At 50.4% G+C, this 57671-nt stretch carries 29 protein-coding genes and 1 pseudogene (1 of these 30 running past the window's edge); 26 read left to right on the top strand and 4 right to left on the bottom strand.

Annotated elements, in window-relative coordinates; genetic code table 11:
- The 5 genes from IPL17_RS09235 to IPL17_RS09215 all read left to right on the top strand — a co-directional run.
- Positions 1-264 carry the 3' portion of a hypothetical protein gene (locus IPL17_RS09235; protein WP_345306797.1) on the top strand. It extends 264 nt beyond the left edge of the window, so 264 of the gene's 528 nt are visible here — the last part of the coding sequence; its start codon lies off the left edge, out of view; the stop codon is at positions 262-264.
- Positions 240-2015 carry a sugar transferase gene (locus tag IPL17_RS09230; RefSeq protein ID WP_345306796.1) on the top strand — a complete coding sequence of 592 codons (1776 nt, stop codon included), beginning with the start codon at positions 240-242 and terminating at the stop codon, positions 2013-2015. The genes IPL17_RS09235 and IPL17_RS09230 overlap by 25 nt, the downstream gene beginning before the upstream one ends.
- Before the next feature lie 81 nt (positions 2016-2096).
- The gene (locus IPL17_RS09225; protein WP_345306795.1) at positions 2097-3839 is read left to right on the top strand and encodes a Wzz/FepE/Etk N-terminal domain-containing protein; all 1743 of its coding nucleotides are present in this window, start codon (positions 2097-2099) and stop codon (positions 3837-3839) included.
- Between the two features lie 82 nt (positions 3840-3921).
- Positions 3922-5103: a DegT/DnrJ/EryC1/StrS family aminotransferase gene (locus IPL17_RS09220; protein ID WP_345306794.1), complete on the top strand. Its 1182-nt coding sequence runs from the start codon at positions 3922-3924 to the stop codon at positions 5101-5103.
- A 521-nt stretch (positions 5104-5624) separates the two neighbouring features.
- Entirely contained in the window at positions 5625-6113 is a 489-nt protein-coding gene (locus IPL17_RS09215; protein ID WP_345306793.1) for a GNAT family N-acetyltransferase, read from the top strand.
- Positions 6114-6247: 134 nt separating this feature from the next.
- On the opposite strand, the gene IPL17_RS09210 is transcribed toward IPL17_RS09215, so the two are convergent.
- A complete protein-coding gene (locus IPL17_RS09210) occupies positions 6248-27907 on the bottom strand; it encodes a sortase (protein WP_345306792.1) in 21660 nt (7219 codons plus the stop codon).
- 690 nt (positions 27908-28597) lie between these two features.
- On the opposite strand from IPL17_RS09210, the gene IPL17_RS09205 reads away from it, so the two are divergent.
- The 21 genes and pseudogenes from IPL17_RS09205 to IPL17_RS09105 all read left to right on the top strand — a co-directional run bounded on the left by IPL17_RS09205 (position 28598) and on the right by IPL17_RS09105 (position 55371).
- Positions 28598-30610 carry a FecR domain-containing protein gene (locus IPL17_RS09205; RefSeq protein ID WP_345306791.1) on the top strand — a complete coding sequence of 671 codons (2013 nt, stop codon included), beginning with the start codon at positions 28598-28600 and terminating at the stop codon, positions 30608-30610.
- 305 nt (positions 30611-30915) lie between these two features.
- The gene (locus tag IPL17_RS09200; RefSeq protein WP_345306790.1) at positions 30916-32748 is read left to right on the top strand and encodes an adenylate/guanylate cyclase domain-containing protein; all 1833 of its coding nucleotides are present in this window, start codon (positions 30916-30918) and stop codon (positions 32746-32748) included.
- 81 nt (positions 32749-32829) lie between these two features.
- Positions 32830-33621: a cyclic nucleotide-binding domain-containing protein gene (locus IPL17_RS09195; RefSeq protein ID WP_345306789.1), complete on the top strand. Its 792-nt coding sequence runs from the start codon at positions 32830-32832 to the stop codon at positions 33619-33621.
- Between the two features lie 51 nt (positions 33622-33672).
- The gene (locus tag IPL17_RS09190; protein ID WP_345306788.1) at positions 33673-34311 is read left to right on the top strand and encodes a uracil-DNA glycosylase; all 639 of its coding nucleotides are present in this window, start codon (positions 33673-33675) and stop codon (positions 34309-34311) included.
- A 205-nt stretch (positions 34312-34516) separates the two neighbouring features.
- Positions 34517-35521, top strand: a complete 1005-nt coding sequence (locus IPL17_RS09185) for a LacI family DNA-binding transcriptional regulator (RefSeq protein WP_345306787.1) — start codon at positions 34517-34519, stop codon at positions 35519-35521.
- A gap of 20 nt (positions 35522-35541) precedes the next feature.
- Positions 35542-37626: an alpha-galactosidase gene (locus IPL17_RS09180; protein ID WP_345306786.1), complete on the top strand. Its 2085-nt coding sequence runs from the start codon at positions 35542-35544 to the stop codon at positions 37624-37626.
- Between the two features lie 204 nt (positions 37627-37830).
- On the top strand, positions 37831-39168 hold the full coding sequence (locus IPL17_RS09175; protein WP_345306785.1) for an ABC transporter substrate-binding protein: 1338 nt from the start codon (positions 37831-37833) through the stop codon (positions 39166-39168).
- A gap of 172 nt (positions 39169-39340) precedes the next feature.
- Entirely contained in the window at positions 39341-40321 is a 981-nt protein-coding gene (locus IPL17_RS09170; protein WP_345306784.1) for a sugar ABC transporter permease, read from the top strand.
- Positions 40318-41187, top strand: coding sequence for a carbohydrate ABC transporter permease (locus tag IPL17_RS09165; protein WP_345306783.1), 870 nt, complete (start codon positions 40318-40320; stop codon positions 41185-41187). The genes IPL17_RS09170 and IPL17_RS09165 overlap by 4 nt, the downstream gene beginning before the upstream one ends.
- 49 nt (positions 41188-41236) lie before the next feature.
- Positions 41237-42835, top strand: coding sequence for a maltose alpha-D-glucosyltransferase (gene treS, locus IPL17_RS09160; protein WP_345306782.1), 1599 nt, complete (start codon positions 41237-41239; stop codon positions 42833-42835).
- Positions 42832-44310 (top strand): glycoside hydrolase family 32 protein, encoded by a 1479-nt coding sequence (locus IPL17_RS09155; protein ID WP_345306781.1) that lies wholly within the window; start codon positions 42832-42834, stop codon positions 44308-44310. Before treS ends, IPL17_RS09155 begins: the two co-directional genes overlap by 4 nt.
- A gap of 28 nt (positions 44311-44338) precedes the next feature.
- Complete coding sequence (locus IPL17_RS09150) at positions 44339-45250, top strand: ROK family protein (RefSeq protein WP_345306780.1); 912 nt, start codon at positions 44339-44341, stop codon at positions 45248-45250.
- An 18-nt stretch (positions 45251-45268) separates the two neighbouring features.
- Entirely contained in the window at positions 45269-47206 is a 1938-nt protein-coding gene (locus IPL17_RS09145) for an amylosucrase (protein ID WP_345306779.1), read from the top strand.
- Positions 47207-47332: 126 nt separating this feature from the next.
- Positions 47333-48781 carry an SLC13 family permease gene (locus tag IPL17_RS09140; RefSeq protein WP_345306778.1) on the top strand — a complete coding sequence of 483 codons (1449 nt, stop codon included), beginning with the start codon at positions 47333-47335 and terminating at the stop codon, positions 48779-48781.
- Positions 48781-49902, top strand: a complete 1122-nt coding sequence (locus IPL17_RS09135; RefSeq protein ID WP_345306777.1) for a M14 family metallopeptidase — start codon at positions 48781-48783, stop codon at positions 49900-49902. Before IPL17_RS09140 ends, IPL17_RS09135 begins: the two co-directional genes overlap by 1 nt.
- 357 nt (positions 49903-50259) lie before the next feature.
- Positions 50260-50538, top strand: a complete 279-nt coding sequence (locus IPL17_RS09130; RefSeq protein WP_345306776.1) for a hypothetical protein — start codon at positions 50260-50262, stop codon at positions 50536-50538.
- A gap of 57 nt (positions 50539-50595) precedes the next feature.
- A complete protein-coding gene (gene dapA / locus IPL17_RS09125) occupies positions 50596-51507 on the top strand; it encodes a 4-hydroxy-tetrahydrodipicolinate synthase (RefSeq protein WP_345306775.1) in 912 nt (303 codons plus the stop codon).
- Positions 51508-51547: 40 nt separating this feature from the next.
- Positions 51548-52525, top strand: a pseudogene (locus IPL17_RS09120) (proline racemase family protein).
- 8 nt (positions 52526-52533) lie between these two features.
- On the top strand, positions 52534-52884 hold the full coding sequence (locus tag IPL17_RS09115; RefSeq protein WP_345306774.1) for a hypothetical protein: 351 nt from the start codon (positions 52534-52536) through the stop codon (positions 52882-52884).
- A 58-nt stretch (positions 52885-52942) separates the two neighbouring features.
- On the top strand, positions 52943-54193 hold the full coding sequence (locus tag IPL17_RS09110; RefSeq protein ID WP_345306773.1) for an FAD-dependent oxidoreductase: 1251 nt from the start codon (positions 52943-52945) through the stop codon (positions 54191-54193).
- Positions 54194-54204: 11 nt separating this feature from the next.
- Entirely contained in the window at positions 54205-55371 is a 1167-nt protein-coding gene (locus IPL17_RS09105) for an MFS transporter (protein WP_345306772.1), read from the top strand.
- Positions 55372-55425: 54 nt separating this feature from the next.
- Here IPL17_RS09105 and IPL17_RS09100 read toward each other — a convergent pair whose 3' ends face one another.
- The 3 genes from IPL17_RS09100 to IPL17_RS09090 form a co-directional block, all read right to left on the bottom strand.
- Positions 55426-55860, bottom strand: a complete 435-nt coding sequence (locus IPL17_RS09100; RefSeq protein ID WP_345306771.1) for a nucleotide disphospho-sugar-binding domain-containing protein — start codon at positions 55858-55860, stop codon at positions 55426-55428.
- A complete protein-coding gene (locus IPL17_RS09095; protein ID WP_345306770.1) occupies positions 55842-56717 on the bottom strand; it encodes a glycosyltransferase in 876 nt (291 codons plus the stop codon). The genes IPL17_RS09100 and IPL17_RS09095 overlap by 19 nt, the downstream gene beginning before the upstream one ends.
- A gap of 123 nt (positions 56718-56840) precedes the next feature.
- A partial coding sequence (locus tag IPL17_RS09090) for a class I SAM-dependent methyltransferase (RefSeq protein ID WP_345306769.1) occupies positions 56841-57671 on the bottom strand: 831 nt, incomplete at its 5' end.

Here is a 57671-nt window from a genome sequence, read left to right as displayed (position 1 = left end):
GAAATTCTCTCCACGCTTGACCCGTTCAAGGAATTAAAAGGCTGCGCATTTCTACCGGATATGTATCAATACTGTGGGACACAGCAACGCATACTCAAATCAATGCGATATTTTATGGATGAGCGGGATTACAAACTCAAGAAGGCACGAGGCGTTATTTTGCTTGAAAACGTGATTTGTAACGGGACGCCGGCCTTCGGCGAATGCGATCGCTGCTGTTACCTGTTCTGGCGTGAAGAGTGGCTGGAAAAAATAGCTGGGTAGATCATTTCCTTCTCCAGCCGCAAGACACATCCACTTTATTGGAGGAAATGATGATCCGCATGACACAACACCCCAAAGAAATGAAAAAAACACATAAAACAGATCTTTCCAGTTACTACTTGAATAACAGAATGAACGGCATGGCAAAACGCGTTTTCGATTTCACCGCAGCATTGATCGGATTGATCCTGCTTTCCCCTTTCTTCATGATCATCGCCGTCCTGATCAAGCGAGATTCACCAGGTCCGGTATTTTTCTGGGGGCCGCGTCTTGGACAGTACGGGGTTGTATTCAAGATGCTAAAGTTCCGCACGATGTATGAAACCCAAAAAAGTTATAACGGCCCGCGTGTTACCTGCAAGGATGATGACCGCATCACACCGCTCGGAAAATGGCTGCGCGACACCAAATTAAATGAGTTTCCTCAGCTCTGGAATGTGCTGATCGGCGAGATGAGTCTGGTCGGTCCGAGACCTGAAGACCCTACCATTTGCAAAACCTGGCCTACAAATATTGCGCGTGAAATTCTCTCCGTGCGACCAGGTATCACAAGCCCGGCCTCTGTTGTATATAGAAATGAAGAAAGCATGCTTCATGCTGGCGATTTTATGAAAAAGTACTTCCACGAATTGAGTCCAGATAAGATACGGCTGGATCAACTCTATGTTCGATATCGTTCATTTTGGCTTGATCTGGATGTTATCCTTTGGACCGCGTTATTACTAGTACCCAAGATCAAGGCTTATTCGCCGCCTGAGCAGCTTTTATTTGTGGGTCCCCTGTCACGCCTGATACAACGTTACGTCAGCTGGTTCATATGGGATTTTCTGATCATATTTACATCTATTATTTTTATAAGTACGGTTGTGCGTTTATTTGGCCCATTGAACATCAGCTTGTTAATGGCAGCAAAAATGTCTCTGGGATATACCCTTCTGTACAGCACAATTGGGCTTTTCTTGAACATAAATCGAATCAATTGGCCTAAAGCACCCTCCTGGGAATCAGTGCGCCTGTCAGCCGCCTGGATGGCGGCCACAATTACCATATTGGGTTTTCATTATTATTTGAAGTTTACGAGTCTGCGTATGTATGGCGTACTCCTCGCAGCCTCCATACTTTCCCTCTTTGGCATAATTGTTGTCAGGTACAGGTGGCAGTTGATCAGCGGAGTCTTAAGCCGCATGCTCAAACATCGGATCAACACGCTTGCGATCCGCGAAAGGGTATTGATCGTTGGTTCAGGGCGAACAGCGGAACACATCGCCTGGTTAATGGATCACCCGACTTATTCAGGAAAATTTCAAATCATTGGCTTTATTGACGACGACCTTCTATCTCAAGGCCTAAGCATTTATGGATCGAAAGTTATCGGCAGAGCCAAAGATATTCAAACCCTCGTAAAGCAACACGATATCGGCCTGATCATTCTTGCTGACAATCAAATCGCCGCGCATACATACAAGGACTTTCACAACACCGCCAGTTTCAGTCCCGCAAGAATTGTTGTAGCGCCAGATATCTTTGGGTCGCTAAGCAATTTGGACGGAGGTCCGAAGAACAATAAAACCAACGACAATTTGAACAATTTTCAATGTCAGTATTGTGTGGCCCGATATGCCAGCCATCAAATTCGAACATACGATTTTAAAACGGAATCAGTATTATTAATGGACAAGGCACACAACATTGATAATGGAAAAAAACATAGATCCCGCACCAGCTCAAAAGGAAAACCCATTAACCAATAATCGGGGAATTATCGAAAAAAAAAGATGCGTGTTGATTATTGATGGAAGCAAACTTAACTCGGTACAACCAAAGGAAAAAATATGGAGATCAAAGATCTAATACTGCTTATGTGGCGCAATATTCGAGTCATTGTTTTAGGGCTTGTTTTAGGCGCGGGGATCGGGGTGTTTCTTTCAATCATCCAATCTCCTGTTTATGAAGCAAGCACCAAGGTTTTCGTCAGCCGCGCACGCCAGCAGAGCAATTCAGATGTGCTGTCTTTAAGCGATGAACAGTTATTGGCCATCAATCTTCAGCTGGCAAAATCCCAAACGGTCTTGAATGCAGTTTCGTCTCAACTGGGCAGCAAGGTTGATGTCGATAATATACAAGCAGGCGCGCTTCCCAACACGCTCATCGTTCAGATCAAGATCCAGGATACCGACCCGCAGCGGGCGGCAACGATCGCGAACTTGCTTGTCCAGGAACTCATTCAACAGAATGAATTTCTGTTATCAGAGCAGTATACCGGATTTGAAAATGCCATAATCGAACAAATTGAACAAGTCCAACAGCAAATTGACGGCCTGCAAACTCAGATCAGTCAGATCAATAACTCAAGTATTCAGGAACAACAGGAACAAGTCAATCAAGAGATCGAGCAACTAAAGGCAGAGATCTCCAGCGTTGAGCAGGAAATTGCCGGCCTCCCGGATATCCTTACGCCGCTTGAACGCATCCTGCTCGCCGAAAAAGAGGCGCAGTTGGACCAACTTCATTCGCTGATGACCCTTTACCAGCAGATCCAGACGAACCTGACCTATATCGGAAAACCCATACAAAGCGGATCAAGTCTGGAAAACCCAGAACTTGCCACTCTCCAGTCAACATTGAGCCTTTATCAACAGATGAACACCACCTTGATAAACAGCCGTGAAAGCACACGTTTGGCTCGCACGCAAAGTAAACAAAACGTGGTGCAAATTGTTTCCGCAACACTTCCAAAAAAACCAGTCCGTCCCATACCGGCTCTTTACATATTATTGGGGGGTGTTGTTGGGTTGACCTTGACAGCCACTGCTATACTGGTAATCGATCACCTGGATAGTTCAATAAAAACGGCTAGTCAATTGGAAGAAATGCTTGGCCTGCCTATTTTGGGATTTGTATTTGGGGACAAGACGTCAAAAAGCGGAGTGGTCACATCACGGGAATCTTTTTCTGCAGAAGCAGGCAGTTTTCGTGCGTTCGGCGCAAGTGTGGAAATTGTGGGTGCTGATAAAAATGTACGCACAATCATGATCTTGAATGCCGAGTCCCTGGACGCGAAAACCTCCATTGCCGCGAACCTGGCTGTAGTAAACGCCCAACAAGGAAAACAAGTAATCCTTCTGGATGGAGATCTTAAGCATCCACATTTACACACTCTTTTTGGATTGGAAAACCAAAATGGGTTAGCCGAGTTGCTCAATGGCAACCTGGAAATAAAGAGCGCGTGTCATGTTGTAAAAAATGTGCATGGATTGACTCTAATACCAGGCGGTATTTCAGAAAAAGATGCAACCATGTGGCTGGATGCAAAAAAATGGCGGCAGTTGGTGTTGGGACTTCAAAACGAGGCTGACCTTGTCATAGTGGATGGTCCGCCTGCAGATACCGCAGATGCCCAGATACTGGCTTGCTATATGAACGCAGTTATCCTCGCCATCAGATTAGGGCACACACGCATAGATTCGGCTCAAGCAACGTTAAAAAGATTTCAATTGATCGGAGCCGCGATAATTGGAGTTGTACTGAATCACATGCCGCAAGCGCGAAAATCAGCCTTCAAACTTTATCGCTGACCAAAGCCAAGACAGGCATGTACGGAAAATAATAAAACAAAGCCATACAAGAATGACATTGAAATTTACAAAGGAGGATCAAATGAACTGGCGTATTGCGCTATCAGACATTGATTTCGACATTGAAGAAAGCAAAGCCGTGCAGGATGTCCTAAACAGCCGCTGGTTAAGTATGGGTGAGGAGACGAAACAATTTGAAGCAGACTTTGCTTCATATACAGGCGCGAAACATGCCATAGCAGTCACCAATGCAACTGCCGCGCTACATCTGGCCTGCGTCGTTTCCGGATTACAGAAGGGTGATGAAGTGATCCTTCCATCCCTCACTTTCGTTGCCACAGCCAACGCCGTCCGTTATACCGGAGCCACGCCGGTATTTGCGGATATCGAAAGCATGCAATCACTGAATATTTCACCGGCCAGCATTGCCAAACATCTCACGAAAAAAACACGCGCGATCATGGTCGTACACTATGCCGGTTTTCCCTGCGACATGCCCGCCATCATGCAATTCGCGCGTGAGCATAAGTTGATCGTGATCGAGGATGCCGCCCATTCCGCCGGCGCGTGGCTGGAAGATCGTCACCTTGGGACCTGGGGAGATATCGGCTGTTTCAGTTTCTTCTCAAATAAGAATATGACCACCGGCGAGGGAGGCATGCTGGTGACAAACGATGATGCGTTGGCTGAACAGCTACGGCTGTTAAGGTCACACGGCATGACTTCGTTAAGCTGGGATCGTCATAAGGGACACGCACAGACGTATGATGTGATCGCGCTTGGGTACAACTACCGCATTGATGAGATCAGGTCAGCGATTGGCCGTGCACAATTGAAAAAATTAGACCGCAACAATGCAAGGCGCAAGGAATTAACGATCCTATATCGTGAATTACTGGCGGAATTAGTCCCGTCTATTTCAGTGCCATTTGCCGAAGCCGCGGGAGTGCCTGCATATCATATTTTCCCCATCCTAATTCCCAAGAGAGGGGAAATTGATCCGATCATGCTGCCTGTGGATAATTACCGTCAATTATTTATGGATGGGATGAAAACACATGGTATTCAAACGAGTTTTCATTATCCGCCAATACACCATTTCAATCTATATAAAGAGCAGGAACCGCATAAAAAAGTGGATTTACCCATAACGGAAGAAGTATGCGCTCAGGAGGTCACCCTGCCTTTATATTCGACAATGACAAAAGAAAACGTCCGCTTTGTGGTTGATGCAGCCAGTAATGTTCTCGAAAAAATGAGGTAATGTTTTTTTGATCAAGACTGAATAGCTCCATAGAAACCAAAGGATCACAAAACAAAGACCGCCAGATCATGCAAAACAGGCATAGTTTGGCGGTCTTTGATTCTATTTGGGCAGCGCTTTGATTATTGGTTGCAACGATCTCCACTTCTCCAGACTCGAGTATAAAGAAATGGGCCACCACCTGACCCTGAGGGAAAATAATTTCCCTTGGGCAACTTTCTACCTCGCTCCGCGTCAACCCATCCATTGAGTATTTTTAATTTGAGGCGCGGAAATTATTTTATTAGTCGGAACATTTCAAGCGTGGGACCCAACGGCATTTTTCAATCACAAAGACGCCTATCTATTCCGTATTCATGCGTATATAAATAGTATAATTTTGTTCTTTGGTGTAACCGATAGTTACGCTAAATCAGCATGCATTAATAACCAAATAATTTCCATAGCAGAAATTCGTCTTTCAAACTTATGCGTCCATACAGCACCTTGGGTCTCACGTTAGAATACAAAGGATGGAATAAATGATCATCATAGCAAAGGAAGCAGATGGCTCACAGATTCAGGACATCACTGCAAGAGCCGGTGTCTTCAGCCAGGAGGAGATCGAATGTGTCAGTGAACTCTGGGATGAATACCTGACCCTCGGCTCGGATCGCTGCGGGTATAACTTCATCGTCGATCGGGAAGGAGACCAGGTCCTCGGGTTTGCCTGCTACGGTCCGCGCGATCTCACCAACGGTGTCTTTGACTTATATTGGATCGCAGTTGATCCAAACGCCCGCCGTAATAGTGTTGGTCGCGGATTATTAACCGCCAGCGAAGAAGAAGTGCAAAAACTGGATGGGCGGATGCTTATTGCCGAGACCTCCGGAACGCCGCATTACGAACCGACGCGTAAATTCTATTTAAGTATGGGATATACGATCGAGGCAACCATCAAGGATTTCTACGTGATGGGCGATGACCTGGTCATCTTCATCAAGCGCCTCTCCCCCCATCAGGAAAAATAACCCCGCGCCGAGCTATGTCAAAGGTACTCGAGACCATCTCATTTGAACTTTTTGTCAATATAAAAATCCGAGTTCACACGAACTCGGATTTTTTGTATCGATCGACTTTTCTTTAAACGGTCAATGCGTAAGCCTTATTTTTCCAAGTCTACTTTAACCAGCACAGCGCGCACTGCAATTCGATTAGAGTAAGTCTCTGTTTTCTCATTGTAAGTCTTGCAGGTTATCAAAGTAAGCCAGGCAGTTTCTTCATGCTTAAGCACAGACGTATTATATGGGGTAACAATACGATTCTCACGCACTTCATAGGTGTACACTGAACCGTATGAATGAACCAGTATCTTATCACCCCATTTAAGTTTGCCAAGTCCTGCGAACGGACCTGCATTACCATTCGATAGGGTTACATGGCCGGTTAATGCGCTGTTTCCCTGCCAACCCGGGAATGCCGTTCCATTTAACCACCCAGCCTGATTCCACAACCACGACAGGTCCCAATCATTACCGACCATAGGCACACCTACGATCGGAATATTCACTCCAAGGCGTGGGATGTTCACCCATAAATCAGTAGCCAGATAGGATTTCTCTAAAGACTGCTCCGGCAGGGCAGTGATCAAATTAGGCGCGAATCCTGTTTCGGGCAATTTTTGAGGCAGGGCAGTAATGGTAACGCTATCTGTAATTTGATAAACATTGATCGCGTCAAGCGGGTCGTACCAGCGTTCTGTTGATGTTTCATTGAATGCAGACATTTGAACAGGCAGGCCTGCCTCACCCATATCAATCGGCAGGGAAGTCCATGCAACGGATGCAAGATTTTCCACGCTTGACTTTCCGCCATCAAAACGGGCAAAAAATGCGACCGTGGCTGTCTCACCGAGCGGCAAGTTGTCCCAGCCAAACATAAGCGTATCTCCATCCAGAATATTACATGGATCAGGTTGGTTGCTCGGGATGTATCCGGAATACACGATTGGTGTGCATGCAATATAGACAAGCCCATCCGGCAACACATCGGTCACCACAACATCAAAGGCATCCCCGGAACTATTCGGGGTGTGGGAAATAACCAGTTTAAACTCAACAAACGAATTAGTGGTTACAGCCGTCTGAGCAGCTGATTTCTGAATTGCCAGATCAGGTTCAACGATGAGCACGTCTGGGGCGCTCGCTGTGAGCGAACCGCTGGTCCAGGCTATCGTGGCCCTATTATTCAACTCATCATTCTCTTGATTTTCAATCACATCAAGGACAATGGCTCGATATTGAATAACCAACTGCGAGTCAGTAGCGGGTGCCGTTATATTGCCGATATTAAATTGAATTTGACGGCCCGGGTTTGCAGGGTTGGACACAAGGTCAGCGGGATCGGTGATGCTGGAAACGGCTGGGGGACAAACTGCGCTTTTTATATCCGTCCCAGACAGAACGGCAGATACACAATCCACAAAAGCAAGTCCTCTATCCATTCGATCGGTGATAACCACATTCGCAAGCGTCATATTCCTTGAGAGATTCATTGTCACCTGATAGGTGATAATTTCTCCGATTGCCACATTTTCTCCACTGGTAAACATTTCACTTGTACCAACAATGAACTTGGAAAAATCTGTCGTGACAACATTTACCGTGGCAGTATCCGTATCCTGAACAGAGGTTGTCCCAAATGTTCCGCTGACCGTTGCGATATTTGTAGTTGTGGTTGTTAACACGCTTGAACATGTGTAATTCCACCACTCAGCCGGTTCAAGAATATTATTCGAATTGGCATCCCCGCTCACATAGGATACGGGCGAGCATTTATCATCCGCCACTACAATGGAATTGAGTGATATATTCCCGGGATTGGTTACAACATATGAATATGTCACCGTGGCGCCACTGTTGATCACAGTTGCGCTGGGGGTCTTAACAATGTTTATCGCAGGCGCCTGCGCGGCAATCACAGTCTCGCTGTCGGTTGGCGATGTAACAATACCATTGCTCACGGATGCAATATTGGTGACCGAACCATAATTAATATCAGCCTGTGTGATCGTGTAACTCGCAGTGCAGGTAATGACTGCTCCGGGAGATAACGCAATAGCCGCCGGACAACTCTCGTCAGTTGTCTTGTCATCGCTCACTGTAAACGGTCCTGCCAGACTGACGTTGCCCGTATTCGTTACCACATAACTGTAGTTGATCACAGTTCCAACGGCATTGTAAGCGACCGGCTGCGCGGTCTTGACAATGCTCAGGGAAGGGCTCTGGATGGCAGTCACAGTCTCGCTGTCGGTCAGTGACGTTGCAATCCCGTTGCTCACAGAAGCGCTATTCGTGACTGACCCATTATCCAGATCAATTTGGGTGATCGTGTAACTAGCCGTGCAGGTGATGGTTCCACCCGGTAACAGTGAAACTGTTATTGGACAATTTTCGTCTGATGACTTATCGTCGTTGACTGTGAACGGTCCTGCCAGGCTGACATTGCCAATGTTTGTCACCACATAATCGTAGTTGATCACATCACCCACCGCATTATATGTTACCGGATTTGCCGTTTTCACAATACTCAAAGCAGGGATTTGTACGATCGGAATATTAAGAGTATCCAATGCATCCGGCGATTCATTTGAACTGGCGGTGACATTATTCGTCAGACTGCCGCTCAAGGCGGTCGGCGATCCGTTCGCGTCCAACTCAGCCTGCGTGAAGTCATGCGAGGCGGTGCAGGTTGTCGTCGCTGCCGGCGCCAGTGTTGTGACAGGACAGCTCACTCCTGCCGCCGTATCGTTGTCGTCCACCAGACTGATCCCCGTCAATGTCACATTCCCGGTGTTCCTCACCAGATAATTGTAGCCAACAACTCCAGTTACGCTCAAACTGGTGTTCAGAGAACTCTTTTCGACAGTCATCAATGGATTCTGCGCGATCGGAATGCTCAAGGTGTCAGTCGCATCCGGCGATTCGTTCGAACTGGCTGTCACGATATTATCCAACGTGCCGCCTGCATCAAGCTCCGCCTGCGTGAAGGTGTGGGTCGCGGAACATGTCATCGTGTCCGTCGGAATCAACGTTGCAGCGGGACAGGTCATATCGTTATTATCGTTATTGTCAGTCAGACTAATTCCTGTCAACGTCACGTTCCCGATATTCGTCACTAGGTAACTGTATGGGACTGTTACCGGCACGGTTAATTCCGTACTGGTTGAACTCTTCAACACCGTCAATGCCGGGTTCTGGATGGCAGTCACAGTCTCGCTGTCGGTCGCCGAGGTTGCAACACCATTGCTCACAGAAGCGATATTCGTGACCGAACCATTATCCAGGTCGGTCTGTGTGATCGTATAGCTCGCTGTACAGGTGATGGTTCCGTTTGGCAGCAAAGTGGCAGTCACAGGACAGCTCTCGTCAGTGGCCTTGTCATCACTTATCGTGAATGGTCCACTTAGTGTGATATTGCCTGTGTTCGTCACCAGGTAGTTGTAGCTGATCGCATCACCCACTGCGCTGTATGTGACGGGGTTTGCTGTTTTCACAACGCTTAGTGATGGGCTCTGGATGGCAGTTACAGTTTCGCTATCGGTTAGCGAGGATGCGACACCATTGCTCACAGAAGCTATGTTCGTGACCGAACCATTATCCAGGTCGGTCTGTGTGATCGTATAGCTCGCTGTACAGGTGATGGTTCCGTTTGGCAGCAAAGCGGCAGCCACAGGACAGGTTTCGTCTGCTGCTTTGTCATCGCTCACCGTGAACGGTCCGCTCAGTGTGACGTTGCCTGTGTTGGTCACCAGATAACTGTAGCTGATCACATCGCCCAACGCACTGTAGGTCAACGGGCTGGCCGTCTTGACGATACTCAATGCGGGAGCCTGTATGATCGGGATATTAAGAGTATCCAGCGCATCCGGCGATTCGTTCGAACTTGCAGTAACGTTGTTTGTCAGGTTGCCGCTCGCAGCGATTGGCGACCCGTTGGCATCCAGCTCTGCCTGTGTGAAGGTGTGCGAGGCGGTACAGGTCGTGGCTTCCGCCGGCACCAGCGTTGCGACCAGGCAGCTTATATCATTATTATCGTTGTCGTCCACCAGGGTGATATTCGTCAATGTCATATTCCCTGTGTTCGTTACCAGATAGCTATAGTTCACCATGCGCGGCGCAGACAGACTGACAGTCGCGGAACTTTTCACCACTGTCATCAGTGGATTCTGTATTGCGCTGACGGTTTCGGTGTCAGCCGGCGATGTGATGGTGCCGTTACTCACAGATGCAATATTTGTGACGAAGCCATTATCCATGTCAGCCTGAGTGATCGTATAGCTCGCTGTGCAGGTGATGGTTCCGCTCGGAGATAATGTAACAGTTACGGGACAATTCTCATCAGCCGCCTTGTCATCGCTCACCGTGAACGGTCCACTTAGTGTGATATTGCCTGTGTTCGTCACCAGGTAACTGTAGCTGATCACATCTCCAGCAAGAGAGTATGTAATCGGCGAAGCAGTCTTGACAATGCTTAGCGCCGGTCCCTGCGCAGCAGTCACAGTTTCTGTGTCGGTTGGTGATGTAGCGATACCGTTGCTAACAGAAGCGATGTTCGTGACCGAACCATTATCCAGGTCAGCCTGGGTGATCGTATAGGTTGCGGTACAGGTGATGGTTCCGTTTGGCGGCAGAGCGGCAGTCACAGGACAACTCTCGTCAGCGGCCTTGTCATCACTTACCGTGAATGGCCCCGCCAGCGTGATATTGCCTGTGTTGGTTACCAAGTAACTATAGCTGATCACATTTCCAATAACATTGTATGTGATTGGCAAGGCGGTTTTGACAATGCTCAGTGAGGGACTCTGTATTGCTGTCACAGTCTCAGTATCGGTCGCGGATGTCACCGTGCCGTTACTCACAGATGCGATGTTCGTGACGAAGCCATTATCCAGATCGGTCTGAGTGATCGTATAGCTCGCTGTGCAGGTGATGGTTCCGCTCGGAGGTAATGTAACAGTTGCGGGACAACTCTCATCTGCTGCCTTGTCATCGCTCACCGTGAACGGTCCACTCAGCGTGATATTGCCTGTGTTCGTCACCAGGTAGCTGTAGCTGATCACATCACCCACAGTAGAGTATGTGATCGGGAGCGCAGTCTTAACGATGCCTAATGAAGGACTCTGTATGGCTGTGACAGTTTCAGTATCGGTCGCGGATGTTACTGTGCCGTTGCTCACGGATGCGATATTCGTGACGGAACCATTGTCCATATCGGTCTGAGTGATCGTATAGCTCGCTGTGCAAGTGATGGTTCCGTTTGGTGACAGCGCAACAGTCGCAGGGCAGTTCTCATCGGCTGCCTTGTCATCACTGACGGTGAATGGACCTGTCAGCGTAACATTGCCTGTATTCGTCACCAGGTAACTATAGCTGATCACATCGCCAGCAATATTGTATGTAGTTGGCAAAGCAGTCTTGACAATACCTAAAGCAAAGTTCTGAGTTATTGGAATGCTCAAGGTGTCAGTCGCATCCGGCGCTTCGGCCGAGCTGGCGGTGACATTATTCGTCAGACTGCCGCTCAAGGCGGTCGGGGATCCGTCCGCATCCAACTCAGCCTGTGTGAAGTTATGCGTGGCGCTACAGGTTGTCGTCGCTGTGGGCGAAAGTGTTGTGACAGGACAGCTCACTCCTGCCGCCGTATCGTTGTCATCCACCAGAACGATATTCGTCAACGTCACATTCCCGGTGTTCGTCACCAGGTAGCTGTAGTTCACCGTCCCCGGCGCGGACAGGCTGACTGTCAAGGAACTCTTCGCCACTGTCATTGACGGACTTTGTGTGATCGGAATGCTCAAGGTGTCCGTCGCATCCAGTGCTTCGGTCGAGCTGGCGGTGACATTATTCGTCAGACTGCCGCTCAAGGCGGTCGGGGATCCGTTCGCGTCCAACTCAGCCTGCGTGAAGTTATGCGAGGCGGTACAGGTTGTCGTCGCTGTGGGCGAAAGTGTTATGACCGGACAGCTCACTCCTGCCGCCGTATCGTTGTCGTCCACCAGAACGATATTCGTCAACGTCACATTCCCGGTGTTCGTCACCACGTAACTGTAGTTCACCGTCCCCGGCGCGGACAGCCCCACTGTCGTGGAACTCTTCGCCACTGTCATGGACGGATTTTGTGTGATCGGAATGCTCAAGCTGTCAGTCGCATCCGCCGCTTCATTCGAACTGGCGGTGACAGTATTCGTCAGACTTCCGCTGGCGGCGGTCGGTGATCCGTTCGCGTCCAACTCAGCCTGCGTGAAGTCATGCGAGGCGGTGCAGGTTGTCGTCGCTGTGGGCGCCAGGGTTGTGACAGGACAGCTCACTCCCGCTGCCGTATCGTTGTCGTCCACCAGAACGATATTCGTCAAGGTCACATTCCCGGTGTTCGTCACCAGGTAACTGTAGTTCACCGTCCCCGGCGCGGACAGCCCGACTGTCGTGGAACTCTTCGCCACTGTCATCGACGGACTCTGTGTGATCGGAATGCTCAAGCTGTCCGTCGCATCCGCTGCTTCGGTCGAGCTGGCGGTGACATTATTCGTCAGACTGCCGCTCAAGGCGGTCGGGGATCCGTTCGCGTCCAACTCAGCCTGCGTGAAGTTATGCGAGGCGCTACAGGTTGTCGTCGCTGCCGGTGCCAGGGTTGTGACAGGACAGCTCACTCCCGCTGCCGTATCGTTGTCGTCCACCAGAACGATATTCGTCAACGTCACATTCCCGGTGTTCGTCACCAGGTAACTGTAGTTCACCGTCCCCGGCGCGGACAGCCCCACTGTCGTGGAACTCTTCGCCACTGTCATGGACGGATTTTGTGTGATCGGAATGCTCAAGCTGTCAGTCGCATCCGCCGCTTCATTCGAACTGGCGGTGACAGTATTCGTCAGACTGCTGCTCAAGGCGGTCGGGGATCCGTTCGCGTCCAACTCAGCCTGTGTGAAGTTATGCGAAGCGCTACAGGTTGTCGTCGCTGCTGGCGCCAGGGTTGTGACAGGACAGCTCACTCCCGCTGCCGTATCGTTGTCGTCCACCAGAACGATATTCGTCAAGGTCACATTCCCTGTGTTCGTCACCAGGTAACTGTAGTTCACCGTCCCCGGCGCGGACAGCCCGACTGTCGTGGAACTCTTCGCCACTGTCATCGACGGACTTTGTATCGCAGTTACAGTTTCACTATCGGTCAGGGATGTCACCGTGCTATTGCTCACCGCATCCTCGGCGCTGGCCGAAGCTGTATTGATAACCGAGCCGTCATCCAGATCGGTCTGCGTGATCGTGTAGCTGGAAGTACAGGTAATGCTTACACCCGGCGCAAGGCTCGCGGTCGCCGGACAATTTTCATTTATGGTTTTGTCATCGGCAACTGTGAAAGGCGCGTACAGTATCACATTTCCGCTGTTAGTTACCAGATAACTATAGCTGATGACATTGCCCACCGCGTTGTACGTCAATGGGCTGGCCGTCTTGACGATGCTTAAGGCAGGCGCAGCAGCATACATGGCAGCATCGATCGTGTTATTGGTCTCGCCGCCAGTCAGCGTCACAGCAGCTGTTTGACCGGTGACAATATCCGCGTTGCTGTCTTTGGCCACATCAGCGCCGGTATTCTTGGGACTAAATACATATCCATTGGGCAGGGTAAAGATGACATAGTAGTCGCCTGCCAGGAGGCTCGTAAATTTATAAATGCCGCTGGCATTGGTGGTGGCTGTCTCTACGAATTGGTCCGCGCCGGTATATAAGTCAACCTGAACTGCATTGACCCCGGTTTCGCCCGCATCTTGAATACCGTTGTAATTCGTATCGTTCCAAACAAAATCACCAAGAGTTGCAGGCTGGAAGAAACCAAAGTCAAGCGTCATATTGGCATGATCATCAGGTTGAGCACCCTGTCCAGCCGGGGCATCACTTTCATTGATAGGTTCCGTAGCACCGATCGGACCAAGCAGAATGGCCTTGGAGATGACATCAGAGCCAACCAGCATGCCATTATCGTCCAGTTGGTTGGCATCATCAGGATCGCTCGAATCTGTTTCGGTTGTGATCCCGGCAGAATTCATATGTGTCAATGAAGACCAGTAGCCAGTGAGCGGTCCGCTAAAATTACTGGATGGGATGACGACAACATATTCTCCCGGGAAGAGGTTATCAAACAGATAATAACCTGTGCCATTTGTGGTGACCTGATCCAGCACGAGGCCGGTCGGCTGACCCAGACCATTTGCGGCGAACAGTTGAACGGTCACGCCGGAAGCACCTATTTCACCGGCATCCATCGCGCCATTATTATCACTATCCAGCCATACCCGATTTCCGACCGAGTAACGACTTGCAAAACCAAAATCAAGCGTGAGATTTGTAGTGGTGCCGGTAATATTCGAGACAGTACTGTTTGTTTTTATTCCAGTTGATCCTGGAGCGCTATCCACAGGGTTGGAAGCAACCACCCCGGCTGTTTCCCGATCATTATCCCCATTATCATTATTATCGGTATTGGTATTGGGATCGTTATTGTCAGCCTGATCGAATGTATCAAGGGTGCTGATCATGCCTGTCGTTTCGGAAACCTTGACGACATAATTTCCATCGGGCAGACCTGAGAACAAGTAATCTCCGCCAACGCCGCTAAGAACGGCGGTTGCAACCTCTGTCAACCCGTCTGCGGAATATAGGCGCACTGTATTGCCGGAGATCAAGCCATCATCTACCAGCACATACCTGCCGTCAACAACCGTTCCGCCTTCAGTCCAGAGCAATCCACCGATCTCAGTCTGATAAAAACCAAAGTCAACTGTCATGTTGGCACGATTATCAGGCTGAGCACCCTGCTCACCCAAAACACCTGATTCGAGTTGTGCTGCAAGTTCGCCAGTCGGTTCAGTTGCGCCAAGCGTGATCGGCAGTGTGATCACAGCCCCGGCGATCGGGGCGGCAATTTGGCGCTTGCCGTTATCATCGGCATCCGTAGCTACAATATCAACATCAATGGCCGCAGGTTCAGAGATACTTCCCGTATTATCCATGGATGTACCCGATGACCAATAGCCGACCAACTTTCCAGTGCCGGTAAAGTTTGAAGACGGGATGACAATGACATAATCACCTGGCTCAAGATAATCGAATAGGTAGAAGCCAGCCGCATTGGTGGTATCAGAAGCAAGAGCAGTGGTGAAGTTCGTGTCACTGGCAGCAAACAATTGCACCAACACACCGCTCACTCCCACTTCAGACCCATTCATTGTGCCGCTATTATCGGTGTCAAACCAGACACGGTTACCGATGGAATAGTAGGGAGTGACTCCTCCAGTATGGGAAGCCGGGTCGTTATAAGTATTGATGCCTCCGGACGATCCGTTTCGTTCGCCATTTGCCGCGCCGCTGATACCAGGGGTATCTGAACCAGTCCCGTTACCGGTCGTCCCGGTATTACCCGGCAATGAAGTAAATGTAAGCAAGGCATTATTGGTAACCGTGGCATTGCCCACAAGAGCAGAAGCTGACGGAGGGGCATCCACCTTAACTTGATATGTGAAATCAGCTGTACCATCCAAAAGCAACGCGCAGGCCAGGTCACAGGTCCAAACGATATCGGGCGCGCCAGTAGCGTCAGCGACCCAGCCGGCGGGAGCAGTGATCGAGAGAGGCACGTAGGTCAAACCGGACGGAATTCGATCAGCGACACGCAAGTTGAAGGCGTCCGCAGCGCTGGCAAGCGGCGAAGTGATACTTAGTGTGTAGGTCACAGTATCGTTATACTTCCAGTTTGTGGAAGCGTTGGCTGTCTTCCCCAATAAGAGGACAGGTTCGACCACCGTGGAGTAAACATGATTGGATGACACAGGCGTGCCGCCGCTGATCGAGGTGGTGAACAGGTTGTCATGAATGGTTGAGTTGTGATTATTGGCATCGTTGTTGACCAATACATTAAAGTCGACAACGATCTTTTCCACATCCAAACTGGAAACATCCGCATCATTATTAATAAAATCACCAAGCGCAAAGGTCACATCCTGGCCATTCACCGTGATATGCCCGATCGGAAGATCAAAGGTCGGAGGCACTGCGCCATTCCGCGCGCCATTCAGGTCAGCCGGCACTGTCATTGGGATCGTGGAAATGATCGAAATCTTGGGATTACCCAGATAACTCAACCCAAGCGGCAGCGCATCTGCCAAAATTAAACTCGTTGAGGTTCCTTCGGGTATAACAACTTCCATGCGATAACGCAGGATTTCACCAATTGCCAAAACGCGCGCCTGATCTGTATTGTTGGAACCATCTCCCGTCTCGAGCGTATGAGCTTCAGAGGTGCTAACGATCGATTTCACCGGGATCAGGTTGGCGGCGTATTTCGTGGCTGTGGCGCTGTTATTGTAATCATTGACCAGACCTGAACCATCGCGTTCGCCGTCAACAGCGCCCGGATTATTATCACCAGACTGCGAACTCCAATCAATATCGGCAGTATTCACAATTTGTTGGTTGGGAACAAGCGCCGCTGTGAGGATCGCTTTATAGGTAACGATGGCTGTTGTTCCAATTGGAATATCACTAATGGCAATCGTGACCGTATTAGTTCCATCATTGGATGTATTGATCACCGTCGCAGCGCCTGTACCGGAAACTGATACGGTTCCAATTTGCAGGTCAGCATAAATTGGCAGAACATCGTTCAAATTGACGTTGTAAGCTGTAGCGGTACTGTCCGGCAGTGTTCCATTGGTATCGTGGGCGATCGTGACCGTGTAGGTGATCTCATCCCCGGCAACCGGATTCACCGCCACAGACGCGGCAGTTTTGCCGACCGTCAAGATCGGTTCTGTGATCGTGGATGTCGCACTGCTGGTAAGAGATTGGGGCAAACTGGCGATATTGGTATAGCTTAAAGTCGCTGTATTTGCCATTACTGTGTAATTCTGGTTACCCGCGACATTGGCAACGATTGCGTCATATTTGATCGTGAATGGACTGGCGCTAATCACTGCGCTGCCAAAATCCCAGGTAAGCTTGCCAGATGCAGACCCGTCAACCGGAACTGTTGTGGAAAAAGTAGCGGCACTCACCCCGGCACTGACCACCTGGCTGCCTGCCACATAAATAAATCCGGCTGGCAGAGAATCTTCCACCTTGGCATTTTGCAGGGTTCCCAATGGACTGGTGATCGACAATGTGAAGGATACTTTCTGACCGATCACAGTCTGTACCACACCACCATCATCCTTTGTAATGGTTGGCGCACCCGTCGTGAATGTCGCTGTCGCTGTGTCCTGCGTCCCGTCCACGTTCGCGCGGCTGACAACATCTGCGTAGACACGCTCGCCCGCATTGGCTGTGCCGTCCTGTGAGGTCCAATCCGCGTCAATGCTATTGACATGATTGCCGTCCAGATACAAGGTAGATTGGGCAACACCGGTATAGACACACTCAATGTACGAGTCCGTCGCGGTGGCGGGAATATCCCAGCTGCCGGGTATGTCACTGTCAAATGGAACGCTCACGATGCCCGCTGTCGGCTGTGTAAACCCGATCGGGGATGTGGTCGACCCGTTGAAGTAGTTACAACTCGTGATGGAACCAAAGATCACGCCCTGCGCCATCGTGTCCAACGCTGTCACATCATAGGCTGCGCTGTCGCCAGTATTCGTGAACCGCACTGTGTAGGTCAGTGTGTCTCCCGCCTTGACATTCGTCGTTGGGCTGACACTCTTCGTCGTTGTGATGACAGGTTCAATGATCGTGAACGCATCAGTGGCTGGTCCCAGATTCACCGTCGTACCGGCCACGTTCAAGTAGCTGGCGCTGACACTGTTCGACTTCACCACCGTCCGCGCATTGCCGGTCACATCCGCCACATGCGCGTTGAATGTGATCGTGGCATTATCAGCGCTCTTGACCGTGTCTCCAAAGTTGAAGGTCAGCACCACCGCCACACTGCCGTCATTCGTGCCGAATGTCGGGACAGGCGAGGTGGAGAATCCATTGAACACCACGCCGCCGTCGTAGATCAAACCTGCCGGCAGGGTATCCGTCACCACCAGGCTGCGCAGCGTGCCCAATACATTCGCCCCGCCCACCGTGATCGTATAGGTGATCGAATCTCCGATCGTCCTTTGCGTAATCCCGCCGTCACTCTTGCTTAGTGTGACCACTCCGGTTGTGAACGTCGCTGTCGCTGTGTCCTGCGTCCCATCCACATTCGCGCGGCTGACCGCGTCGGCATACACACGCTCGCCCGCAATGGCGGTGCCGTCCTGTGAGGTCCAATCCGCATCAATGCTGTTGACATGATTGCCGTTTAAGATCAGCGTGTTCTGCGCGACACCGGTGTAGACACACTCAATGTACGAGTCCGTCGCGGTGGCAGGAACATCCCAGCTGCCGGGTATGTCACTGTCAAATGGAACGCTCACGATGCCCGCTGTCGGCTGTGTAAACCCGATCGGGGATGTGGTCGACCCGTTGAAGTAGTTACAACTCGTGATCGAACCAAAGATCACACCCTGCGCCATCGTGTCCAACGCTGTCACATCATAGGCTGTGCTGTCGCCGCTGTTCGTGAACCGCACCGTGTAGGTCAGTGTGTCTCCCGCCTTGACATTCGTTGTCGGGCTGACACTCTTCGTTGTCGTGATGACAGGCTCAGTAATTGTGAACGCATCAGTGGCTGGTCCCAGGTTCACCGTCGTACCGGCCACATTCAGATAGCTGGCGCTGACGCTGTTCGTCTTCGCCACTGTCCGCGCATTGCCGGTCACATCCGCCACATGCGCGTTGAATGTGATCGTGGCATTATCAGCACTCTTGACCGTGTCTCCAAAATTGAAGGTCAACACCACCGCCACACTGCCGTCATTCGTGCCGAATGTCGGGACAGGCGAGGTGGAGAACCCGCTGAACACCACACCGCCGTCGTAGATCAAACCCGCAGGCAGGGTATCCGTCACCACCAGGCTGCGCAGAGTGCCCAATACATTCGCCCCGCCCACCGTGATCGTATAGGTGATCGAATCTCCGATCGTCCTTTGCGTAATCCCGCCGTCGCTCTTGCTTAGTGTGACCGCTCCGGTTGTGAACGTCGCTGTCGCTGTGTCCTGCGTCCCATCCATATTATTGGATACAGTATCGCTATAGTTTCGTTCGTTGGCATTTACTCCATCAAGTGAAGTCCAATCCGCGTCAATGCTATTGGTGTGACTGCCGTTCAGCACCATATTATTCTGTGCAACGCCGGTATAGACACACTCAATGTACGAGTCCGTCGCGGTGGCAGGAACATCCCAGCTGCCGGGTATGTCACTGTCAAATGGAACGCTCACGATGCCCGCTGTCGGCTGTGTAAACCCGATCGGGGATGTGGTCGACCCGTTGAAGTAGTTACAACTCGTGATGGAACCAAAGATCACACCCTGCGCCATCGTGTCCAATGCTGTCACATCATAGGCTGTGCTGTCACCGCTATTCGTGAACCGTACCGTGTAGGTCAGCGTGTCTCCCGCCTTGACATTCGTTGTCGGGCTGACACTCTTCGTCGTTGTGATCTGCGGTTCAATGATGGTAATAGCCGCGGCCGAATCGTTTATCGTTCCACCCGTGTAAACAGCCGTGGCAGAATTGATCAGGGAAGTTGGATATTCAGCATTTGCCGGAATACGATCCTGGTTGCCGGTAATATTTTCCACCAACAAAACAATACGGATGATAAATGTGTTGTTGGCGGCATTATTATCATCAAGAGTGGTCACATCATTGAATGTGAATGTAACATCATCCCCGCTGGCGCATGTATTGGCACAAACACCAGATATCAGGGTTACATCTGTTGGCCCGCTGAAAGCATTGGACAGGGCCGCATCAGATGCAAGAACCTGGGAACTTACATACTTCAAACCATAAGGCAGGCTGCCAGTAGGTTTTGTGCCGGATGGAATGTTATCAGTCACCACCAGGCTGGGGGTTACACCTTCTGGAAGGGTGACACGGATATCATAACTGACCGTCTCGCCTATGGTATATACCGCAGGTGTCGCATCATTTTTAACGATACCCGGCACATCCAGCGTTAAGGAAACGTTATCTGAATCAACATACGTATTCGGTGCTATTCCCGATCCCGTTCGTTCGCCCGTTGGGGTACCGGGGTCGGTAGTTACCACAGAGCCGGTGTCGTTGACAGTGGTACCATGCGCACCCGGCAGACTGGTATAGACGATAGCGGTTGAGTTGGGAATAGTCGCACCTGCCACTGCTCCCGGTGCGACTTTGGCTGTGATGGTGGCAGTGATGGAATTACCAGGATCAAGACAAGTGGCGGTCAATGTAACCGTCTGTCCAATTCGAGAAATTTGATCAGCATATACAGTTATCCCAGATCCGCCGCCAGAACAAATGGATGCCTGTGTGGTGCTGTCAATTACCTGTGAAACCGGGGTCAACCCGTTATCCAGAACATCCGTCAACTCAAGCTCAAAAGCGGTTGCATGATCAAGTGAAGTACCACCAGCCGTAATGGTCAATTGATACGTGACTGTATCGCCCGCATCCAGCGGAGTGCTCATCAAAACCTTGCTGACAGTAACGGAAGGTTCGCGCGCGATCGATGAAACAGAAGGAGACGCGTTCCCCATATTAACCATTGCTGTGCCGTTCCATCTCCGTCCAATAAAACTGTCTGTCAATGTACTGCCAGTGACATTTGCAGCTTCATTCGTGACCAGCGCATTGAATTCAACGATGATGAATTCCGGGTTAACGTCATTATCACCATTGGTGATAGTACCCAGTTGGAAGTGGACGCCTCCATTGGTCGGATAGGTATCCACGTCACTATTTTCAATGGCTGTAATGTTGGCATCTGCGAGTGAACAATTAACTGCTGACGACACGATCGCCGACGTGCCCGCGAGTGTGAAATCTCCCCCGTAATTGGCACAGGCGCTGACCGACGGCACGCTGCCGTAGACGGCCGACGAGACACTGCCATTCCCCACGAACAGCACTCTGGCCGTATTATCGTCAAGGAAGCGCTGGCCGCCAGTTCCGCCAAACGTATCGCTTAATTGCAGATCAGTGACGACGCCTTCAGGCAGTTGCATTACCAAACGATAGCGGATGATCTCTCCAATGGCCGCGTTCGGATCGTCCGTGTGCGCTTCGGAGGTGGCGATGATGGATTTTTGCGCCACGGCATTGTCCAGCGTAATCGCGGAGGCGGGGCTTTCGACACCGTAATCGTTGAGGCTGTCGCTTCCTATGATGCCCGTTGGGCCGATCCGTTCATCTGATGCTGTGTTGAATGGCGATAGATCAGCGCGCGTTCCAGAAATGCTCGTCCAGCGTAATTCGCCGGTATTGGCGGCAATCGTTTGCCCGGGCAGCACATCTGCATTGACAGTTGTGTTGAAAGTGAATGTGCATGAACTGGCTATAGGGAAAGAAATCCAGGAAGCGGTCAGAGTCGTTGTACCGCCAAAAGTCGGCGAAGCATCGCAAGCTCCCAAAGTGGGAGAACCAACCAACGTCAAACCAGACGGGATAAGATCCGTGAATTCGACATCATGAGCTACGGTCGTTCCGCTCGCGGCATTGCCATTCGTCACTGTGATGCTGAATGAGGCTGTATCACCCGCATCGTGAATGGTTGCGGGCAGTGTCAGAAGCGATTTTGAGAGAGTCAAAGTCGGTTCAACTACTGTCACAGCCGCCGCCGATGCAGAAGCTTGATCACCAGTCCATGAAAAGACCGCCGAATTATTTAAATTCACAAGGCTCTGGTTATTTATATCGTTCAAGACGATCGCACGATATATGATCGTGATCGTTTCTGCGCCCGTATTTGTACCATCGACATAAGGACTGGTGTTAATAACATTGCCAAAATCGAAAGTAAGCTTGCCGCCACTGGTCTCCACGAATGGATTAACACCAACGTCGTTCGTTACGCTGGCGGTACAGTTCGTGCAATTACCGAAGGAGTCAAATGTCATTTTTTCCGAATTTAATCCCGCATCCGTATTGACAGATGCTCCATCAGAATCGCGATTGGAAACCGTCACAGAATCCACGGCCACCAATGCGAGACCGGCATCAAGCGTATCCACGATCTTGGCGGACAGAGTTGACCCGGATGGGAAGGTAGTGACCAGTTGGTAGGTCAATATCTCGCCGATCACGGCCTGAGTATGATCATTACCGCTGACATTAAATTCGGTCGTCACCAGGGACTTTGCCAGAGATGCCGGCCAGGGAGTGAGTTCGGCTGCCGTGGCTGTATCTGTATTCGAAGTCACATCGAGCGCAACGTATTTTCCATGCGCATTCGCAGTATTGACAATGGAAGCCCCGCCATCAATATCCGCCTGGGTAACGGTATAACTGTTGGTACAGTTAATACTGGCACCAATGGCGAGACTGACAGCGGTTCCGCAACTGAAAGCTGTTCCGCCATTAATATGATCATCTGTGATCGTGAAATAACCATCCGGGGTGCTGTTCCCAGTTAACGCCACATTGCCGTTATTCGTGATCGTATAACTGTAATAGATGATCGCCCCGGCATGGTTATAACTTCCACCGGATGTGATGACCTTGTCAAGTTGAAGCGAAGACACGGACAAACCAGTTTTTGTATCTGTGTCTGTGGAACTGACGGGACTGCCGATCGGGGGATAACCGGTGGCTGTGGCAGTATTAGAGAATGTCCCCGCATCAATATCTGATTGTTTTAAAGTATATGTGCCGGTGAAGGTGGTGGAGTTAACATCCCCAGGAGCCAGCGACGCAATGGTTGGTCCGCCGGTAATGGTAATGCCGCCAACAATATCGGTCAGCGTGATATCGGTCAGCGTGACTTCGCCATTATTTGTAATTGTGAATGCATAGGAGATCGTATCCCCGGCATCTGCGCGGCCATTGCCGCCGGCATTGAGGGTACCGACCTTATCCAAAATGATACTTGGTGTCTTGGTGATGACCGTCACTGTATCGCTGGCTGACGGAGTTTCATCGCTGTCGCCTGTGGCGGTATTGGTGTATCCGCCGTTTGTCAGATCCCCGGCGGTCACTGTATGGCTGGCTGCACAGGAAAGAATGGCGCCTGGGATAAGTGTGGCGGGAGTAGCCGGTGTACAGGTACCCATGACAACCCCGGGCGTATTATCGACCAGGGTAACATTATGCAGGGTCTCATCACCGCTATTAACTGTGGAGATATCATACGTTATCACCGATCCGACCGTGTTATAAGGTCCGTTGGAAGTGACCTGTTTGAACACATTGAGCTGTGGGTTTTTCTTGATATTAACGACCACAGTATCGCTGATCGGCGGGTCGGTCTCAACACTATCTGCAATGGCTGTATTAGTAAAACTGCCTAGATCGACATCTGGCTGAGTCACTACATGACTTGCAGCACAAACCATACTGGTACCGGGCGTCAGCACAGACGGCTGTCCGGGAGTGCAAGTCCCCAGGGTTACGTCCGTACCAGGATCAGTCACGGTCACGCCGTTCAGGGTGCTTGTCCCAAGATTGGTGACGGTAATGGAGTAATTCAGCGTATCGCCCAATTGATATGGGGCAGTCGAAGTGATGACCTTCTTGATGCTCATCGCATTGATCTTATCGATCGGAACTGTGACAGAGTCGGTGACCGGGTCGGTTTGATCGCTGTCGCCGCTGGCAGTGTTTACGAAGCTTTTAGCCGTATCATCACCAGAAGTAACCACATGGGTGGCTACACAGGTCAATGTTTGCGTTGGCAGCAGGGTGATCGGAGTCCCCGATGGTGTACATGCCCCCATCACCACATTGGGATCCGTAATGGTGACATTGGTCAACGGAACGTCACCGATATTTTTCGCGACGATCTGATAGGCAAGGGAATCGCCAATCGTATAAGGCGCGGGACTGGAGGTATTAATATCAAGCGTTTTGATCAACTGCAAAAGCGGATTTGCATTGATGGTCAAGGTATCAGTCGCCGGTTCGGTATTGGTGGCGCCTTGGGCGGAAGAAATGGAATTTTTCGGGATTGTGTTGGTATAGGTTCCGGCAGTTGTTCCTGTGACCGGCACAACGATATCACAGGTGGTACCGGGACCGGCCGGTATTGCGCCGGCTGCAAGACTGATAATTCGGGTACCAACAAGGGCTGTCAGACCACTGCCGCACGCACTGGTGGGTGCAGGAGAATCTAAAATTTGCAATCCGACAGGCAGGGTATCTGAAAAGCCTAGATTGCTTAATGCAATATTGCCGGTGTTTGTCAGTCTTAGGGTTAATAAAGATGTTGTGCCGGCTATGATGGTGTTAGGTGTGAAAAATTTTGTAATGCTGACACCGGGCAGGTTGGTCAAGGATGCCTGCGCGGCCTGTGGGTTGCTAGCCCCGTTAAAAGTAGTGACCGCCCCAGCTGTGATGGTGTTGGTGCGGTTACCGTTAACGTTCATGGTTGTACTAAGGGTCAATGTACAACGCTTATTGGCGTTCAACACACCACCGCTGAAGGTAAAGGTGCGCTCTCCGGGGACGGCAGTCAATGCACCACCACAGGTCCCAGTCGATAGGTTGGGAGGATTCGCAATAAACATGCCGAGCGGCATCGTATCGGTGAATGTGATCCCTGACAGGACCGTGTTGTTTGGATTGACCAATTGCACGCTGAGTGTGGATGAAGATCCGCCAAAAACAGTTAGCGGATCAAAGCCCTTCACGACTCCCACTGACAGGGGGGTGATGAGCAGGTTTGCAGCCGCATCCGCAACCGGGTTGATGGTTGTACCCAATCCAAAGATCGTTCCCGACACATTCGTCCTGTAGACCGTATTCGTGCGAGTCGTAGGCAGGGTCACAATGCTGCTCGATGCCTGAACATCAACACTGACAGTACAGATGCCGGGTACCCCGCTCACCTGGGCGGGAATACTCCCATTGCTCAATGTAATGATCTGCGATCCCCCGCTAACCGGAACGGTGCCGCTCCCGCAAGTGGTTTTTCCATTGGGAGTGGGTGCGATCGAAATATCACCGCCGCCCATGGTGGTCAAGTTATCTGTAAGGGACACTCCTGTGATCGGCGCGGGATTTGTGTTGGATAGGGTGATCGTTAGGGTTGAAAGGCCGCCGGGGCTGACCGCATTTGGATAAAACGCCTTGCTGATGGTCATGTGGCTGACGGTTAGCGAAGCCGAGAAATCAGCAGCAGGACGCTGACCCTGATCGTTCGTGATCTGGGTCGCAGCTATGGTATTGGTATAAACGTTTGAAACACTACCTGTCACATACACATCAATCTGGCAGGTAGTCGCCTTTGTGATCGAGGCATTGCTTAAGGTGATCGTGTCAGTCCCAGTGGCTGCTGCTGTCAGGGTCCCCGCGCCGCATCCACTAAGGGAAGCCGCTGTTGAATTACTAATGGTGACATTTGCCGGCAGGATATCGGTCACCGAGAAGTTGGTCAGGTCTTCGTCATCCGGCGCGCGTAAAGAGATTCTAAGGCGCGAGTTGGAGCCGGCCAAAATGGAAGCCGGAGAAAATGACTTGCTTGCAGTTACACCTTGATCCGTTTGATATACATTTATGGATCTGCTCGCAGAGTCCAGGTTGGTCGCACCTTCCAGCGTGGTGATCGTATTTGGATCGACCACATTGGTGTATGTAGCCGGGAAGACACTACCGTTGGTCGTAACATTGACTGTAACCCTGCATGTCCCAGGCACAGCTACCGTACCAGGCGGAATGATTCCCCCAGTCAATGTGACAGCTGATGGGATGGTTGTGGAGGCAGCGGTTCCTCCGCTGCAGGTGGTGGCTGCCGTCTCCGGGACAACCGGTACCAAACCTGTTGGAAGGGTATCCGTGAACGATACAATATTTAAGGGATTGCTGGTTCTGTTCTGCAGGGTGATGGTGACTGTTGTAGTCCCGCCTTGCTGAATGGCTATCGGAGAAAAACCTTTTACGACACCAATACTTAATCTTTGTACCCCCAAATTTGTGCTAACGGGCAGAAGGTTACTAATGCCCTGATCTGTCACCAACGCGTTGGCAGGAATTGTGTTGGTGTGAGTTTGTGTTAATGCTGTATCCGGCGTGGTCACACTGACCGTGATCGTACAACTGTTCGGAGTAGCCACACTACCCGCGGGAATCGTTCCTCCAGTCAAACGGACTGTGTCATTTGCGCGGCCGGTAGTCACGACCTCTGCAATCCCGGTACCGCAATCGGTTGCGGCAGTTCCAGGCACCAGTTCCAAGACCGTACCTGGCATGACATCATCAATAGCCACCCCGGTATAGGGAGTTGCCGTCGGGTTTCTTAAGGTAATAGTTAACAGGCTGATTTCCCCGGCTTGAATGGTAGTGGGGAAAAAAGACTTTAGAATACTTGAGGCTTGGACATTCAACGGCGCGGAAGCGGGGGATGCATTTGTCACCCCTTGTTTACTACCGATCGCTCCAACAGCGATCGTATTGGTATAACTCCCAGCGACTGACGAGACCACATTAACAAGAATTCGACAGGTTGCGTCTGCCGCAATGCTCGCGTTATTTAAGATAAGTGAGTTCGACCCGCTATTAGCAGTCAGCAAAGCAGCGGCCGTCCCGCCGCATCCTGATAATGAAGCTGAAACAGGATTTGCTATAACAATATTATTCGGCGCAGGATCATTCAGGATATCTGTCAGGGTTATTTCAGACAATACATGAGTCAGATCATTATTCTTGATGTCGATTGTTAATTGACTGGTCTGCCCCACCCAGACAGTATTCGGGGTAAAACTTTTTGTGATCGAAGGGGGAGCGACAGTATCGACTTGCAGGGTTGCGCTGGATGGTGAAGTATTTCCCACTGTAACAGTCCCGCCAATCCCAGTAGACAATAAAGCCCCGGCCGGAATTGTATTGATCAGATTTCCAGGCGTAGTTGATGTCACATCCACCGACACGGTACAGGAACCTGGGTTGCTGTTTAACTGGGCAGGTACTTTGCCACGCTCCAAAGAGATTGCAGTTCCCCCGGCCACTGCAGTTACAGCAGTCGGCGGATTAGCCAGAGGATCATCACAGGTTGTCAAGATGTTGGGCGGATTAGCGATCTTCAAGCCGGTCTGAATTCCCGCGAGGTTATCAATCCAGGCAGCATTATTCAACTCGAAGGTATTGGAATTGTAGATAGAGATGCTCAGGCGGGACACATCCCCGGGAGCGATAGAGATCGGGTTGAATTGCTTATTGATCTCGGCCGGAAAATCAAAGGTGGCGACGTTCAGTATCGCGCTCGCATCTGCGCCATTTGTGATCGTTCCGGGACCGCCGTTCTGTGTTGCGCTAAACCATCCGGTGGGAATCGTATTGGTCAGATTTCCGGAGACTGTGGCAACCACATCCACCGAGACCACGCAGGAGTCTAGGGCCGGCACGCTGCCACGCTGCAATGCAATAATGGTAGTGTCGGCAAGAGCCGTGACCGCAGTGGGATCGGCAACCAGGTCGACGCAGGTCGATGTTATATTGGGCGGGTTTGCGACCTGCAGACCCGGCTGAACACCGATCAAGTTATCCGTCCATGCGGCGCTGGATAAAATAAAATTATTGGGATTGGTAATGGTGATACTGAGGCGGCTTTTTTCTTTGAGAGCGATGGCTGCTGGATTAAATGATTTTGATATGGTTGCGTTATAACTCTGCGCTTGCACATCCGCTTTTACTTTAAGGAATGGAGAAATCGTAAATAAGCCCGCGATAGCAACAACCACAAAACACATCTTAAAGATTTTGGGCATACAATTTCTCCGGCTTGGGAATATAGAATTTACGCTTATATTTATTTAAAAACAGGGGCGGTTTCGCTATTCGCTCGTCAGTGCCCTTACTCAAAAAACGAGATAAGCGACCAGATCAAGACACTGAGTCAAGGCATCCCCCATCGCTCAAAAGTACTATTTTTCACTTGATTCTATGAGAATAATATGAGTAAGTCAACGAACAAAACATACAGAATTGAAAGCTAAACAACACTATCTCGACAACATCTATCGTGTTCACATTTTTTCATCGTGGAAGCAATAATGAGCACACTGACTAATCGGCGGTCAAGCTTTCAAGATGGATTAAAAGAGACCCGATTTCGCGGATGGTAAAGGCGGGCAATAACTGAATCATACAAAATAACTTTTTAGGAAGTTTTTACGCGATAAATTCGCTCTGAATTCATTGAAGGGATATAATGCGAAATATTGGGGAAATCTAGACAACCTTATTGTTTAAATTGATGCACCTTTGAATTGGCCAGTCTTATATCTGGAATTACGCCACACAATTTCTAATATCGGCTCTTTCATAATTTTTTAGACGTTGGCAAGCAAGACTTTTAAGCAATTACATTTACATTGCCCATAAGATTGAGATCAGTCTTGATTATCAAGGTCAAAAATAACATTGGATCAATTCAAACCCAAATCGCCTTCAAACACATGAATCCAAAACGATCGATCATCATCAACATCGTTATTACGATAAGCCTGCTGACAGCGACATATGCTGTTTACATCTATAAACGCAATTCCTTAAAACTTGAACAATCCACAGTCAATCCGACTTCGCGTCCACCGTTCCATAGTTTCATTGACCCCGGCGGACTGATCGCCCTGCTCATCCCCACAATGCCCGGCCCCACCCCGGCTCCGCTGACAGCCAGTATGCACGAGATCATCGGCACAGTTACATCTCGCAAGCCGGACCAATCTGATTTCACAGCGGTCACGCCAGACCAGATATTAACTGTTTCCAGCACCGTAAAAACGGCCGAGCAAAGCCGTGTAAGACTTGACCTTTCCAACCAGACTATTGTACGTTTAGGTGAAAACACAATCTTTGTATTTAAAGATGAGCGCAAGGGTGTTGACGGGGGACGTTATTTCCTCGATCTGGGACTCGGCGAAATATGGATCATTCTAAAGGGCGGTGAGGTCAACGTGGAAACTCCCTCCGGATTGGCGGCTGTCCGTGGGTCGTTCCTGCACGTGACATATCGCCCGGAAAACAACCTCACTACGATCTCGTGCTTGGAAGGTCACTGCGAACTTGAAAACGAAGGTGGGCGGGCGGAACTCGTATCCGGCGAGACCGCTCTTGTTTACAGCCCGTCCATCCCTCCTGTCACAGGACGCATGACCGGGGCGGAAGCTTCCGATTGGGTTCTGAACAACCCGGAAGCGACACTCGTTATCCCAATTCTTGAAGCGACATTTGCAGCCCTGCCAACCATCACTCCCGGACCTTCCAACACTCCTCCAGGTATTTTTGGTCCCACCCAAACTGCGAACACTGCCAGCCCTACCTCTACCAATTCGACTTTCACAACAACGAACACTTATACACCCAGCGCCACTGGAACATTTACTCCAACCTTTACCTCGACATTCACAAGAACGATTACAACAACTCCATCCCGTACCCCGACAGCCAAAGCCGCTTCAACTCGGACTCTGACGCCTGTCTATACTCCTACCAAAACACAAACCTCTGTTCTTACTTCAACGAGAACATATACCCCTATTCCCTCAGCAACAAAAACATTAACTCCCGTACCAACATCAACCAGGACATTTACTCCCATCCCTTCTTCAACCAAATCACAAACTCCCACGTCCACATCCACTGCAACATTTACTCCGATTCCCACTTTCACAAAAACATCAACACCCTCAATAACTTTCACAGCCACTTCAACGCCAACAATTACACTTACGCCGACGATAACACCAGTCAGTGGGTGTGCCGGGGTAACGGAAATTCCAGTAATTGAATGTAATGCGTTGGTTGCACTTTATAACAGTACAAATGGAAATGGCTGGACCAATAAGACCGGCTGGTTGGTTACGAATACTCCATGCACGTGGTATCGGGTCACTTGCACTAATGGACATGTGACACAAATTTTTGTTGCCAACAATAATTTAGTTGGTAGTATACCGGCAGAATTAGGGGATATTCAATCCTTGATTCAACTCGGCTTAGGTAGTAATAAACTCAGCAGCAATATCCCGCCTCAATTAGGAAATTTAACCAATCTCCAGGAATTACGTATTGAGACCAATTTATTATCAGGCAGCATCCCAACTGAATTAGGTAAATTGACAAACCTAAAGCTTCTTTATCTATTCGAGAATCAATTCAGCGGCAATATCCCCACAGAACTAGGCAATCTAACTAACCTTCTTCAACTTGCTCTTTATAATAATAGATTAAGTGGAAATATTCCTCCAACATTGGGTGGGTTGTCAAATCTAACCTCCGTCAACCTAGGCATTAACCAGCTAAACGGCAGTATTCCCCCTGAATTAGGCAACTTAATTAATTTATCATCCCTAGGTCTTGCTCGCAACCAACTCAGCGGTAGCATCCCCATCTCAACTGGGAAATTTAGTAAGTATGGTTCAACTCCAACTTTACGAGAATGCATTGACGGGTACCATCCCCGTTGAATTAGGCAACCTCAGAAATTTAAAGTATCTAGGCCTTTATGGAAATCAATTGACTGGAAATATTCCAATTGAGTTTGGGAACCTTAACAATTTAGTATGGTTACAACTAGAATTCACATCGCTTGTTGGACCAATCCCCACAGGTATAAAAAATGCATTGCTTATGGAAAGGTTTACTTTTCCAACATCAGTCTGCGTGCCAAATGACTCAGGTTTTATTACATGGATAAATGCACTTCTCACTCATTCTGCTTATGCGTTATGTCCATAGTTGATGGATTGCGATCTCTGGAAAGAAACGCCTTATGAATAATAAAACAATCCAATCCTCACGCAACTCCCGTATCGGCTTAATTATTTTTGTCATCGCCAGCCTGATCTTTTTAGACCGGGTCGGCAGCCGTTTATGGGAATTACCCACACCCATAGAAAGACTGGAACTATATCTCGTTGACGCAGCCTTACGATTGAGAGGCACGCAAACGCCATCAGCACCCATTGTCATTGTGACCATTGACGATAACTCGCTCAATTACACCGGCTATCACTGGCCCTGGCCGCGCACATATCTGGCAGAAATAATCAATGCTCTCAATAACGCGGGGGCGCGCGTCATTGGTTTCGATGTTATGTTATTTGGAAGTGACCCCGACCCGGCGGGAGATCAAGCGCTGGCGGAAGCTTTTGAGAACGCCGGGAATGTGGTCGCGGTCATGAATATTTTCCGCTCAGCCAATACAGAAACTTTGGAATTACCAATAACTCCCTATCCAGAGGTTTTGGCGGACATGGGCATAGCTGGCATACTCGCGGACAATGACGCCATCATCCGCAGCGTGCAGGCGTATGACCATTCAGCATACGATGACAGGGTTTATTTTAATTGGGCATTTGAAATAACGCAGGCTTACCTTGGCGTCGACCCGCCTCAAAGCCCCGCGCTTGATCATCTTGTTTTTAATTCCAAGATCGTGCCATTGCAAAACGGCCGCCTGTCGGTAAATTTTAATGGCCCCCCGGAAACATTCACGTACTATCCAGCTTTCCAGGTCGCCCTTGGAGATTACCCCGCTGAAACTTTCAAGAACAAGATCGTTTTGATCGGCGCTACATCCGTCACCCTGCAAGATATTTACCCGGTTCCCTTTTCAACCTCGAAGAGGATGCCGGGCATCGAGATCACAGCCAATGTGGTGGACACAATCCTTTCTGGAGATTACATTGATATCCCATCCCCGGCGGTACGTGTATTGATATTAATTTTCACGGCAATATTCGCATGGCTGATCAGCCGCCGCCGTCTACCGGGCAAAGCGATCATCATCATGTTTGGCAGCATGGTTGTCTACGGACTGATTTGGTTCTTCCTATTTACCCAGCGGCAGTGGCAATTTGAGTTGGCTGCCCCTGAATTGATGTTATTGCTGGGAATTTTAGTGCCCAGCTTTGATGAAGCGCTCAATCAGGAATTGGAAAAGCGCAGGCTGCAAAAATTATTTGGACAATTCGTTTCCCCGGAAATTGTCAGCCAGTTAATAAAGACCCCTGATATTTTGAGTTTGCATAAACGGGCAAACTTAACGATCTTATTTTCAGATATCCGTAATTTCACCAACTTATCAGAAAAATTGACACCGGATGAGGTGGTTGGAATGCTTAACCCTTATCTGGATGTCATGACAAAAGTGGTCCACAAACATGGCGGGACGGTCGATAAGTATATAGGCGATGCCATTGTGGCTTTTTTCGGGGAGCCCGTCCCCCATCCCGATCATGCCATCCGGGCGGTTCGGACAGCGATGGAAATGCGCGTCGAATTAAATAAATTACGCAAGGTGTGGCTTGAAGAAGGGCGGTTTGACGGGATTTTCGATATCGGCATCGGCATCCACAGCGGTGATGTTTTCGTCGGGATGATCGGTTCAGTGCAGCGTCTGAATTACACCGTTATCGGTGATGCCGTAAACACTGCCGCACGCCTGCAAGATCAAACAAAGTTCCACGCCTGGCCGATCCTGATCAGCGGGCAGGTATATAATATAGTTAAGGATGAAATCGCAGCAGAGTTTGTGGAAGAGCGATTATTTAAAGGAAAACAGGAACCTATCAGGATATATAAGGTTCTGGGAATAGAGTAGTCCCTGCTTGCAACTTGCCTGAATTAAGAAAGAGGTCGATGATGGCAACCAATTCGCTTATCAACTATAAGAGGAACTCACATGGCTGAAACACAGGCTGGGACGAAAAATGGGTATGTCGAAGGAAATTCCATATCCCCAAACGAACTCCATATTCAATATGGAATCCCAACTGAAGAAATCTCATCCTTCCGAAATCTCATACGAATTTACCCCGAGCGGGAAGTCATCATCAGAGAGGGTGAGCATGAGCACGCCTTATATCTCCTGAGGTTTGGGAATGTGGAGGTCTTCAAAGGCTCGGGCACATCCAGAGAATTAATTGGCGCGATCGAAGCCGTCAATTTTTTTGGCGAGATGAGCATGATCATTGACGAGGCCAGGAGCGCAACTGTCATATCCCGCTCAAGCCATGTGGTGGTTTATAGAATACCCAACCCGAACATCCAAACGATCCTTACCAATCCAAAATGGGCAGAGTTATTGATATCACGCCTGTGTAAAAATCTAGCAAGAAGCCTTGAACAGCAAATGATCGCTTCGGAAAATGTTAAAGAACTGCGGTCAGAACTTGAACAGGTTAGGCGGGAAATGAAAAAACAACAGGAGGAAACCGCCAGAAAAACCCGGCTTACTTTAAACGGGATCCTTCATTTTCAAAATATTGTTCAAAGGACGGCGGTTGTAGGCAGTAAGGGGTGGGCTTATCTAAATACGCTTAACCATGTTGCCCGCACGTTGATCGCGCATTATCTGCCCAATCTGGATGACGCTGAAAAGACTGTGGAAATCAGCGTTATCAAGAACTCCCTGTCAGCGCTCCCGCAAAACGAACAGAACAGGACGATCGACGAACTCAAGCAGTTTTTATAACCGTACTCATAAATTAACGAGAGCAATATTTTTATCGCGAGGAAGCCAACTATGTTTCCATCAAACTTACCCAACGCATCAAAACAATTTTCATCCCTTGATGATGTTCTCAACGCGCTCAAAGGCTTGAAGGATGACCCGCTCGCGAATGCTGGCACGAATATTGTCATCAGCCGTGGAAACCCAAGCGCTAAATTACTACTCATTGGCGAAGCGCCCGGTCCGCAGGAAAACATTCAAGGCAAACCGTTTGTGGGACCGGCGGGTCAACTGCTCGATAAGGTTTTGAAAGCAGGGTCTTTTGACCCGGATAAAGACGTTTATATAACCAACTCCGTATTCCGCATGCCGCCGGGGGAAGACGGCAAATCATTTCGCAAACCGAATGACCAGGAAATTGATTACTACCGTCCATTCGTCTTTGAGATCATCCGGTTGATCGACCCGCTTGTGATCCTGCTGACAGGGAATGTTGCCTGCCAATCCGTGCTTAAAAAGACAGGCATCACCTCCCTGCGCGGACAATGGACTCAGGTCGAAGGTCATTGGTTAATGCCGATCTTTCATCCTTCCTATTTATTAAGAAATCAATCACGCGAACCTGGTTCCCCCAAAGCCATGATGTGGGCCGATATCCGCGAAATCCGCAGGAAGTATGATGAACTGACGCAGGGCAAATCCTCAATGTAAATTTAATATCCGAATGGAGTACAAGTTCTTTTGGTCAACCCCGCAGTTGAGCAGACCTATAAAGTTTCAAACAGAAGCCACCTCTTTACTAAACTGGACAAGCAAATTACTTGTCCAGTTTATATATCCCCGATCCAGATTGACGTTTCATAACATATTATGCTAAACTGAAAGTGCTTTCATTCCTGCTTTCAAGAGAATAGCCTTGCCCAGAAAAAAGAAACCCACCATTTATGATGTTGCCGAAAAATCGGGGATCAGCATTTCAACGATCTCGCGTGTATTGAACACTCCCGAAAAAGTGAATTCTGAAACCCGCGCGCTTGTATTGGACGCGATCGACAAGCTCGGATTCGTTCCAAAAGCCGAAGCGCGTGCCCGCGCATTGAGCAACACCAATCGAATCGGCGTGATCACACCATTCTTCACTGCTCCATCCTTCGTGCAGCGCTTGCGAGGCGTTGCATCCGCGTTGGCAGTATCTAACTATGAACTGGTAATCTTCACAGTTGAGTCGTCTGATCATATACAGGGCTATCTTTCTTCGATCCCATTCACAGGGAATCTTGACGGCCTGATCGTCATGTCCCTGCCCATTCAGAAAAAAGATGCGCAGCGGCTCATTGAACACGGCATCGATACCGTGTTGATCGAATATTCCCACCCTGAACTTAACAGCATTGAAATAGACAATTTTCAGGGCGGCCAAATGGCGGCGCAATACCTGCTGGATAAAGGGCATAAGCGTATCGCATTCATTGGCGACGAAGAGCCCCACGATTTTGAGATCCACCCCGCCGGAATGCGTTTGAAGGGATTTCAAGCCGCAATGAAAAAAGCCCGCATTCAGTCTCCCAATGAATATATCCGATTGTTCGCGAATACCAAGGAACATGCCATGCAGGCAACGCGCGAATTATTAAGTCTTCCCACTCCCCCGACAGCGATTTTTGCCGCCGCCGATATTCAGGCAATTAGCGCCTTGAAAGTGACGCGCGAATTGGGCATAAAAGTGCCGGAGCAGCTGGCTGTGATCGGGTTTGACGATATTGATTCAGCTGAATACCTTGATCTTACAACAGTCCGCCAGCATCTGGATGAGTCAGGCAAGCTGGCAGTTGAAATATTACTCACACATATAGCAGATCCCTCACGCCCTCCTCAACATGTAAATTTACCCCTCAACATCATCGAACGCCAGACAACATAATTTTTTAAGGAAGATATCTTATGCCAATCCACTCATCCGCAACAGGCTGGATTCTTGAAACGCGCAACACCGGCTACGCGCTTGGATTAAATCCAGCAGGTTTGCTTGCACATCGATATTGGGGGGCGCGGCTGCCTTACATCAGCGACTATCCAGCGCCATTTGATCCCATCAAATGGTCTTCTCCTGACGGACCACACCACTTCGTTCCGGAAGAATATCCCGGGTATGCCAACACCAAGTACATCGATCCCTGTCTCAAAGTCACTTATGCCGATGGAACGCGGGATGTGGTTTTGACCTACGAGGATTTTTCCATTACGATCTCTCCCCAACCGGTGCTGGATCTGCGCTTTAAGGATTCCCATTACCCGTTGCAGTTGACTCTCCATTACCGCATCCACGAGGAGTACGACCTCATCGAACGCTGGGCTACGCTCGAAAACCTTGGCGATGATCCGATCCTGATCGAACGCGCCTTCTCCGCCAAGTGGACTTTGCCACCCGGTGACAATTACTCATTGACCCATCTCTATGGGCGGCACATTGATGAATTCCACGTGCAGCGAGAATCGTTGACACCGGGCTTGAAAGTCATCGAAAGCCGCCGCATCATTCCCAGTCACCGCGCCAGCCCGTGGTTTGCGGTTGACCGCATAGCAGGCGAAGAACAAGGTGAAGTCTGGTTCGGCACATTGGCATGGAGCGGCAACTTCAAGATCACCGCCGAGGCAACTGAGTTTGCATCCACCCGCATCAGCATCGGGCTCAATGATTGGGATTTTGCGTGGAAGTTAATGCCGCATCAAATATTCGTCACACCCGCCTCCATTTCCGGGTACACAAAAAATGGTTTGGGCGCGGCCAGCAGGATCTTCCATGACTATGTGCGCAATGAGATCATTCCGCATGGAAAGACGCCGCACAAGATTTTATACAACTCGTGGGAAGCGACCCTCTTCGATGTGGATGAAGCATCTCAATCCAAATTGGCGTACATCGCCGCGCAAATGGGCGTGGAATTATTCGTTATGGATGATGGCTGGTTCCACAACCGCAACCTCGACAATGCCGGTCTTGGTGACTGGTTCCCAGACAAGGTCAAATTCCCGAACGGACTTGGCGGTTTGATAACGAACGTCAACGATCTCGGTATGGACTTTGGTTTATGGGTCGAGCCTGAAATGGTCAACCCCGACAGCGACCTGTACCGCGCCCATCCCGATTGGGTCATTCACTTCCCGACCCGCGCGCGCACCGAAAGCCGCAATCAACTTATTCTTAACATGGCGCGGACAGATGTGCAAAACCACATCATCGAATCGCTCGATAAACTTCTCAGCGAAAACAATATCACCTTCATTAAATGGGACATGAATCGCGGCGTGAGTGAACCCGGCTGGGCAGATGCTCCCGGTGACCAGCGCGAGATCTGGGTACGCTATGTACAAGGCTTGTATCATGTCTGGGACATACTTCGTCAGCGTCATCCCAAAGTTATTTGGCAAAGCTGTGCCAGCGGGGGTGGACGGGCTGATTTTGGCATCCTCAAGTTTGCAGACCAGATATGGACGAGCGATAATACCGAAGCCACCGCGCGCTTAAATATTCAGGAAGGCTATTCGCAATTCCTGCCTGCCAACACCATGGAAGCCTGGGTGACGGATTGGGACAAAGACCTTGTGCCGCTTGAGTTCCGTTTTCACGTCAGCATGTGCGGCTCACTTGGAGTAGGTGGAAACCTGCTTGAGTGGAATCAGTCTGATCGTGAGGCAGCCGCGAAATGCATCAGCTTGTACAAAGAGATTCGTCACATCATTCAGTTTGGCGACCAGTTCCGTTTGATCTCATCTCAAAAGAATGATTACTCGGCAGTGCAATACTTGAGCAAGGACAAAACTGAAGGCGTCCTATTCGCATTCCGCACACACATCCCCGAGCCGTTCAATATTCCCCTGATCCACTTGCGCGGGCTAGACCCCGAAGCGCTTTATTCCATCGAAGGGGTTGAGCAAACCTGGTCTGGTTTAGCCTGGATGGAGGCGGGGTTAAAAGTGGTATTGAATAACCTGCAAAGTAAAATACTACGGATCAAGAGAATTTAGGAATTTACCTCGCAGATATTGACTCCTGCAAACGAGTGTGCTAAACTCTTGATTGAAAGTGCTTTCAAGGTAACACTTTCAAACAAGAGCATATACGGTCGCGACTGGTTTCTTGGAGTGCTCTTTTCCACAAACACAGAGAAACCAGATTTTCTGTTCTTATGTTGTCCATCCATATTCATAACTCATGAGGAGAAAGAAGAAATGAACAAGAAGTCCCTGATTTGGTCCCTGATAAGTCTACTCATTCTGGCTTCCATGGTACTCACCGCTTGCGGTGGGACCGCAACTGAAGCGCCAGCCGCTACCGAAGCAGCTGCTGAAAGTACTATTCCTGCTGGTGATGGCTCGGTCACCATTTTCGGTGGTTACGGTGAAGCTCAGGCCGCTGCTTTCCAACAGGCCCTGACCGAGTTTGGTAAAGCCAACGGAATCGAAATCACCTTTACTTCCCTCGCCACCTTTGACACCGACATTAAGGTGAAGATCGAAGCCGGGCAGGAACCTGACATCGCCATGTGGCCCCAGCCCGGTGGTTTGAAGAACCTCGCTGACATGCTCGTCCCCCTCGATGAGGTTATCGACATCAGCATTCCGCAATCCACCCTGGTCCCTGGTTGGGATACCCTTGCAGTTGTTGACGGCAAGATCTATGGTCTACCCGTTTCCGCGAATATGAAGACTTTGGTCTTCTACAATCCCACAGCTTTCAAAGCCAACGGCTACACCGTGCCTGCCAATGACGCTGAATTGGTTGCACTTGAGGAAAAAATTAAGGCCGACGGCACTGGTTATCCCTGGTGCGCAGGCATCGAGTCCGGCGGAGCCACCGGCTGGCCATTCACTGACTGGGCTGAGCAGTACGTCTTGGATTTCAATGGTCCTGAAGTTTATGCCAAGTGGATTTCCGGTGAAGTTGATTTTGCTTCCCCCGAAGTTGCCAAGGCTGCCGAAGAAGTTTCCAAGCGCTTGCTTGCTGAAGGCCAGGTTAATGGCGGCGGTATCTCAATGGCGACCAACTCCTTCCAGGACACCACTCCTTTGTTCGCCGAAGGGAAGGATAATGGCCAGTGCTTCATGCTGCGCCAGGGTTCCTTTATCACCGCATTCATGCCTGAAGATATTCAAGCTGAAGTCAAGGCTGGCGATTACACTCATCTCGATGTGTTCCCGCTTCCCGCTCCCGAAGGTGCGCAGGCTGGCGTGATCGGTGGTGGTGATATCGCCGCTGTTTTCGACGGCCATGTTGACCAGGATGTTGCCAAGGTTGTCGCCTTCATCTTCAGCCCTGATGTTCTGAAGTACCAGGTTGCCACCGGTGATATCTCCCCACACAAGACCTTCGATCTATCCCTCTATCCGAACGAAATGCAGAGGAAGATCGGTGAAGCCATGGCCAACGCTGCAGTTTTTGGCTTCGATGGTTCCGACCAGATGCCCGCTGAAGTTAACGCTGAATTCTGGGCTGCTGGTACCGACTTCGTTGCAGGCCGCGCTACCTGGGCTGAGGCCGCTGCTCGCATCGACAGCAAGTATCCCTAGTCGCTTCTTAAAGATATAAAATAGTGGCACTGGCTCTCACAAGTCAGTGCCACATCTCTTTTCTTGCTTAACCTAAACTTGGTTATGCGGGTTAGACGCCCGTAGCACTCCCTCAGCTGGTGGTGTTCGGTTAGCTGGCAAACCACGAGATCAAAATAACGGAGATTAAGATATGAGTGACATAATTTTCGGACTCGTTTCCATCGTGATTGGCATCGCTGCCAGTTATGGGCTGTATTGGCTGCTTAACTTCTTGATCTCGCTGCTGCCAAAACGCATTTCCAGCAAGGCAAACTGGCTGGCGTTTTTGACTCCGGCTGCGGTGCTGGTGATTCTAGTATTGATCGTTCCACTACTTCAGACCGTGATTTGGTCCTTTATGGACGATCGAGTGAAACATTGGGTGGGATTCAAAAACTATATTGATCTCTTTACTGATAAGCGCTTCCTCGGCATCCTGCTAAATAATTTCCTATGGGTGCTGGTGGTGCCGGCAATTACTGTGGCGATTGGGACTGCCGTAGCTACCCTGACCAATCAAGTAGGGCCAACTCGCGAAAGGATCTTTAAGTCTTTGATTTTCATGCCCATGGCGATCAGCTTTGTGGCAGCAGCGACCATCTGGTCTTATTTCTATTCCTATGTTCCGCCGGGTCGCCCGGAAGTCGGTATGCTTAATGCGTTGGTGAAGTGGATTGGTTTTGAAGCACAACCCTGGCTTACCATGGATCAGGGACGCTTGAATTCCTTTTTACTCATGGCGGTTGTAGTCTGGCTGCAGGTCGGGTATTCCATGGTGGTCATTTCTGCTGCGATCAAAAATGTGCCCGAGGAAACGATTGAGGCAGCCCAATTAGACGGAGCCTCTGCCTGGCAGGTCTTTGCCGGCGTGGTACTGCCCCAGGTTTGGGGAACGGTGATGTCGGTATTTGTCACTGTCCTGATCCTTGTCATGAAAGTCTTCGATATCGTGCTTTCCATGACCCGTGGGAACTTCACCACCAGTGTTCTGGCATTTGAATGGTACAAGCAATTCTTCGAGAACTCCAATATTGGTCCTGCTTCTGCGGTGGTGACGGTATTGGTCTTGTTGATCGGTCCGTTGATGTATCTGCAAATTAAGACAGTACAACAGCAGGAGGCACTGCGATGAATAAAGTTGCGCACCTACTTAGAAGGATGAATCTGGGCAGTACCATAATGTTGATCATTCTGGTTGCTCTTTGGTCAACCCCCACAGTCGGTCTGCTCATCACATCTTTGCGGCCGCGTTCGATGGCAGAGATCTCGCCTTGGTGGGAAGCCCTGCTAAATCCGATTGGTACGGCTTGGACACTGGATGCCTACCAGAATTCGCTTGCGGGTGGAATGCTGTCTTCTCTAATAAACACCATCTCGGTTAGCGTGCCTGCGACCATCCTTCCGCTCATGATCGCGGCAAATGCCGCGTATGCATTTACCTTCTTGAAATTCAAGGGCAAGGAGTTTTTCTTTGCAACCCTGGTGGCATTGATGGTTATCCCGGTACAGTCTTCGTTGATCCCGGTACTCCGGGGAATGGTCTGGATACAGCGCACATTTGATGTTCAGCTCACTGGAACTTACGTCAGTGCCTGGTTGGTACACAGCGCTTTTGCGATGCCGTTGGCAATCTACACCTTGCGCAATTTTATGATGACACTGCCTATTTCCCTGATCGAAGCTGCCAAGGTGGACGGCGCCAGCTACTACCAGATCTTCTGGAAACTGGTGCTGCCGATGTCTGCTCCTGCGATCGCTTCCTTTGCGATCTTCCAGTTCCTGTGGGTTTGGAATGACTACCTGATCGCCTTCATCTTCGTCGGGGAACAGAAATCAGTCATGACCTACCAATTGTTGAGGCTGCTGGGTCAATACGGAGAGGGCTGGCAGGATGTAGCCGCTGGCTCCTTTATTTCCCTGGTTGTTCCGCTCATTGTGTTCTTCAGTTTGCAACGCTTCATCGTTCGCGGACTGCTTGCAGGCTCAGTCAAAGGATAACTTTCCAAAAGGGATAAAGTGGACTGGTTGCCCAGTCCACTTTCTATATATGAACAACAACCTCTGGTATAAGAACGCAGTCTTTTATGAAATATCCGTCCGCGCCTTCAAGGACAGCAATGGCGACGGTCACGGAGATCTGCGCGGGTTGACCGAGAAACTCGATTACCTGCAAACCCTCGGCGTGGATTGCATTTGGATCATGCCAATCTACCCATCCCCTTTGCGCGATGACGGCTATGATATTGCAGACTATTACAGCGTAGACTCCATCTACGGATCGCTGGACCAGCTCAAAGACCTGATCGAAGCGGCGCATCAACGCGGTATCCGCATCATCATGGACCTGGTGCTGAATCATACATCTGACGAACATCCCTGGTTCCAGGCATCGCGCTCAGACCGCAGCTCGCCTTATCGTGATTATTATGTGTGGAATGATGACGATAAAAAATACGCAGATGTACGCATCATCTTTAGCGACGTGGAAAAATCCAATTGGACATGGGATGAAAAAGCGGGTCAATACTTCTGGCATCGCTTTTATTCAACCCAGCCGGACCTGAACTTCGATAACCCAAAAGTGCGGGATGAAATGCTGAATGTTATGCGCTTTTGGCTAACCCTGGGGATTGACGGCTTTCGTGTGGATGCGCCGACCTATCTCTTTGAACGCGAAGGGACGAATTGTGAAAGCCTGCCCGAAACTCACGCCTATCTAAAACGCATTCGCAGCATGATGGATGCGGAATTTCCCGGCGCGATCATGCTTGCGGAGAGTAACCAATGGCCGGGCGAGCTGGCCCGATATTTCGACGCCGGCGATGAATTTCACATGGCATTCCACTTCCCGCTGATGCCGCGTATGTATCTCGCGCTGGCGCAGGGTGATGCGAGCGCGATCATCAATATCTTAAAAGAAACCCCCGCGATTCCCGAGTCTTGTCAATGGATGCTCTTTTTGCGAAATCATGATGAACTTTCGCTGGAGATGGTGACAGAAAATGAACGAGAGTTCATGTGGCGGGAATATGCGCCAGAACCGCAGATGATCCTTAACCTGGGTATCCGCCGCAGGCTGGCGCCGATCATGCGCAACGACCGCCGCAAGATCGAAGTAATCAACTCGCTGCTTTTCACCCTGCCTGGTTCTCCCATCCTTTATTATGGCGATGAGATCGGCATGGGCGACAACCTCAACCTGCCCGACCGCAACGGAGTCCGCACGCCCATGCAATGGGATAATTCTCCAAATGCGGGTTTTTCAACGGGCAAGCCTTTCTCGGAACTTGTCAAAGGAGACCTGGGATATCAACAGGTAAATGTTGCCAGCCAGTTGAATGATCCTAGTTCGTTGTTCCAATGTATTAAAAGAATGATCGCCATTCGCAAAGAGCATGCCGCCTTTGGCAGCGGCGGCATGGAATGGATCGATATGGGCATCCCGTCTGTGGCGGCGTTTCTTCGTAGATATCAGGATGATACGATTCTAGTCATCAACAACCTCGCCTCTTTTGCAGAGACAATTCAGATTCCAGAGGAATATCAAACAAACTATCTGAACTTGCTTGGCGGAGATTCACAAACACTTACCGCACAGGTTACCCTTCAACCTTATTCCTATATATGGCTGGAACAATTGAAATGACCGAACCCACGGCAAGAAATGATGTACTTCAAAACCAGAACATGCATGATATGTATCGTCCAGAATATCATTTTACGCCGCCTTCCAATTGGATGAACGATCCCAATGGAATGGTATTCTTCGAAGGTGAATATCATCTTTTTTACCAGTACAATCCCAAAGCAACGGTTTGGGGGCCAATGCACTGGGGACACGCCGTTAGCAAAGATCTAATTAATTGGCAGCATCTCCCCATCGCGCTGCATCCCGATGAGCAAGGAATGATCTTCTCAGGAAGCGCCGTGGTGGATTGGAATAACAGCGCAGGCTTCGGCGAAAAGGCACTGGTCGCGATCTTTACATACAACAAGGATCACCTGGAAACTCAAAATCTTGCTTTCAGTACAGATAAGGCCCGCACATGGACGAAGTATGCGGGCAACCCTGTTATTGCCCACCCTGGGAACTTGAATGATTTTCGCGACCCCAAAGTTTTTTGGCACGAGGATCATTGGGTGATGTGTCTCGCGGCAGGTGATACGATCCTTTTTTACACATCCACCGATCTAAAACAATGGGAACAAAGCGGAAGTTTTGGCGGCGGATATGGATCTACAAATGGCGTATGGGAAACTCCAGACTTGTTCAAGATCCCCCTGGATGACGGTTCTGACTCACGCTGGGTGTTGACCGTTGGAGTTGGGAATGGCGGTCCCGCTGGAGGATCCGGGACACAGTATTTCATCGGTGACTTTGACGGCCAAAGATTTGTTTCTGAAAATCCCAGAGAAGTTATTCTCTGGGCAGATCATGGCGCTGACTATTACGCTCCGCAATCCTGGAACGACGAACCCAATTCACGCCGCATCATGATCGGATGGATGAGCAACTGGCAATACGCCAAAGTTATTCCCACGTCCACATGGCGCGGAGTCTTTAGTATTCCGCGCGAGTTATCACTGACCCAAACAACGAACGGTATTCGACTTGCCCACAAGCCGGTACGCGAATTAGAAAAATTACGAAATATACATTACCACTGGCGGCCAACCGCCATTCAGCCTGGCTTGAATTTACTTGACGGGCTTCAAGGGAAAGCTCTGGAGATCGCGGCTGAGTTTCAAATCGCCAAAGATGTGAATTGCTTTGGATTCTGCGTTCGTGTCGGCATGGATGAACGCACGATCATAAGCTATAGGGTAAAAGAAAAAACACTACAGCTGGATCGCACTCTCTCGGGCAAAGTGGAGTTCGCAGATGCCTTTGCCGCAGTCCATTCTGTCGAGTTGCAGCCTGTAGATAATATGATCAGCCTGCATATATTTGTAGATTCTTCATCCATTGAAGTTTTCGCCAATCATGGACTTGCCGTACTAACAGACTGCATATTCCCATCCGATCAAAGCCAGGGATTGGAATTATTTACAGAAGGCGGGCAGGTCATTTTAAACTCGCTGGATATATATCAACTTGACCCGGCAAAATTCCATAATTAACATAAATTACCAACGCTGGATAAAACATATGCAAAATAAGACACAACCACTCTATGGCGGGATCGAAGGCGGCGGAACAAAATTTGTTTGCGCGGTCGGTACGGGTCCGAACGACATCCGCGCATCGGCGAATTTCCCAACAACTACTCCGCAAGAGACCATGGCTCAGGCCGTGGAATTCTTCAAACAGCAGGAAGTTGTCCATGGCAAACTCTCCTCGATCGGATTTGGCTGTTTCGGTCCGCTTGACCCGAATCCTGATTCAAAAACCTATGGATATATTCTGCCCACTCCGAAACCCGGCTGGACGAATGCTAATGTAGTAGGGATGGTTCAGTCCAGTTTTGATATCCCGATCGCGTTCGATACCGATGTGAACGCGGCCGCGCTCGGCGAATGGCAGTGGGGTCAGGGACAAGGGTTGAATACCTTCATTTACCTCACCATAGGAACCGGCGTTGGTGGCGGCGCATACGTCGAGGGCAAATTACTGCACGGACTGCTCCATCCAGAAATGGGGCACATTCCGCTGCCTCACGATACAACCAAAGATCCATTTGTAGGCGCGTGCCCTTTCCATGGCGATTGCTTTGAAGGACTCGCATCCGGGGTCGCCATCGAAAAACGCTGGGGACAGCGCGGCGGAACACTCCCGCCAGAGCACGCTGCGTGGGAACTCGAAGCCGAATATATAGCGCGCGCCCTCGCCTCTTATTCCTACGTCATTTCTCCTGAACGCATCATCATCGGCGGAGGGGTGGGGCAGCTGCCTCACCTGCTCCCGAAAATTCAACAGCGCACACAACAACTTATCAACGGTTATATCAAGTCACCTGCCATTCTGGAAAATATAGAAACCTATATTACCAACCCAGGCCTTGGCAATCGTTCAGGCGTACTCGGCGCATTCGCGCTTGCAGGACAAATAAATTCCAAATAATTAAAGCGAGCAAACATCATGCTGGAAAAAGAATCACAAAGAACCCTAAAACGCATTCTCCCGCGTCTTGAAGAACGGTTGAAGAAACAGATCAAGGCTGACCCGCAAGGCTGGCGGGTCTTTTCATCACGCCTGCAGCAGAATTTTTCAAGGCTCTTCAAGTTATATTTTGATATTTACCATAAAAACTATGATTTCTTCTTCCACATCGAAGACCTGCTCATGGCACTTGCGAATTCATGGTTCAACCGTCCGCTTGACCTGCGTGAATTGGATAATGCGCGGGAGAAGAATCCACTCTGGTTCCAGTCGAACCAGATGCTGGGCGGGATCTGCTACGTGGACCTTTTTGCCAATGATCTCGAAAGCGTGAAATCAAAGATCCCATATTTCAAGGAACTCGGCCTGACCTATCTGCACCTTATGCCGCTTTTCAAAGCCCCAGCAGGTGAGAACGATGGCGGCTACGCGGTCAGTAGTTATCGCGAGGTCCATCCCCCGCTTGGCACGATGGAACAGCTTGCCTCGCTCGCTTGTGAATTCCGCAAAGCAGGTATCAGCCTCGTCGTAGACCTGGTCTTCAATCACACATCGGATGAACATCTTTGGGCGGAGCGCGCCAAAGATGGCGATGATGAGTATTCGGAGTTCTATCACATCTACCCGAACCGTGAGATGCCCGACCTGTATGAGCAAAATCTCAGGGAGATATTCCCTGACGAACACGCGGGAGCATTTACATTTTTCCCGAACCTGTTCAAAGAGGGCGGCTGGGTGTGGACAACCTTCCATTCCTATCAATGGGATTTGAACTACTCCAATCCCGCTGTCTTTAACCGCATGGCAGAGGAAATGCTTTTCCTGGCAAATCAAGGTGTGGAAGTATTACGCCTCGATGCTGTTGCTTTCATCTGGAAGCAAATGGGCACAAGCTGTGAGAACCTGCCTGAAGCGCACACTTTGATCCAGGCATTCAACGCTGTGGCGAAGATCGCAGCCCCTGCACTGCTTTTCAAATCCGAAGCCATCGTGCATCCTGACGATGTGGTGAAATACATCTCGCCAGAGGAATGTCAGCTTTCATATAACCCGCTGACCATGGCGCTCTTGTGGAACTCACTCGCCACGCGCAAAGTACGCTTACTTTCGCAGGCGCTGGCTACCCGATTTAAGATAAATTCTGGAACCGCGTGGGTTAACTATGTGCGAGTCCACGACGACATCGGCTGGACATTTTCGGATGAAGACGCCGCCTTGCTCGGTATGAATGGCAACGATCATCGCCGCTTCCTGAATGAGTTCTATCGCGGCAGACATAAAGGCAGTTTCGCGCGCGGACTCCCCTTTCAGGAAAATCCGCTTAACGGCGATTGCCGCATCAGCGGAACTTGCGCATCTTTGGCGGGGCTTGAAAAGGCGGTATATGAAGAAGGTGAAAAGGAAGTGGAGCTTGCCATCCGCCGCATCCACTTGTTATATGGAGTTGTGATCACCATTGGCGGCATCCCGCTAATCTATCTTGGCGACGAGGTCGGCACACTTAACGATTACTCCTACCGTGACGACCCTGCCCATGAACGGGACAGCCGCTGGGTGCATCGTCCGCGAACAGATTGGGAGAAGTATGCCAAACGAAACGACTCGAAAACCATCGAGGGAAGAGTCTTCCAAGGCTTGAAAACGCTGATCGAATTACGGAAACATCATTCAGCGTTCGCGGGCGGCGAGCTGGAGATCCTCCCGACCGAAAACGAACATGTCCTCGGTTTCATGCGGACTCACGCAGGGAAACGGGCTGTGGTCTTCGCGAATTTTTCCGAAGACCCGCAAAATATCCATAAGCGTGTTTTTGAACAATACTCAGTTTATTCAAAACAACAATTACATGGGATAAGCAGCGTATCACCTCAGACCGAAGTCACCATCGAACCTTTGGATCTTCTGATTTTTGGATGACCGACCACAGATGAAAAGAGATCATGCAGTCCCTCAAGTATTGAGGGACTGCATTTTTAATTCATTAACAATTACAGCCCGGCTTTTGTGGTAAAGTTTGCACTTATACCCATACAGGAGCATCCCATGGAACAAAAAGCAGGTGCACAGATCGGTAAACGAGCGTTCATTCAATCGCTCGTTATTTTATTTGTCTTGATGATGGTCGCAGGGATTCTGACTTTGGTCGTTCCCGCAGGACAGTACACCCGTATTGAAGTGGATGGGCGCGAAACCATTGACCCCGCATCCTTTCAACTTGTCGCGCACCCGGATTATCCCATCTGGCGCTGGTTCATTGCTCCGTTTGAAGTCCTCGGCAGTTCCAGCGGATTGACCGTCATTGTCATCATCATTGTTCTGTTCTTTGCGGGCGGCGCATTTGCCGTGATGGACAAGACCGGTACTCTGCGCGCCTTCATTGGCAGCATCGTACGCAAATTCAGCGGGCGCAAGTACACCCTGCTGTGGATGGTTTCGCTGGCATTCATGTTCCTCGGCGCGACACTCGGCACATTTGAAGAAGTTGTTTTGCTTGTGCCTGTGATGATCGCCCTTTCCTATTCCCTTGGCTGGGATGCGCTGGTCGGTCTCGGCATGTCCATCCTCGCCACCAACATGGGTTTCTCAGCTGCCATTTCGAACCCATACACGCTCGGTGTGGCGCAGCAGCTTGCGGGTTTGCCGCTTTTCTCCGGGGCGTGGCTTCGTATCATTATCTTTATCGTTATTTATTTTATATTTGGCTTTTTCCTTTCCGCCTATGCGCGCAAAATCGACAAAGACCCGAAGTCATCTCTGGTGCATGGCGAAGATAATGCTGAACGCGAGAAATACAAGGAAATGGATACAGACCTTATTGCCGAAGACCCGAAACAAAATCGCGCCATCAGTTTCTTCGGTTTCTTTCTGCTCTTTATTTTCGCAGTCATGCTGATGGGTCCCTTTGTACCCGCCATTTCAGATTACTCCCTGCCCATCGTCGGCATCCTCTTTCTCATCGGCGGACTGGGCGCGGGTTTCATCTCAGGCGCAGGCGGCAAAAAAGTATGGCAGGGACTGGTCGAAGGCTGGGGCGGACTCGCCCCCTCCGTCCCGCTGATCCTCATGGCAGCCAGCATCCGCTTCATTATCGACAGCGGCGGCGTCACCGACACCATCCTGCATGCCGCGGCGGAACCGTTCCAAAAACTTGGCGCTTTCCCCGGCGCGCTCGTGGTTTACGTCCTCGCCCTCGGTATCGAATTCTTCATCGCCTCAGGCTCAGCCAAAGCCTTCCTGATGATGCCGATCGTCCTGCCGCTTGCCGACCTGATCGGCGTCACCCGCCAAACCGCCGTGCTCGCCTATATCTTCGGCGACGGCTTCTCCAACCTCGCCTACCCTACCAACCCCGTCCTGCTTATCAGTCTCGGTCTGACAGTCGTCAGTTATCCCAAATGGCTGCGCTGGACAGCCAAACTTTGGCTGTGGGTCATCATCGCCACCGTTGCATTTTTGGGGATCGCTGTAGCGATCGGATTTGGACCTTTCTAATGGACACACTCTTCCCTGAATCATACGAAGCCTCACGCGCGCGTTTCATCCATGACTTTGAACTGCTTCGCCGCCAATGGGCGGATTCACGCCTTGAGTCTTATCCGCTAAAAAGCGACCCTTCCCTGAGCATTGACTACGCCTGGGCGGAACCGCGCAAAAAGGAAAATCTCATCGTCATCTCGACCGGCTTGCATGGCATTGAAGGCTATGTGGGTTCGGTCATGCTTAAAACTTTCATGGATGAATTTGCGCCGAGACTTAACGCAGAGAACACAGGTTTGCTGCTTGTCCACGCGGTCAATCCGTTTGGCATGAAGAACCGCCGCCGCTACAACGAGAACAATGCGGACCTGAACCGCAACTTCATCTGGGATGAAAACTTCGACCCGCAGATCAACCCCGATTATGAGCCATTGACTCCCCTGTTAAATCCTGCGCGCCCCATTACGAATCTATTTGCAAGTGATATCGCCTTTATATCACGCTTGGTTTCGCGCATCGTTCGGCTCGGCATCCTGCGCATTCGACAGGGCATGTTAAGCGGACAATATCGCCATCCGCGCGGCGTGCAGTTCGGCGGACAGTCCACGCAGGAGAGCACGCAGGTGATGCGCGGACTTTTTCAGCGCGCATTTGACGAATATGAACAGGTCATTCATCTCGACATGCACACGGGGTACGGTCCGCGCTATCAGATGAGCTTCGTCAACTCGACTCGCGAACCAGCCTCAAGCCAGGAATTGACGCGGCGCTTTAAGTATCCGCAGATCGTAGCCGCCACCCCGTCCGATTTCTACACTGTCAGCGGCGACATCACCGAATATTTCTATCAACTGCGCGACGAAAAATATCCATCCAAAAAATTATTCGCCACCTGTTTTGAATTCGGCACATTCGGGGCATCCCTCCCGATGCAGATCCGCAGTATGCGCGCCACCATTTTGGAAAACCGTTTATTTCAATACAGCGCAAGCTCAGAGTCGCTCCACAGCAGGGTGAGAAAAGAATACGAAGAGTTGTTCTTCCCCGCTGAAGCCAAATGGCGCGAAAAAGCCATCGCCGATTGCAGGCAAGCCTTTGAAGGAGTCTTCAACGCGTACGGCGTTTTTCACAGGTAACAAGTTTTGAATAGCAAGCCTTCTGAGTTTTCAAGAACTCGGAAGGCTTTTTTATTAGCACTTGTCTGTTTGTCTTTGGGGAAGTAAACTTTCTCTACATGATCAGCCATCCGTTTCCATCCGTGAGTCCGCTATGAAGTCCTCCCCCCGCAGTTGTCAAAACAGCGCGCCATTCAACCCTGGCTGGACGAAGGTATAATTAGCTTATGAACCGCGATTTGACCTCAAATCTCAAAATAGACCGCAAAGCCTTTTCAGTTGTATCCCTTACTGACGACTCAGGTGAAAAGGCTTATTGGCTTGCAAGAACACCACAAGAGCGCCTGCAACAGGTGGAAATCCTCCGAAGGATCAACTATGGAACTAAATCTGCCGCTCGACTTCAAAGAGTTCTTGAAATTACTGAACGAGAAAGGCGTTAGATACCTGCTCATCGGGGGATATGCGGTTGGGTATCATGGCTATCCACGCGCCACTGGTGATATGGATGTATGGATCGCCATTCATCCTGATAATGCGCAAAAGATGGTCGCAGTTTTGAAAGATTTTGGTTTTGACCATCCAGACCTTTTTTGCAACAAACCTTCCTGGCCAAAAAATAACTCTTGCCCACTTCCACTGGGGGAAGTAAACTAACCTTCAAACTTGAAACCTTTAACCTGACACTTGACACCGAATCACTGGAGCCCTCCCATGCAACTCAAAGGAATATACGCCCCCATCGTCACCCCCTTCAACGCGGATGAAAGCATCAACTACCCCGTCCTTGAACAACTGATCGAATACCTGATCGCCAACAAGATCGCAGGGCTTGTCCCAGGCGGCACGACGGGCGAAGTCTACGCCTTCACCGAAGCCGAACGGCTGGAGATTTTCAAATTCACCAAAGAGAAAGTCAACGGGCGGGTCACGCTCATTGCAGGCACCAACTCTGGCGCCACGCGCGACGTTGTCCGCTACTCGCAGATCGCCGAGGGCATGGGCTACGACGCGCTCATGGTCGCCGTCCCGCCGTATTCACGTCCCAACCAGCGCGAACTGCTCGCGCATTACGAAGCCGTCGCCAAAGCCGTCAAAATTCCCATCGTGCTCTACAACTTCCCCTGGCGCGCGGGCACCGAAGTCAGCTACGAAGTGATGGACGGTCTGACCAAATACGATCACATCATCGGCATCAAAGAAGCCAGCGGCGACATGTCCCGCGTCTACGAGTTCCGCCTGCGCTACGGCGACCGCTATCAAATGATCTGCGGCTCCGACGATCAGGCGCTCGACTACTTCCTGTGGGGCACCACCGCATGGATCGGCGGCGCCGCCTCCTGCGCTCCGCTTGAGCATCACAACGTTCTCGAAGCCGCGCTCGCCAACGACTTTGTCACAGCCTGCCAGCACATGGACAAGCTACTCCCGCTCCTCCGCAACATGGAAAGCGGCAGCTACACCCAAAAGGTCAAAGTCGGCTGCGAACTGCGCGGCATCCCCGTTGGCAATCCACGCCAGCCGTTGCTGCCCCTGTCCGCTGAAGACCGCGCGGAATTTGAGAAGATATTCAAAACAATCTTTAACCCGTGGTTGAGTAGCGCGAAGGTATCAAACCACCGTTAAAAAGCCTCTGTTTACTGGTGGCTCACTTCGTGGTGAAAAAATGATTCGTATCCCTTTCTTGGACTCACACACGGGCGGAGAGCCTACCCGCCTCATCACCTCGCTTCCCTTCGACCTCGGAACTGGTTCCGTTGCTGACAAATTATCCATGCTGAAAAAGGATCACGACGACCTGCGCCGCACCGTCCTGCTCGAACCCCGCGGCTCAGACGTGCTCGTTGGCGCGTACCTCGTCCCGCCCGCCGACCCGACCTGTCAATTCGGAGTCATCTACTTCAACAACGTCGGCTACCTCGGCATGTGCGGACACGGCACCATTGGCTTAATTGCATCGCTTGCTTATTTGGAAAAAGTCCAGCCTGGCGTGATTCGGGTGAAACCCCCTGGGTGTGGAGCACCTCCCGCGTTGGAGGTTGTGGAGCGACGCAACTCTCCACAAGAATGGGAAGCGGGCGCCTGAACGACATATCCCAATAAAGTCTCCGTCAAAAACATCCCCGCCTACCGCCACTTGACTCATGTCCCTGTCACCGTTGACGGCAAAACCATCCACGGCGATGTGGCGTGGGGCGGCAACTGGTTCTTCCTCTGCCACGACCACGGACTTGAAGTCAACATGCAAAACCTCGAAGCGCTGACCGATTTCTCGTGGCGAGTCCGCGAGCAGTTCACCGCCAACGGCATCACAGGCGCAAACGGCGCGGAAGTTGACCACGTCGAGTTATTCGCATCCACACCCGATGCGGACAGCAAAAGTTTTGTCCTCTGCCCAGGCAAAGCCTACGACCGCTCTCCCTGCGGAACAGGCACCAGCGCAAAACTCGCTTGTTTATATGGCGATGGAAAATTGCAAGTGGGTCAAATCTGGAAACAGCAAAGCGTCGTCGGCAGTATCTTTGAAGGCAGCGTGCAATTGGATGGAGAAAATATTATCCCAACCATCACAGGCGAAGCGTGGGTAATGGCAGAAGGCACGATTTTGGTGGATGAGCGCGACCCATTTGGCACAGGCATATAATTAAATCCATGCATGGCATTGACGATGAAACCCTGACATTTCTTTTGAAACACGGTCACCTGGACCAGCAGGAATTATTGAAGCGCGGCATTCATTCTTACCAGCCGCTCAAATATGCTGATGTGGTGGATCATCTCGCGAGAATATTGCAAACAGAAAAATGGTTCCCGCGTTATTGGGAACCTGAGTCAGCAGGTGAAGCAATTTATGAAATGATCATTGTCGAAAGGAAACTGCCGTTTCTCTTCATCTGTCATGTACAGCGGCATTCGCCATTAGATCCAACCTTGCTTGATGGAAAGGAAGCGCAGAATATTCTTCTCTGCCAGATCGGTTGCGCGTTTTTACTTGAAATATGATTTCGGGCTTCCAGGCAATCTCGACGGCTGGAAAGTCATTCCCTGAGAGGAAATTATAATGACCACAAAATCGGACGTACTCATCATCGGCGGCGGACCTGTGGGTTTAAGCTGCGCGTATTACCTTTTGAAATCTGGAAGAAAAGTTACTCTGCTCGATGCCAAAGAGATCGGCAAAGGCAGCGGCTCGGGCAACGCGGGGCATATCGTGCCGAGTCACATCATTCCGCTGGCTGCGCCTGGGGTGGTGACCTCCGCTCTCAAATGGATGCTCGACCCCGCGCACAGTCCCTTTGGGATGAAGGTCAGCCTCGACCCAAACTATATTTTATGGCTCTTAAAGTTTGTGTTGGCATGTAATGATGGAAATGTGCAACGCAGCATCAAACCCTTGAATGATCTCGGTCAATTGAGCGCGAAGAATTTCGCGCAAATAATTGCTGAAGAAAAATTCGATTGCTCGTATCAGGAAAAAGGCTTGCTCTTTTTATACAAAACCGAAAAAGCCTTCCACGATGGACGTCACGAAGGCGAATTCATGCAAAAGCATGGAATTCCCGTCAGCGTGTACGACAAAGCGAAAATTCATGAAGTGGAACCTGCCGCATTGGACGATATCATCGGCGGTGTGCATTTCACAGGGGACTCACATCTCAACCCTGCGGTATTTCTCAAACTGTTAAGTGACCGAGTCCGCGCGATGGGTGCCGAAATGTTGGAGAACACGCCTGTTACGGGATTTGAATCAGCGGGGGGAAAGGTCAAAGTTGTAAGAACAAGCGCGGGGGCGTTTGAAGCGGAGCACGTCATCCTCGCTGCGGGTGCATTATCTTCGTCCGTTGCGCGTGATCTCAAACTGAATATCCCCATCCAGCCCGCGCGCGGATACAGCATGACCATGTCCGCGACAAAGACGATGCCAAGCCACGCGTTGATTCTCGGTGAAAGAAGAATCGCGGTTTCGCCGATGGGCGGAATTCTGCGCTTCACAGGCCGACTCGAAGTGGGCAATTACAGCATGGAACCGAATCCTGTTTGGCTTGAGCGCATCGAAAATTCCGCGCGTGAATATTTGCGTTTGGATGAAAAACTGGACGTGAAAGAAACCTGGGCGGGATTACGCCCCACCACACCTGATGGAATGCCCATCATCGGGCGTTCTCCAAAGCACAACAATTTGATCTTTGCCACAGGCCATGCCATGCTCGGGCTGTCGCTGGGACCCGGGACAGGTCAGGTTGTGGCTGAGTTGATCAATGGGAAAGAAACTGCGTTCGATCTGCGTCCATTAAGCCTGGAAAGGTTTTAGTTGAAAACTTCTTGAATTCCTCCCTCATCTTTATCTTCATCACCATCTTCGTGGACATGCTCGGCTATGGCATCATGCTGCCCTTGCTGCCGTTTTACGTGCAAGCACAGAGCGGAGGCGCGGCCATTGCGGGCGCGCTGAGTTCGCTGTATGCATCCGCGCAATTGTTTGCGGGACCCGTCCTCGGTGCGCTTTCTGACCGTTACGGGCGCAGACCTGTTCTGCTGGTATGCTTGCTCGGCACATCCTTTGGCTATCTAATGCTCGGGATGGCCGATTCGCTTCCACTCATTTTTTTTGCCGTATTAATTGATGGATTAACAGGCGGAAACCTCACCACCGCCTATGCCTATATCGCGGACGTGACCACCACCGAGAATCGCGCGCGCGGCATGGGCATGGTCGGCGCGGCCTTTGGGCTGGGTCTCATGGCTGGCCCCGCGCTGGGCGGGTTATTAAGCCCTTATGGTTTATATGTCCCTGCTTTTACGGCTTCTGCGATTGCGTTGAGCAATGTCATCTTTGGATATTTTGTTTTGCCCGAATCCCTTCTGCTTGAACGACGAGAGACCAAACCTATTTTTAATTTGGCTCATCTTGGACGGCAATTCACAAGTCTCTTCAAACAGGAAAATATCAAAAAATTCCTGGTCGCAATGTTTTTGTTAAATCTCGCCTTCGCTGGTCTGCAATCCAACTTCCCGCTTTATTCAAACTTCCGCTTTCATTGGACACCGACCCAAAACAGCTTCTTCTATCTTTATGTTGGCATTTGCGCCGTCTTCATTCAGGGATTTTTATTCGGCAAACTGCAGCCGATCTTCGGTGAACGCAAACTTACACTCGTCGGCCTCACGCTCATGGCAATCGGTTTGGCGGGCATGGCGCTCGCGCCCGTCAGTTGGGCGCTCTATCCCGCCGTCACCATCGTCGCGCTCGGCACGGGCATGAGCATTCCCTCGCTCACTGCCCTCGTCTCCCTGCGAGTCTCTGAAAGCGAACAGGGCCGTTTGATGGGCGGTACGCAAACATTGCTCAGCCTCACCAACATCTTCGGCCCCGTCATCGCGGGCATTTCATTTGAAGTGATCGCCTTCTCCGCGCCGTACTGGCTGGGAAGTCTGCTCGCTATTTTTGCTTTGATGGTTGCATATACGTCATTGCGAGAAGGGCATTAGATTAGCCCGACGACACTTGCGTCGCAAAGAACAAGAACGCTCCTCGCAACGACATTACACGATATCACGCATCACCCTCACCGCAGCCTGAATCCCGTTTTCTGCATTCAATCTTGCGCTGACGGTTTTTGCCTTCGCGCGCATGTCGCTGTTGTGTAGAGATTCTTGAATTGCATTCGCAAGTTTTTCCGCGGACAACCCCCGCTGCGGAATCGGTTTGGGTCCGACTCCAATCTTATAAATCCGCTCGCCCCAGAAGAATTGATCAATTGCCAACGGCATCGTAATGGTGGGAATCCCCGCATGCAAACTGGCAGACGTTGTCCCTGCCCCGCCGTGATGCACAGCAACTTTCACACGCGAATACAACCAATCATGCGGAGCGTATTCGACGGGGAAGATATTCTTCGATTTTATTTCTCGATGCCATTTGGCAGGGAGGGTCAACACGGCTTGAGCGTTGGCGATATTTAATGCTTCTTCGAGCATGGACAAATATCCCTGCGTGCCAGGACTGCCAAATCCAATGGCGATTGGGTTCGGCGATGAGTCAATAAAATTCTGGAGTTGAGCAGCTTGCTGCTCATGCTTTCGGACAGCAAGCTGTCCGACTCCAGAGTGCGCCAATACCCTGTAATAACCTGCTTCTCATTCCAATCGTGCGGACGGGGAACGATCTGTTCGCTGAATCCATTCAACGTGAGAGGTTGGCGGGGAAATGCCTGAAGCGAAGGATCTGTCCATTGGGCAGGCGGCAGGCCAAAGTCCGCGTGACGCGCGTGGTTGATCTCTGAGCGCCATGAAAGCCACAGGGCTTGAGTCACAGCCCAATGCGAGAACCAATTTCCGATCCCAAAAAGCGAAAAACGAAAAGGTAAAAGCGTGGATGGAAAATTGCGGGTGGGCGCGAGCGGCTGCAATACTGCGCGGACAGCAGGGATGCGCAAGCCTTCGGCGATGTGCGCGCCCCAAATCGTGGGCAGGCCGTGGATGAGAACATCCGAACCGCGGCAGGCTTCGGCGGCGGTGTGCAACATGCGCGCATACAGCGGACGCGCCTTGCGCAGAAAGTTTTGTGTTGCGCGAATGGAACGGATGGGATTCGTGCCGATGGTGAAGGGCGTGAAGTCGCCCTGCTCGATCATTAAATCTGTGGGGTTGCCTTCGAAGGGCGCGAAGGTTAGGGGCGGGGTGACCCCGCCCCTACCTTGAATGAGATTCGCAAACCCAACAGGCGCGGCAATGCGGACGTTAAATCCCGCGTCGCGCAAGCCGAGGCCGAGCGCAATATACGGAACCACATCGCCGCGCGTGCCGCTGGTGAGGAGTGTGATGGTCTTAGGCATTTATTACTCTGGTGGTCAGTGTTCAGCCGCTTGCGGAACGTATCGGACCCATGTAGTGTTGCAACTTGGTTCTGACGGGCAGAAAACCACTCGCCCTACTCGACCACCAGAGGGTAGATGAAACTATATTTTTTCAAATACCAAAAACCGATATTCAACAATTCCCATATGCAGACATTGCTGTAAAGCCATGCTCCCCAGCATGGACGGCAGGATCGCGTGTTTGATCGGCAGAAGATTTCCAATAAAAAGAATCGCGCGTGCAAGAAGATCGGGCAGGTTGCGTAAACGTAAATGCGGCGTGAGTTCATCGTTCCTAACCAAACGCAGATTATATTTTTCCGCCCATGCGGTTACCTGCTCCACCGTCCGAACACCTGGAACGTACCAGCCATCGATGTAGGCCTTTAGCCATTTGGATTCATTTTGCGAGAGGGAACGCGTTGTTTGATAATCATCCACAAGAATAAGTTTCCCTCCGCTGCGTAATAAACGGCTTGCCTCGCGGATATATTTTTCAGGCTCCACTGCATGGCAGGCTGCCTCGACTGAATGAACAGCGTCCAGATCACCCGCGAGCGGCACGGAAGTAAAGTTACCTTCGGCAAATAGGATTTGATCTTGCAGATTTAATTGTTCGGCTGAACCGCGCGCCAGTTTTGCCTGCACAGGGCTGAGGGTCAGACCGAGCGCGGGCGCGGGGTTTTGCAAACGCGGGTAAATATAGAACAGACTCGCGCCAACTCCGCAGCCGAGGTCTGCAATTTTTGCATTTTGTTTAACAACCGATTCAATCTCGTTGAGAATACGGGCATTGGATACATTCAGCGCTTCATCAAGAGTCTGCGCGCCGTCTGTCCATAAGGTGCGGTGGATGTTTTGCGCTTTGGAGGAACTGCTGAATTTCAGAAATAAATTTGTATTCTGGTCATAATACGTGCGGACGGAGTCTGT

The organism is Candidatus Villigracilis saccharophilus (assembly GCF_016711665.1).
This window is presented reverse-complemented; position numbering and strand designations above follow the sequence as displayed.

Bases quoted from the DNA above. Each gene is read 5' to 3' on its own strand.
- IPL17_RS09220 (WP_345306794.1), top strand. From the start codon at position 3,922: ATGAACTGGCGTATTGCGCTATCAGACATTGATTTCGACATTGAAGAA.
- IPL17_RS09150 (WP_345306780.1), top strand. From the start codon at position 44,339: ATGCAAAATAAGACACAACCACTCTATGGCGGGATCGAAGGCGGCGGA.
- IPL17_RS09195 (WP_345306789.1), top strand. From the start codon at position 32,830: ATGGCTGAAACACAGGCTGGGACGAAAAATGGGTATGTCGAAGGAAAT.
- treS (WP_345306782.1), top strand. From the start codon at position 41,237: ATGAACAACAACCTCTGGTATAAGAACGCAGTCTTTTATGAAATATCC.
- IPL17_RS09210 (WP_345306792.1), bottom strand. From the start codon at position 27,907: ATGCCCAAAATCTTTAAGATGTGTTTTGTGGTTGTTGCTATCGCGGGC.
- IPL17_RS09140 (WP_345306778.1), top strand. From the start codon at position 47,333: ATGGAACAAAAAGCAGGTGCACAGATCGGTAAACGAGCGTTCATTCAA.
- IPL17_RS09190 (WP_345306788.1), top strand. From the start codon at position 33,673: ATGTTTCCATCAAACTTACCCAACGCATCAAAACAATTTTCATCCCTT.
- IPL17_RS09110 (WP_345306773.1), top strand. From the start codon at position 52,943: ATGACCACAAAATCGGACGTACTCATCATCGGCGGCGGACCTGTGGGT.
- IPL17_RS09155 (WP_345306781.1), top strand. From the start codon at position 42,832: ATGACCGAACCCACGGCAAGAAATGATGTACTTCAAAACCAGAACATG.
- IPL17_RS09200 (WP_345306790.1), top strand. From the start codon at position 30,916: ATGAATAATAAAACAATCCAATCCTCACGCAACTCCCGTATCGGCTTA.
- IPL17_RS09205 (WP_345306791.1), top strand. From the start codon at position 28,598: ATGAATCCAAAACGATCGATCATCATCAACATCGTTATTACGATAAGC.
- IPL17_RS09100 (WP_345306771.1), bottom strand. From the start codon at position 55,860: ATGCTCGAAGAAGCATTAAATATCGCCAACGCTCAAGCCGTGTTGACC.
- IPL17_RS09145 (WP_345306779.1), top strand. From the start codon at position 45,269: ATGCTGGAAAAAGAATCACAAAGAACCCTAAAACGCATTCTCCCGCGT.
- IPL17_RS09180 (WP_345306786.1), top strand. From the start codon at position 35,542: ATGCCAATCCACTCATCCGCAACAGGCTGGATTCTTGAAACGCGCAAC.
- IPL17_RS09165 (WP_345306783.1), top strand. From the start codon at position 40,318: ATGAATAAAGTTGCGCACCTACTTAGAAGGATGAATCTGGGCAGTACC.
- IPL17_RS09130 (WP_345306776.1), top strand. From the start codon at position 50,260: ATGGAACTAAATCTGCCGCTCGACTTCAAAGAGTTCTTGAAATTACTG.
- IPL17_RS09175 (WP_345306785.1), top strand. From the start codon at position 37,831: ATGAACAAGAAGTCCCTGATTTGGTCCCTGATAAGTCTACTCATTCTG.
- IPL17_RS09115 (WP_345306774.1), top strand. From the start codon at position 52,534: ATGCATGGCATTGACGATGAAACCCTGACATTTCTTTTGAAACACGGT.
- IPL17_RS09170 (WP_345306784.1), top strand. From the start codon at position 39,341: ATGAGTGACATAATTTTCGGACTCGTTTCCATCGTGATTGGCATCGCT.
- IPL17_RS09215 (WP_345306793.1), top strand. From the start codon at position 5,625: ATGATCATCATAGCAAAGGAAGCAGATGGCTCACAGATTCAGGACATC.
- IPL17_RS09135 (WP_345306777.1), top strand. From the start codon at position 48,781: ATGGACACACTCTTCCCTGAATCATACGAAGCCTCACGCGCGCGTTTC.
- dapA (WP_345306775.1), top strand. From the start codon at position 50,596: ATGCAACTCAAAGGAATATACGCCCCCATCGTCACCCCCTTCAACGCG.
- IPL17_RS09225 (WP_345306795.1), top strand. From the start codon at position 2,097: ATGGAGATCAAAGATCTAATACTGCTTATGTGGCGCAATATTCGAGTC.
- IPL17_RS09095 (WP_345306770.1), bottom strand. From the start codon at position 56,717: ATGCCTAAGACCATCACACTCCTCACCAGCGGCACGCGCGGCGATGTG.